The sequence below is a fragment of the Pseudomonas sp. 6D_7.1_Bac1 genome, assembly GCF_025465945.1.
In the GTDB taxonomy this organism is placed as follows: Bacteria; Pseudomonadota; Gammaproteobacteria; order Pseudomonadales; family Pseudomonadaceae; genus Aquipseudomonas.
Map to the genome: position 1 here is coordinate 1 of NZ_JANLNW010000030.1, position 48,756 is coordinate 48,756.

Consider the following 48,756-nt stretch of genomic DNA (forward strand, 5'->3'; position numbering starts at 1 on the left):
CGAAATTGCCTTATGCAAACAGATTGCGCGCATTGCTCATCGAGTCATCGGCAAACCCCTGTACGAAGTCCTTGAACCCCGGGAGGGCTTCGGCGCCACCTTGGGCGGGTTCAGCGATGATGGTCCAGGTTGCGCGGGACTTGCCGGCGCCCAAGGGCTCGACGCTCATGGCGGCCCACAGCTGGCCAACACCCAGGGTGTTGTAGACGGTAGTCCAGGTCATGCTCAACGCCTGATCGTCGCGGGAGTTGAGCTGCTCGACCACCAGGTTGCCGTCCTTGAAGAATTTTTTGCGCAACGACGACACGCCCTCGCCAGTCATCTCGATATGCGACAGCGCCGGAATGAATTTGTCGAAGCCGGCAAAGTTGCCGACCACTTCCCAGACCCGCGACGCCTCGGCAGGTATTTCCACCGACGACACAACGTGGCAGCCGTGCGGGTTTTTGATCAGGGTATCGGGTTGCAGAGTGCTCATGGTCTTGCTCCATTTTTACGGATGATGAATCAGATGAAGTTGATTTCTTTCAGGTAGTCGCAGCCGCGACGCAGCAATGCCGGGGATTTTTGCGGGTAGCGCGTGCCCATCCGCTGCACGCCGGCCTGGGCATTGGCGTGGCCGATCATCGAGATGTCGCCGATGTCTTCTTCGAAGCCGTTGAGGTAGAAACCCAGCACGCCGAACAGCGCGTTATCGCTGTCGACCCGGCCCAGTTGCTGTTGCCAGTCGGAGACGCTAACCATTTGAAACTCGCGACCGGCTTCGCGGAACGACGCGACGTAGGCGTCCCAGCTCAGCGGTTCGGGGTTGTGCAGGTTGAACACCGCGTGCTCGGGCTGATAACGGCTGGCGTGGAAAGCGATGAAGCGGGCGAGGAAGTCCACCGGCATCAAGTCGAAATTCAGCGCGAACTCCGGCACCTGGCCGAGCTGGATCGAACCCTTGAGCATCAGCATCAGACGGTTCTTGTGCGGCTGGCACACGCCTGTGAGGCTGTTGAAGCTGATGTTGCCCGGTCGATAGAGGTTGACCCGCACCCCACGCTCGCGAGCGCGTTCGAGGATCCGTTCGCCGACCCATTTGGACAGGTTGTAGCCGTTCTTGATGTAGATGGGTGGAGTCTGCGCGGCGGGTTGTTCGAGCACCCGGCCATCGGCGTCGATGGTGCTGGACGCCGACAGTGTGGAGACGAAGTTGAAAACCTTCTTGCTGCGCCCTTCGCAGAGCCGCAAACACTCGAAAATCGGCTCGACGTTGTCCCGCGCCAGCGACTCATAATCGAGTACGTGGTTGACGTTGGCAGCGTTGTGCACCAACGCGCCGAACTCCCGATCCAGTCGCTCATACACCTCTGGCGTCAGGCCCAGCGCAGGTTGCGTGATGTCTGCTGCATAGACCTGCACCCGAGTCAGGTCCAGATGCTCCAGACGGTTCTCGCGCAGGGACTCGGCAAAGCGTTGCGCAGCGGATTGCCCGGTACCGTCGCGCACCAGGCACGCGACTTCGCTGGCACCCCAGGCCAGCAGTGCCTCGACGATATGCACGCCGACGAAGCTGTTGGCTCCGGTGACGATGACCTTATGCACATCGCCCATCTGGCTGATCGGCAGGGGCTGTACATCGAGTTCGCGAAAGGCATCGGCGAGGGCTTTTTCGCTGAGCACTTCTTCGCCAGCAGAGCCTCTGACCAGTGTCGCCAGCCTGGCAATGGTCGGCACTTCGATGAAGCGGTTGATCGAAATACTGCGCCCGAACTGCTCGCGCAACTGCAGCAACATGCGCGATAGCAGGATCGAGTGACCACCCAGATTGAAGAAGCTTTCGTCGGTGGAAATGTCGCCGGCCGGCAACTCCAGCAACTCGGCCCAGAGCTCCAGCAGTTGCGCCTCATCGGCAGATTCCGGCAATCGCCGATGATGGTTCTCGAGGACGCTGACTGGCATCGCCAATAGCGCCTTTCGATCCACTTTGCCGTTGCTGGCGAAGGGCATGTTCGCCAGTTCAGTCCATGCAGTGGGTTGCATGTAGTCCGGTAAAAACTGCTGGGCGTGTGCTTTCAGCGCTTCGCGTGCGGCGCCAGGCTGTTCTTCCTGGGGTTGTGCGAGGAACGCCAGAATCCGTCGATGACTGTCGATCACCACCGCCACCTGGCGGTACAACTGACTGTCGCGCAGGCAGCGTTCGATCTCCTCCGGCTCGACCCGATAGCCACGGATCTTCACCTGATTGTCCCGCCGCCCACAGAGCTCGATACCCTCAGCGGTCCACTTCGCCATATCACCGGTGCGGTAGGCGCGCAGGCTCTGGCCGTCGGGCAAGGGCAGTTGCAGGTAGCGCTCGGCGGTCTGCTGCGGGTTGTTCAAATAGCCCAGGCACACCCCCGGACCGACGATGTACAGCTCGCCGACCGTCTGCTCGGCCACTGGCTGAAAGTCCTCGTCGAGGATCAGCACCTGGCTGTTGGCAATTGGCGCCCCGAGGCTGCGGTTACTGTCACCGATCCGGAGTTGTCGGGCGGTGACCAGCACCGTGGCTTCGGTCGGGCCATACAGGTTGTAGAGCTTGCCCTGCTGGGTCAGCTGCTTGATCACATGGGGTTCGCAGACATCGCCACCGGTCATCACATGCGCAAGGTCGCGCAACTGATCCAGCGGCAGAATGCTTAACAGCGCTGGCGGAAGAAACGCGTGGCTGAGCCGATGATGACGGATCAACTCGACCAGTTGCAGCGGGTCACGACGCTGGTCGTCGTTGGGCACGATCAGTTCGGCGCCCTGGATCAGCGTCGGGAAAATATCGATCAGCGAGGAGTCGAAACTCAACGATGAAAACTGCAACACCCGACTCTGCTCCGTCAGCTCGACGTAATCGGCGTACCACGCGGTGAAGTGTCCGAGATTGCTCTGGCTGAGCAGTACACCTTTGGGATGACCGGTGGTGCCCGAGGTGTAAAGCGCCATGCACGGCGTCTGGCTACCGGGTCGTTGGCGCATCAGCGGCAAGCCGAGATTCGCCTCGCGGGCGTCGATGCCACTGATGTCGAGCCCGGGCATCTCATTGCTCAGCGGATGCTGACCATCGTGCAGCAACAACACTGCGCCAGCGTTCTCCAGGATGTACTGCTGACGTTGCAGCGGATGGCTGGGTTCGAGTGGCAGGTACACCGCACCACTGCCGAGTATTGCCAGAATGCCGGCGAACAGCGCGCTGGATTTCGGCAGACAAATACCTACCACCACTGGCCCATCAACCGCTCGGTACTGTTCGATCAGTGGCAGCAACCGTTGCTGGATTGCCAGGCTTTGGGCGTGCAAGTCGCCATAGCTGAGCACCTCACCATCGATGTGCAGCGCCGGGCGTTCACGGAACGTCTTGAAGCTCTGTTCGAGCCGCTCGATCATCGGGATTTGTCCGAGCTGCAGCAGTGGCAGTTGCTGGGTGAGATTGAGTCTGTGGGCGTAGGCCAGACTCTCCAGCGCCCGCAGGCTCTCTTCACGCTGATGACCACCGGGCGTGGCCGTTGTGGCGTGCGTGAAGTACTCGGCGTCGCGAGAAAAGCGACTGACCTCAAGCGCCACACAATCGACCAGTTCGGCGATGACCTTCAGGCGCAACGCCTGGCCATTGCCAGAGGCTTCGTCGGCGACGGGGACGCGGGCGATCAGTTGTTGATCGCCGCTCGATGCATAGCGGCACAGCACGTCGATGGGCGGCAGACCGCTGGCGTCTGTCGACCCGAGGCCCAGGCGCACACTCAGCCGTGCGCATTCGCCCAAGTCGCGCAGACGCTGCGCCGAAATAACCAGGCTGCCATCGTCGATCACCAGCTCGGTAGTGCCGACCGTTTGTTCATTCAAGGCCTGGCTGTCGCTCAGTCGCGTCAGAACATGACCGTGTTGTTCCAGCTCCAGCGCCAGCTCATTCAAGGCCTGGCTGTGACCGATGAGCAGAATGTCGAGACGTCTCATGATGTTCTCCTCGGCTAGATCAGGTAGTCGCTCAGGGCGTCTTGCACGCACGGCGAATCGAGCAGCGAACTGCTGCGGAAAAACCGCACGATGTTGGCGACCAGCGGGTGATGGCGATTGATCGGGAAGGCCAGGCCCGCCACTTCGCTCTTGAGTGCGGCCTTGGCGGCTTCGCTGATGTGCAGGTGTTCGATCAACCGGAAGTCGAACGATTTCTGAATGTCGTTAGTCAGGTAGTGAGTGATGAATACCGGCAGAATCTTCGCGATCAGTTGGCGGTCGCCTTCGTTCGCGGAGTGCCAATAGATCCGCACCAGCCGTGACCAGAACCCCGAGTGCCGGCCCTCGTCGAGCAGGTGGTCAGCCATCAGGCCCTTGATCGATTGCTTGACCGTGTCGTCCTTGGCGAACGCCGCCACATCGTTGGTCACGGTGTTTTCAGCGATCGCCACGCAGATCAGCTCCACGGCGCTGCGCAGATGTTCCGGCGCCAGTGCCAACGCTGCGGGAATCGCCCGACTCAGCTCGATTTCATGTGGCAGTTCGATCGGCGTGATGCCAGTCATGGCGACGGTCTGCTGCATGAAATCCATCGCCACCAGCGCGTGGTAATCCTCATCCACCACCACGGTCATGGCGTCGTAACGACAGGCGAACGGGAAGGGCACGGCGAAGCGATTCTTGGCAATGCTGCGGGCGGTCTTGTCGACGATCTCGGTTTCGAAAATCACCACGTCGTTGATGAACTTGTAGAGCGTCTGCACCAGGGCAAAGTCGCGCTGCTCCGGGCACTCGCGAACAAAGGTTTCGCTCAGCACCAGCGGTTGGCGGCTCAAGGGATAGATCAGTTTGTCGTCGTTTTCGACCATGCGCCGGGGGCGCGTACGGATGGTCGCGCGGCTTTCCCAGGCGTCGGCGAAAGATTGGTAGTCGGCGGCGTTCATGCGCTCACCTCGGCCACGGGTTCACGCATGCTCAGGCGCAAGCCGTCCCACAGTGCGATGCGGCTTTCCACGGCGGCGATGGCGGCAGCGTAGACGTCTTCCTGCCGTTGCGGGTCGCCGTCGACCAGCCGCGCCAAGAGTGTTTCGGCGGCAGGGCCGTGGTCTTCGGCGTCGACTTCGATGTGCCGTTCCAGGTAGTAACGAAAGGTCGGCGCTTGCTCAATGCCAATGCCCCAATCGTCGAGAATGCGCTGGAACATCTGCGGGATAACACTTTCACGACCATGCAAAAATGCCGCAGCAACGCTGTGTCCTGGCGCATACAGGGCGGTGTGCAACGTGTGCCGAACGAAGTTCGACGCGGCCGGGTCGACGTCCACGCTTTGCAGGGCGATGTCGTAGCTCACGCCTTCTTTTTGCAGGGCGACGAAGCGCTCCACGGCCGCTGTGCTGGCACCGACTTCACGCATCGCGTCCAGGTACAACTCGAAATGGCTGTAGTGACCGTGATCGAGCCGATCATCCGATTCTTCACCCAGAATGATTTCATTGATCAGGCGCGCCGCTTGAGGGTCTTGCGGTGGTAGCCACGGTAGCTGCACACACGTGAGCTCCTGTTGCAGGCGCTTGGTCAGCGACATGAAGTCCCAGACGGCAAATACATGGGTTTCCATAAAGCGCTGAAGTATGGATAGCGAATGGATCTCAGCAAAAATAGGGTGGGCGCTGAGCTCTGCTTTTTTCAGGTCGAGAAGTGCTTTGTTGGATTTCATGAGAGGCCTATAAGTTGCGAGTTAAGTTGTTCGGTTGGCGTGGATTTCTTATGTAAGTTCAAACAAGGTGTTGGTTGAACTTTTTAATAGGCGAACAAGTACCTCAAACAAACGTTGATGCAGTTCATGAAGACGGCTGACCCTGCCAGGCAAGGCGTAGCGTGCGTCGGTAGTGCTTGGCGGTCAGCGGCGCAGGTTGCTGTTACAGACCCTGGCCATTGACCATGCCAACAAGTGCAGTGGAACGTGAAGTTGTCGGCGTAGAAAAATTAATACATGAAACAAGTGACGGGCAAGTGTTTTTTATATTATTTGTCAAGTGTGTTTTTTCGGGCGCGACAAGTCTCAATAAAACTTTTCAATCAAGTTTTATTGAGATGAAGTTGTTCCTTCCGGCTTATATAAGTCAGAATTTAAAATGAGTGAATGCCTCACTCGGAGCAACTGTGTGGCTGGAGAGTTAATAGTTTTGATGTTGTAGGCAGGAGGCGGGCACGGCCCCATCTCTTCCCGTCCTTTGGCAAGCCTCCTTTTGTTTGTCCATCACGCGAGGGCTGTGCAGGCAGATTTACACGCCGCTCGTCCTTTTTTAGTCGGCAAACCAAGAGTGAGCCCAAAAAGCCAGCACTGCTATCACTGGCGCAGGGGTGGGCAGGGGGCTTTCAAGGAGGGAAGAGGGGATAGGTGTCGCCAGCGCTTCTCGAGAGCCTGTGCCTCATCGCACAGGCGTCAGGCGCTTACTCGCTGAGCAGGCCCAGGTGGGTGTTGATGATCTGCAGCAGACGATGGCGCTGAGTGATGGTGAAAAAATGGTTACCGGTCATTTCGATCAGTTCGAACTCACGGCGGGTGAATTCGCGCCAATTGACCATGCTTTCAAGTGGCGCCAGCGGGTCGTCGCTGCCGTAGAAGGCGGTCATCGGGATGTGCAGGCTGCGACTGGAAGGGTCGGCCCAGGATTCGAGCAGTTTCAAGTCACTCTGTATCAGTGCTTCGTAGGCGGCGAGTTGATTGTTGGTGCTTGCATCAGGAAACGGCCCCGGACTCGAGAGTGCATGACCGTTGTGCAGCGGCGCAGTGGCTGGCCGGGTATCCGGGCTGCGGCAGCCGGAAATGAACAGGTGACGGGTTTGTCCCGGGCAGCGGATTTCGCTCAATTTGGCCAGCTCATAGGCCAATATTGCGCCCAGTCCATGGCCAAAGAATGCGTGGGGCTCGGACAAGTAAGGCTGGAGCGCCGCGAAGGCGTCGACCAGCAGCGGCGGCCATTGTTCGTAGGGTGTCTGGTTCTGCGGATTGCCAGGGCCGGGAAGCCTGAAAGCGAGCAGTTCAATGTGCTCGCTCAGTGCTTGCGTCCAGCTGCGGAACTGCTCGGGGTCTGCACCGGCCTCGCTGAAGCAGATCAGCCTGACGTCCGTCGCCTGGCCGGCGTTGATCACGGTCAGCCATGGAGTGTTCCGGGCGTGCACGGCTTTCCTTGTGCGGCTCACGTCGATGCTTTCTTGCCCTGAGGTTCAAGGCTGTTCAGGTAACGCGTGATGACCTCGACACCCCGGTTGAGGTGGTTCTCAAGCTTCGTCACGGTTAGCGCAGTGTCTCGGGCTTGCGCGGCGCGCAGCAGTTCGCGGTGATCTTCCTGGGACAGCTTGCCGAGCCCCATGGCTTCAAGGTTGAAGCGTAGAAAGCGCTCCTCCTCCCACAAGCCGCTTTCCACCAGGCTGAGGAGCCTGCGATTGGGCGCCTTGCGGTACAGCGTCATGTGGAACAAACGGTTGAGCCTGCCGATCTCGGCGTAATCGGTTTGAGTTTCGAGGTCGTCGATGTAACGCGCCGCCTCGGCAAAATCCTCGTCGTCGAGCAGCGGAATCGACAGACGCAGGGCCTCGGACTCCAGCAGGATGCGCAGGGCATAGGTCTCGGCAGCGTCACCTTCGACCAGTGGCGCGACGACCGCACCTTTATGTGCGACAACGTGTAGCAGCGATTGCGCCTCAAGCTGGCGCAAGGCTTCGCGCACGGGCATGCGACTGACGCCGAACAGGTCGGCCAGGTCTTGCTGGCGCAGAGCGGTGCCGCAGGGCAAACGACCGTCGAGAATCGCCGAGCGCAGGGTTTCTTCGATCACCGATCGCGCAAGGTGAGCGGGGATAGGGCCGCTGACCGGGATGGAACTTAAAGGGTTGGGCTTCTGTGTCACGACAACGCACCCTGACTGAATGGTAAGAAACATTGGATCCAATGCACACTAGTGACTGCCTGGCTGGTTGTCAAACCGGCAGAACAATGCAGTTTTCGACAGTTTTATGCCACTGGCTGTGCCGTCGAACGCAACTTCGCAGGCTACGATCTTTTCAATTGCGTTCGCTTCCCCAAGTTTAGCGCGCTCGCGGTGATTGCACCGTGCCATTGTCTTTTACCTATCAAGGTGCAGGCACGTTTCGTTCTCCCTCGGACTCTGTGCTGGCTGTGGCCGTACAGGTAATGCGGGGCGAGAAGTTGTTCATCCTACCGATGCTGCAAAAACACCACATACCCACGAAATTGGCCCGTGATGGCTATTTGCTTGACGCTCGTTGCGGCTGTCGTAGACTCCGCCCATCTGTCAGGGAGACACCGCTATGCAGCGTTTTCGTGGGTTGGCTTTAGGTTGGATCGCACTGGCAGGCGTGGCACAGGCGCAAACGCCCGTGCCAGACGATCCGCTGCTGGAAAACAACACGGCAGGCAGTCATGCGGCAACCAGCAGCGAGGCCCGCGGTGTGCTGCGCGCCCGTGATCAGGCAACGCTCGCCAGTGAATTGTCCGGGCGCATTGTCGAGTTGCCATTCAGCGAAGGCGAACCCTTCAAAAAGGGCGACACTCTGGCGCGTTTCGATTGCTCGGCCTATCAGGCTCAGCTCAACGCCGCGCAGGCCGCCAGCCGGGGTGCCGGCGAAGAGCTGGCCCATAACAAACAACTCGCTGCGTTGAACTCGGTCGGGCGTTTCGAAGTGGCGCGAGCCGAAGCCAAACTCAGCGAAACCCAGGCGCAATCTCAGGTTTATCAGGTTCAGGTCAAACGCTGCAGCGTGGTCGCGCCGTTTGACGGCCAGGTTGTCGAACGCAAGGTTCAGCGCTATGAAAGCGTCGCCGCCGGAGCGCCGCTGGTGGACATCGTCGACAACCGCAGCCTGGAAATTCACCTGCTGGTGCCCTCGCGCTGGATGGGCAAACTCAAGCCCGGGCAGACCTTCAGCTTCGTTCCCGATGAAACCGGCCAGCCACTCGATGCCACGGTCAAGCGCCTCGGTGCGCGGATCGATGAAGGCAGCCAGACCCTGCTGTTGGTCGCAACGCTGCCCAACGCCAGCGGTTTGCTGGCCGGGATGAGCGGCACGGCGCGCTTCGCGGAGCTCAAGTGAACGCGCCCGTCGCGGGCGGCGCCGAGCAGGTCTTCGCGCGCTTTCTGGAACTGGAGCGCCAGACCCGCGCCGCCCGCACCACCGAACAACTGGCCTACAGCCTGGCCAATGATGGTCAGGCCTTGTTCGGTTTTCGCCATGCAGCGTTGTTGATCGCCGGCAAGGTCCGTGCGGTCACGGGCGTCAGCGCCGTAGAGCCGAATGCGCCGTTTGTGGCGTTCGTCGAGCAAGCGGTGGCGCAGTTGTTCAAGCTCGACCTGTTGAAACAGGCACGGGTCATACCTGCCACTTCGTTGAGCGGTTCGATTCAGGCCGACTGGCAGAGTCTGTCGGCGGCGCAGGTATTCTGGCTGCCGCTGATTGATCGTCAGGGCCAGGTGTTCGGCGGTCTGTGGCTGGCCCGCGATGTGCCGTGGAATCCATCCGAGCAAGTGCTGTTGTCGCAACTGGGTGACACCTTCAGCCACGCCTGGCTGGCGCTGCAACCGCGTCAACCGTGGCGCTTGCGCTGGACCCGCAAACGCCAGGTCGCCCTGGCGGCGGCGCTGGTGCTGGGGTTGTTGATTCCAGTGCGCCAGTCGGTGCTGGCGCCGGCCGAAGTCGTGCCACTCGGCGGTCGGGTGGTGGCGGCACCGTTGGACGGGGTGATCGCCGAGTTCCTGGTCAAACCCAATCAGAACGTGAAGACTGGCGATCTGTTGCTGCGTTTTGAAGGCACCACGCTCAAGGCCCAGGCCGATGTCGCGGACCGTGCCTTGGGCGTGGCGCAAGCCGAACTCAAGGCCAACGCCCAGCGAGCCTTTGCCGACGCCGAGTCGAGTTCGAAAATTGATTTGTTGGCCGCACGGGTCGAGCAGAAACGTGCCGAACGCGATTACGCCCGCGAACTGCTCAAACGCAGCGAAGTGCGTGCTGAACGCGACGGTATTGCGGTGTTCGCCGACGCTGAACGCTGGACCGGAAAGCCGGTGCAGACCGGCGAGCGTTTGATGGAAATCGCCGATCCGAACCAGGCGCAATTGCGCATCGAACTGGCCGTCGGCGATGCGATTGCACTGGAACCGGGGTCGCAGGTGGCGCTGTTTCTCGACAGCGACCCACTGCAACGCCATTTGGCCAGGCTCGAACGTTCGGCCTACGAAGCGCAACCGACTGCCGGCGGACAGTTGGCGTACCGGCTCGACGCCAGTTTCGATGCCGCGCCGCCGCGTATCGGCTTGCGCGGTACGGCGAAAATCTTCGGTGATCGTGCGCCGTTGGCGCTGTACCTGTTGCGCAAGCCGCTGGCCGGTTTGCGTCAAAGCGTAGGCCTCTAGATGACATTGCCCAGCCTGCGTGCCGATTTACAGTTGCAGATGGCCGCTCCGGCGCTGGACGGTTCACCGCGCTGGACCCTGGCCGACCCGCTGCGCGGGCGCTATTTCAAACTCGGTGCCGCGGCCATGCGCTTGCTGCGCCATTGGTCATTGGGCGATTCCGAGCAAGTGTTGCGCGCCGCCAATCGCGAACCGGGTTTGCCGCTGGACATCACTGAGCTTGAGCAGTTGCTGAGTTTTTTGCGGGCGCATGACCTGATCTGCGCTCTCGACCCGCAGCAGCGCGCCAGTTACGGCCTCAAGGCCGCCGCGCAGCGTCAAAGTGTGTGGCAGATTTTGCTGCATCAGTACCTGTTCTTCCGGATTCCGTTGTGGCGCCCGGACGCTTTCCTCAATCGTACCTGGCCATGGCTGGCGCGTTTTGGCCCCGGTGCGTTGCGCTACGGTTTACCGCTGACCCTAGGCCTGGGCGTGTTTCTGGTGTCGCGGGACTGGCAGCGTTTTATCGCAACGTTCCCGCACTTGTTCAGTCTCGGTGGCGCGTTGGCGTTTGGGGTGGCGCTGTTCTTCGCCAAGCTCTGTCACGAGTTCGGTCATGCGTTTATGGCCAAGCGTGCCGGCTGCCGGGTGCAGAGCATGGGCGTGGCCTTCATGGTGTTGCTGCCGATGTTTTACACCGACGTCAGCGATGCCTGGCGGGTCAATGATCGTCGCGCGCGCTTGCTGATCGGTGCGGGCGGGGTGCTCGCCGAGTTGCTGCTGGCGTGTATCGCCTTGCTCGCCTGGTCACTGTTGCCGGACGGGCCGGCGCGCACGGCGGCGTTCATGCTCGCCAGCGCCACCTGGCTCACCACGCTGGCGGTCAACCTGAACCCGTTCATGCGCTTCGATGGTTATTTTTTGCTCAGCGACTTCTGGGAGGTGGACAACCTTCAGGGCCGGGCATTTGCCTTGTGCCGCTGGCGTTTGCGCGAGGTGTTGTTCGGCTATGGCGAACCGGCACCGGAGCCGTGGTCGCCGTCAATGCAGCGGCGTTTGCTCTGGTGGGGATATGGCTCGTGGCTGTGGCGCGCGGTGCTGTTTTTCGGGATCGCGCTGGCGGTGTATCACTTGTTCTTCAAGCTGTTGGGGATCTTCCTGATGCTGGTTGAGCTGGTGTGGTTCATCTTTTTGCCGATTGCGCGTGAAGGGCGCGAATGGTGGAGCCGCCGCGAACAGGCCCATGCACCGCGGGCGTTGCTCAGTGGTTTGGGGTTACTGGCGCTGATTGTCGTGCTGGTGCTGCCGTGGCGCAGCGCGGTGGAACTGCCGAGCATGCTGGAGGCTGGCCGCGTCAGTGCCTTGCATGCGCCGGTGGCGGCACGGGTCAAACAACTGAATGTCAGTGACGGGCAGACCGTTGCCCAAGGCGATGTGCTGATTGAACTGGAGTCGCCGGACCTGGACTCGCGTCAGGTCATCGTGCGCCGGGAAATCGAAATCCAGCAATTGCAGATGCGGCGTCAGGCCGGGCGCAGCGAAACCGCCGCCGATGCCGGGATCGTCGAACAGCGACTGGCGGAAGCAGTGGCTGAGTATCGCGGTTTGGTGGCGCAACGCGAACGCCTGCTGTTGCGGGCACCCCAGGCTGGCAAGGTGCGTGATCTGTTGCCGCAACTGGCCGTCGGCCGCTGGTTGTCGCCCAAAGATACCTTGGCCCGGGTTGTCGAAGAGGGCTCACGACTGCGCGGTTATCTGGCCGAAGCCGAACTGTGGCGGGTTGCACCCGGTGCGACGGGACGGTTTATCGCCGAGGACCCAATGCACCCGGCAGTGGCGGTCGAGCTGACGGAAATCGACGCCAATGGTGCGGCGGTGGTCGAACAGGAAGCGTTGACCTCCGACCACCACGGGCCGATCGCCGTGCGCCGCGATCAGAGCCAGCGCGCCGAGCCTGTGCAGGCGCAATACGCGGTGAGGCTCAAGGTGCTCGACAGCATTGCCACCCCGGTACAGCCATTGCGTGGCGTGGTGGTGTTGCAGGGCCGCAGTGAGTCGTTGCTGGGCTCTGCCTGGCGCCGATTGGCGGCGTTGGGCGTGAGGGAGAGTGGTTTTTAGCACAGGGAGAAATCGCGATGCTGAACAACAAGGCCAATGCTGCGGATGGTTTGGTGGTGCGCCCATCGCGGGCGACCGATGGGCCGTTCCTGGAAAGCCTCTATCATGCGGCTCGCCCCGATCTGCAATGGATCGACGGCGAGCGCGAACTGGTCGAGGAGGTTATCGCCCAGCAGTTTCAGGTGCAGGAGCAGGGCACCGGGGAGCGCTTCCCCAATGCCATGCACTATGTGGTCGAGAAGCTCGACACACCGATTGGCGCATTGACTACCGAGTTTGGCAGCAACGAAATTCGCGTCCTGTACCTGGCATTCATTCCGGCGGCCCGAGGCAAGGGCTATGGCCGCACGGTGCTGCAAGGTGTGCAAACAGCCGCCGAACAGGTCCGCTGCCCGGTGAGCACGGTGGTCTGGGCCAGCAACCCCCATGCGCGCCAGCATTACCTGGCGTTGGGCTTTCAGGTAGAAGAACAGAATCCGGCGGCCGAGCGGCTGGTCTGGTATCCCGGCCAGCCGCAGATTCTGGTCAGTTGAAGGTGATGTAGAAATACGCCCGGCTTGCGTCGCGCCCCAACGCCAGTGTGCGCGATACGTATATGCCTTCGATACGGCCCAGCTCCGGCAAGTCGATAGCACAGAGTCCATCGACGAACGAGGTGGACTGCGCACTGCTCAAGGTCACGCCAAAAGGCATTCGGCTGCCCTCTGACAAGCGTGCCCTTGGTACGTCCTCTACCGATTCGACGATCACCGGCAGTTCGCTGCCATCCTCCAGATACAGCGCGCTGGGTTTTTCCACTAGCTGCCGGAAATGGTTGCTGTTGACCTGTTGCTGCATGGCCTGGCTCCAGAAAAGTAAAGGACCGGGGCCTTGGGCCCCGGTAGCACGTTCAGTTGCGAGACGGGAAAAGACCGTTGAGGCACATGCTGAAATTCAACACCAGGAACGGGTTCATCGTGTCCATGGGCACGCCGCCGCCGATGGGCGCTACGGAGACGGCGACGTTGACTGTGCCGCCAACGCTGGTGCTGACACCTTGCAGTGGCACGGGCGCAGTGCCCTGTGCGGTGGAGTAAATATTGGCCGTGCCCGGACCGCCGCTGGAGGCACCGATAAAGGCATTGGCCGTTGAGGGTACGCTCAGGGGGGTGGCAGCAACACTGGCCAGGTTGACGGTGGTGGTGGCGGTCAGGTTAGGAGTGCCGACGGCCGTCGCCGTGGGTGTGTGGATGGGCAGGTTGCTCAGTTTGGCGGCGGTTTGTTCGGCGCCGTCGGAGGTGCCGATCACCCGTGGAGTGAGGTTCAGGCCCAAACCCTGGCACAGAGGCAGGCGACCGCGCAGGTCCGGCAGCATGAAGTTTGTCGAGCCGTTGCCGCCGTAATTGGTGCCGAGCAAGGCGAACAGCGCCTGGAACTGGCCGACTTGCATGGTCTGCCCGTTGCACAGCGCCCAACCGCTGGGTGGATAGTTGAAAGCGAAGGTCTGGATGGTTCCGGTAAACACTTCCATGGTTGTTATCCCTGTGTTTTTGGAGGAGGCCTGGCATGTCCGCCGACCACCGATCAGCGTAGCCGCTAAGACGAATGCCGCTACATTGCGTGCGTGCAGGGAATGGGGCAGCATCCACACCCAGTTCAAGGTCCAAGCCTTATAGGGCCTTTCGATCACCCAGGGGGATAGATGGAATACCGTAGAGAAACAGAGCTTGCCGGCAAGCCTGATGAGCGCTCTGCGCGCACTCGGCTGACGGCCTCGGCGCGTCTGTTTCAGTGGCTGGACGATTATGGGATCTGGCTGATTCTGGCACTGGCGGCGTTCGTGCGGTTTTACGACCTGACCGCGGCGGCGATTTGGGGCGACGAAGGTTCCAGCTTGCTGATGAGCCAGTACGATCTGGCCGGGATCTGGTTTCACGCGGCCCGTGATGTGCATCCACCGCTCTACTTCATGGTGCTGCACGGTTGGATCGAGCTGTTTGGCGATGGCATTTTGTCGATTCGCAGCCTGAGTGCCCTGCCGGGAATCGCTACGGTGGCACTGGGCGTCTGGCTGGTACGTTTGATCGCCAATCCGCGGGTGGCGTTGCTGGCAGGGTTGTTGTTGGCGCTATTCCCTTCGGCGGTGCGTTACAGCCAGGAAGTGCGGATGTATTCGCTGCTGGGCGTGATGCTGCTCGGCGCGACGATTGCGCTGGTGTATTGGGTCAAGCAGCCCCAGCGCGCACGGTATCTGGTGATTTACGCGCTGCTGATGGCGGCCGCGTTTTACACCCACTACTTCACCGCCCTGTGCGTGATTGCCCACTGGTTGTACCTGCTGGTACTGCGTGTGCAGCCGGGCAACCCGTTGCGGCACATCAACCGCCCGGGCTGGTGGCTGGCCAACGTGGCGATCGTGCTGCTGTTTCTGCCGTGGGTACCCGAACTGCTGAGTCTTGTTCAGCACATGCCGGAACTCAAGGCCAGCGGCGATGTGGGTTGGGAGGATCCGGTCACCCTCGGCTCCCTGCCGTCCATGGTCTGGACCTTCATGATCCAGGGCGATGACGACAGCCTGCCCCGGCTGGTGTTTATCGCACTGCCAGTGCTGTTGCTGGGTGTGATCGTGTTGACGGCGCTGCGTGATCGTAGCGCCTACCGTTGGAGTGCCTTGCTGGCGATTTACACCGTGGTGCCGCTGGTGCTGGTTTTCCTGGTGTCGTTCGTTTCGCCAGTGTTCATCGAGCGCTACGTGACGGCCTTCGCACTTGGCTTGCCGCTGGTGGTTGCATTGGCTGTCGATCGCTTGCTGAACGGTTATAGGATCGCGGCCCTGGCGCTGCTCCTGCTGTTTGTCGGGATCGAAGGGGTGGGCCTGAAAAACAACGCGACCGTCGATACGAATGACCAGCTCAACGTGACGGTCGAATTTATCAACCAGCATTACGAGCCAGGTGATCAGGTCGTCATCAGCGATCTGCTCTGGTACATGCCGTACGTCTACTACGATCGCACTGTCGTCCAGCCGCGCCTCTTTACCCCGCCTTTGGCCAACGGCACGTCCAGTCGCCCGAATGCCTACGGTTTCGGTACGCTGGTAGAGGAAGCCGCCGACAAGATCTACCTCGATCGCCTCACTGATCTGCCGCCCGGAACGAGTCGTGTGTGGCTGTTCAGCACCGCCGACCAGCCTGATGAGTTCGCACCACTGCCCCAGGGTTGGCAGAAAGTCAGTGAAAAAGTCGCGGGCAATGCGCGGGCGCGGTTGTTTGTTATCAACAGTCCCAAAAAATAACGTGTAGGAGTACGGCGAAGAACTTCGGTACCCGCAAATCGGAAGATCAAAAGATCGCAGCCTATACCGCGTAGGAGCTGCCGAAGGCTGCGATCTTTTGACGTTCAAGACATCAAATGAAGGTATCTATCAGCTTAAACGTTTCACTCTGTCCGCTTTTGTTACAACCATACCTTTCGCAGGGTTTTTGCTCCGATTTGATATCAAAACACCACTAGTCGGATCCAAATTCGTAGGCTACGCTTTGTCCTACAAAGGACTGACGACTACGGTGAAGGGATTGCAGAAGTTCCACTTTATCTCCGGTTTACCGCGCTCAGGCTCGACCCTGCTTTCTGCGATCCTGTTGCAGAACCCGCGTTTTCATGCCGGTATGACCAGCCCCGTCGGATCGCTTTTCTCCAGTGTCCTGGAGCAATGCAGTGCCGGCAGCGAATTTGGCGCGGTGATCGACACTCCGCTACGCCGTCGTCTATTGCGCGGTCTGTTCGACTCCTTCTATGCCGATCAGGCAGATACACCCGTTATCTTCGATACCAATCGCCAATGGTGCTCGCGTCAGCCTGCGCTACGGGAACTGTTTCCCAAGGCCAAAACCATTGCCTGTGTGCGTAATGTCGCCTGGGTAATGGACAGCCTTGAGCGTCTGTACCGCGCTAACCCCTTCGAGAACACCAAGCTGTTCAATGACGAAATCGAGCGCAATACCGTTTACAGCCGTTGCGAAACCCTGGCGCAGCGCAATCGTCTGGTGGGGTTTGCCTGGACGGCGTTGAAAGAGGCTTATTACGGCGAAAACGCCGACTCGCTGCTGATCGTCGATTACGACCTGCTGAGCCAGGCCCCTGACCGGGTCATGCGGTTGATCTATGATTTCATCGGCGAACCCTGGTTCGAGCACGATTTCAACAACCTCGCCTATGACGCGCCGGAATTCGATCAGGCGCTTGGGGTGTCGGGGCTGCACAAGGTCAAGCGCACGGTTGCACTGGAACCCCGGCGTACGATCCTGCCGCCGGACCTGTTCGACAAATACGCAGAGTTGTCCTTTTGGCACGATGGCTCAGCCAGTGCTGCCAATGTTATCCGTATGAAAGCCGACGCCGCGATCAGTTGATCGCGGCGTTTTTATTTGCGCAGTCATAAAAGTTCGAGTCCGGGTGAGCAGCATGTGGTGGAGCAAAGGCAAGTCGCAGGTCACGGAGGGCGCACGCGTCCTGGCATCGCCAATGATCATGTCCCTGGAACCGCGAATGCTGTTCGACGGCGCAGTGGCGGCCACGGTTGCCGATACCGCCGCCCAAGCTGACAGCCACGCCACGGCGGACGCTGCCAAGGCACCGGTTGCCGACCACCCGGTGGCCAGCAAGGACACCCACGGCCAGACGGACAACACGTCAGCGGCTACGCCCGCGCCTGCTGCGACGCCCACCGCCGTGCCCGGCCAGAGCGTGGTGTTTGTCGACTCGCGCATCAAGGACGCCGATAGCCTGCTCAAAGGCGTGGCACCCGGCACCGAGGTGGTCCAGCTCGACTCGACCAAGGATGGTTTGCAGCAAATCGCTGATTATCTGGATACCCATCACGGCGTGAGTACCGTGGAAATCATCGCCCACGGCAATAGCGGCGACTTGTGGCTGGGCGACACTTACCTGTCGGCCGATAACGTGGCGGCTCGCAGCGCGGTGCTGGCGCGCATCGGCAATGACATGAACGTCGGCGGCGACATTCTGATCTACGCCTGCAACACCGCCGCAGGTGACAAGGGCATCAGCTTTGTCGACTCGCTGGCGCAACTTACCGGGCGCGATATCGCCGCGTCGAACAACCGTACCGGTGTGAGCGGTGACTGGGATCTGGAAATCGCCACCGGCACCATCGAGAGCCATAACGTGCTGTCGGCCCAGTCCATGGCTGCGTATCAGTACAGCCTGGCGACCCTGACGGTCACCAACAACGGTGACAGTGGGGTCGGCTCATTGCGTCAGGCGCTGAGCGATGCCGTGGTGGGTGACACGGTGACGTTCAGCACCACCATGACGGTCAATCTGAATTCGCAACTGACCATCACCAAGAACGTCACGCTGGAAGGTGACCTGAACCACGACGGCATTGCCGATGTGACCCTCAACGGTCAGTACAAGACCCGGGTGGTTCAGGTCGCTTCCGGGGTCACTGCGACCTTCGACGGGCTGATCATCAAGCAAGGCCTGGTGGCCGGCAATGGTGCCGCCGCCGGTACGGACGGCACGGCGGCCATGGGCGGCGGTATTTTCAACTCCGGCAACCTGACCCTCAAGAACGTCACCGTGACCAGCAACGCCGCTTCGGGCGGCGGTGGCGGTGGCGGGGTCACCTCACCTTACGTCGGTGGTGCGGTCGGTGGCGGTGGCGGTGGTGGTGGTGCATTGGGCGGGCAAGCGGGCGGTCATGGTGGCACCTCCGGCTTCGGCACGGGTGTGTACGGCGGTACGAGCGGTAGTGCCAACACGGGCGGTAACGGTGGCGGGTACAACCCCAACTATATGGGCGGTCACGGCGGCAGCAGCAGCGGTGGCGCGGGCGGCGTGGGAGCTGCCAACTACAGCAGTGGTGGCGCGGGCGGTACGGCGAACAACGGCACGATTTCCATCGGCGGTGGCGGTGGCGGCTCCGGTTGGGACAAGCCCGGCAGGGCCGGGGCGTCGGCTGCAGGTGGTATTTACAACGCCAGTAGCGGCACCCTGACAGTCATTGGCACCTCGGTGATTTCCGGCAACATCGCCGCCGGTGGTGGCGGTGGCGGCGGTGGTGGCCTGGGCGGTTCCGCCGACTCCGGTGGTGCGGCCGGTAAAGGCGTCGGTGCGATCTGGAACAAAGGTACGGTATTGATGACCGCCGCCAACTTCGCGGCGCTGTCCGGTAACGTCGGTGGCAGTGGCTCCGGCGGTCCGGCGCTGGGCGGCGGTAGTACCGGTGCCAGCGTGGCGGCCGTGAACAATATCTTCAACGACGGCGGCACCGTGAACACCGCCTATGCACCGGCACCGAGCGCTACCATCGTGGTGGCGAACAGCGCCCTGCATATCGGCCAGACTTCGCTTGTGACCATTACCTTCACTGAGGCGGTGACCGGTTTCACCAACGCCGACCTGACCGTTGCCAACGGTTCCCTGAGCGCGGTGAGCTCAAGCGATGGCGGGGTCACCTGGACCGCGACCTTCACCCCGAATTCGAGCGTCACCGGCGCCAGCAACCACATCGTCCTGGACAACACCGGCGTGACAAGCGTGTCGCTGGGCACTGCCGGGGTCGGCACCAGCACGTCCAACAATTACGCCGTCGACACCGTACGGCCAACGGCGACCGTCGTGGTCAGCAATAGCACGGTGAACATCGGCGGATCCACAGTGACAATTACGTTCAGCGAAGCGGTGACTGGTTTCAGCAACGCCGACCTGACTGTTGCCAACGGTACCCTGAGCGCGGTGAGCAGCAGCGACGGCGGTATCACCTGGACCGCGACCCTGACGCCGACCGCTGGCAACAACAGCACCGGCAACGTCATTACTCTGGACAACACCGGCTATACCGATATAGCGACCAACGCCGGTACCGGCACCACCACGTCCAACAGCTATGCAATCGACGCCGTGCGGCCAACCGCGAGTATCGTGGTCGCCAACAATGCGCTGCACATCGGGGGAACGTCCCTGGTGACTATTACCTTCAGCGAAGCGGTGACCGGCTTCACCAACGCCGACCTGACGGTTGCCGACGGTACCCTGAGCGCGGTGAGCAGCAGCGACGGCGGCATCACCTGGACCGCGACCCTGACCCCGACCGCGTCGGTTTCCCATACCGGCGACATCATCACCCTGAATAATGCCGGGGTCAGCGACACGGCGGGCAATGCCGGTAGCGGCACGACCAACTCGAACACCTATGCAGTCGACACCCTGCGGCCGACGGCGACCATCGTGGTCGGCACGACCATCCTGGGCATCGGCCAGACCTCCCCCGTGACCATTACCTTCAGCGAAGCGGTGACCGGTTTCAGCAACGCCGACCTGACCGTTTCCAACGGCACGCTAAGCACGGTGAGCAGCAGCGACGGCGGCATCACCTGGACCGCGACCTTCACCCCGACGGCCAGCATCACCAACGCCGCCAACCACATCACCCTGGATAACACCACCGTGCAGGACCTGGCGGGCAACGCCGGCAGCGGCACCACCACGTCCAACAACTATTCCATCGACGGCGTGCGTCCGACGGCAAGCATTGTGGTCGCGAGCCCGACCCTGGCCATCGGCCAGACCTCGCTGGTGACCATTACCTTCTCCGAGGGGGTGGTCGGTTTCACCAACGCTGACCTGACGATTGCCAACGGCACCCTCAGCGCTGTGAGTAGCACTGATGGCGGCATCACCTGGACCGCGACCTTCACCCCGACGGCCAGCATCACCAACGCCGCCAACCACATCACCCTGGATAACACGGGCTACTCGGACTTTTCCGGCAACATCGGGACTGGCACCACCGACTCCAACAACTACACCATCGACACCCAGCGTCCGACCGCGACCGTCGTCTTGGCCAACCCCACGCTCATGGCGGGTGGAAGCTCGCTGGTGACCTTCACCTTCAGCGAAGCGGTGACCGGTTTCACCAATGCCGACCTGAGCGTGCCCAACGGCACCCTGACCAACGTCAGCTCCAGCGATGGCGGCGTGACCTGGACCGCCACCTTCACGCCCACCACCGGCATTCACGCCACCAGCAACCTGATCTCCCTGAACAACAGTGCCGTGGCCGACCTGGCCGGCAATACGGGCACCGGGATCACCAATTCCGGTAACTTCACCATCGACACCGTGCGCCCGACGGCGACCGTTGTGGTCGCCACCCCTACGCTGATCATCGGCCAGACGTCCCTGGTGACCTTCACCTTCAACGAGGCCGTGACCGGTTTCACCAATGCCGACCTGACCGTTGCCAACGGCACACTGAGCGCGGTGAGCAGCAGCGACGGCGGTATTACCTGGACCGCGACCTTCACCCCAACGACAAACATCACCAACGCCGCCAGCCACATCACCCTGGACAACAGCGGGGTCCAGGCGGTCGTTTCGGGTAACGCCGGTAGCGGCAACAGCGTTTCCAACACCTACGCCATCGACACCCAGCGCCCGACCGCGACCATCGTGGTGGCGAACAATGCCCTCGGGATTGGCTCGACGTCACTGGTCACTATCACCTTCAGCGAAGCAGTGACCGGTTTCAACAACAGTGACCTGTTGATCGGCAATGGCACCCTCAGCGCTGTCAGTTCCAGCGATGGCGGCATCACCTGGACCGCGACGCTGACCCCGGTGAACGGCATCACCCACAACGGCAACGTCATTACTCTGAACAACACCAGTGTGAGCGACCTGTCCGGTAATGCCGGTACGGGCACCACTGATTCCAACACCTACGCCGTCGACAGCCAGCGGCCGACGGCGGCCATTGTGGTCGCCAACCCGACCCTGATCGCCGGGCAGACCTCGTTGGTGACCATCACCTTCAGTGAGGCGGTGACCGGCTTCAACAACAGCGACCTGAGCGTGCCCAACGGCACCCTGACCAACGTCAGCTCCAGCGATGGCGGCGTGACCTGGACCGCCACCTTCACGCCCACCACCGGCATTCACAACACCACCAACCTCATCTCTCTGAACAACAGTGCCGTGGCCGACCTGGCCGGCAATACGGGCACGGGGATCACCAATTCCGGTAACTTCACCATCGACACCGTGCGCCCGACGGCGACCGTTGTGGTCGCCAACCCTACGCTGAACATCGGCCAGACGTCGCTGGTGACCATTACCTTCAGCGAAGCGGTCAGTGGTTTCACCAATGCCGACCTGAGCATTGCCAACGGCACGTTGAGCGCGGTGAGCAGCAGCGACGGCGGCATAACCTGGACCGCAACGTTCACCCCGACGGCGAACATCACCAACGCCGCCAGCCACATCACCCTGGACAACACCTTGGTGCAGAACGCCTCTGGCAACGTGGGGACGGGCACCACCGATTCGAACAACTACGCCATCGACACCCAACGTCCGACGGCAACCGTCGTGGTCGCCAACCCTGCGCTGAGCATCGGCCAGACGTCGCTGGTGACCATTACCTTCAGCGAAGCAGTCACTGGCTTCAGCAACGCCGACCTGACCATCGCCAACGGCACCTTGAGCGCGGTCAGCTCAAGCGATGGCGGTATCACCTGGACCGCGACCTATACGCCGACCAGCAACATCAGCAATGCGACCAACCACATCACCCTCAACAATACGGGCGTGAATGACCTGGCCGGCAACGCGGGCAGCGGCACCACCGACTCCAACAACTACCTCGTAGACACCCAGCGTCCAACGGCCACAATCGTGGTCGCCAACCCGAGCCTGGCAGTCGGTGGCTCAAGCCTGGTGACCTTCACCTTCAGCGAAGCCGTGACCGGCTTTACCACCGCCGACCTGACCGTCGCCAACGGCACGATCAGCGGGCTGAGCAGCAGTGATGGCGGCGTGACCTGGACCGCCACCCTGACCCCGACCAACGCCGTCACCGCCGCCAGCAACCTGATCACCCTGGACAACACCCGCTACACCGACCTGAGTGGCAACGCCGGGACCGGCACGACACACTCCAACACCTACGCCATCGATACCCAGCGCCCGACGGCGACCGTGGTGATCGCCGACAGCGCCCTGAAAATCGGCCAGAGTTCCACGGTGAGCATCACCTTCTCCGAGGCGGTCAGCGGTTTTACCAACGCCGATCTGACGGTGGCCAACGGCACCTTGAGTGCCGTCAGCAGCAGTGACGGCGGCGTGACCTGGACGGCGACTTTCACGCCGACCAACAACGTCAGCAGCGCGACCAACCTGATCACCCTGAACAACACCGGGGTGACCGATGCGGCCGGCAATACCGGCACCGGCAGCACTGATTCGAACAACTTCGCCATCGACACCGCCCGTCCTACCGCGACCATCGTGGTGGCGAACCCGACCCTGCCGATCGGCGAGACGAGCCTGGTGACCATTACCTTCAGCGAAGCGGTCACCGGCTTCAGCAACGCCGACCTGACCATCGCCAACGGCACCTTGAGCGCAGTCAGCTCAAGCGATGGCGGTATCACCTGGACCGCGACTTATACGCCGACCAGTAATATCAGCAATGCGACCAACCACATCACCCTCAACAACGCGGGTGTGATTGACCTGGCCGGCAACGCCGGTAGCGGCACCACCGACTCGAACAACTACATCATCGACACCCAGCGTCCGACCGCTATGATCGTGGTGACTGACAGCGCCCTCAAACTGGGTCAAACCACCACCGTGACCATCACGTTCTCCGAGGCGATCAGTGGTTTCACCAATTCGGACCTGACGGTGGCCAATGGCACCTTGAGTGCCCTGAGCAGCAGCGACGGCGGCAAGACCTGGACCGCCACGCTCACGCCGAACGCCAACGTGACCGACGCCAGCAACCTGATCACCCTGAACAACGCCGGCGTGATCGATGCGCTGGGCAACGCTGGCAGCGGCAGCACCGATTCGGGCAACTACGTCATCGACACCACACGCCCCACCGCGACCATCGTGGTCGCCAACCCGATGCTGCCAATCGGCGAGACGAGCCTGGTAACCATCACCTTCAGCGAGGCGGTGAGCGGTTTCGACAACAGCGACCTGACGGTGGCCAACGGCACGTTGAGCGCCGTCAGCAGCCGTGATGGCGGTGTGACCTGGACCGCGACCTTCACCCCGACCAGCAACGTCAGCGATACCCGCAACCTGATCTCGCTCAACAACAGCGGTGTGCACGATGCGGCGGGTAATACCGGGGCCGGGAGCACCGACTCCAACAATTACCAGATCGACACCCAACGCCCGACCGCGACCATTGTCGTGGCCAACGGCAACCTGGGTATCGGCCAGACCAGCCTGGTGACGATCACCTTCTCGGAAGCGGTCAGCGGTTTCACCAACTCCGACCTGACGGTCGCCAACGGCACCTTGAGCGCCCTGAGCAGCAGTGATGGTGGCAAGACCTGGACCGCCACTCTGACGCCGACGGCCAACATTACCGACGCCAGCAACCTGATCACTCTCAATAATGGCGGGGTCAGTGATGCATTCGGCAACACCGGTAGCGGGACAACCGACTCCAATAACTACGTCATCGACACTCAACGTCCGACCTCGACCATTGTCGTGGCCAGCGGCAACCTGGGCGTGGGCCAGACCAGCCTGGTGACCATTACCTTCTCGGAAGCGGTCAGCGGGTTGACCAATGCCGACCTGACGGTGGCCAACGGTACGTTGAGCGGTTTGAGCAGCAATGACGGTGGCAAGACCTGGACGGCGACGCTGACCCCGAACATCAACGTCAATAACGCGACCAGCCAGATCAGCCTCAATAACGCGGGTGTGAGCGATACGTTCGGCAACACGGGCATCGGTAGCACCGAGTCCAACAGCTACGTGGTCAAAACCATCGCACTGACCGGCGATCCGCAGTTCCGGATCAGCGATCCGGCACCGCCTTCGAGCGCACCGACGGTGCCGTTGCAGCCGATTGTCTTCACGCCGCCGACCGGTAATCTCGGTTCACCACTGACGTTTGCACCGCTGTTCGAACAGCGGGTACTGGGCGACGGTATGCGTCCACTGGGGGATATTTTCATCAATCGTGGCGAACTGAGCCCAAGCTTTATCGCGCAGGTGTTCACGAGCGGCGACAGTGACGCAAGGGGCTCCGGCCATGGTTTCCTTGGTTTTGGCAGCGGTGAAGGCGGGGTGTTTGGCACCAGCACGCTGTCGAGCCTGTTCAGCCATGAATCGACCGGCGCCGGCCATTCGCTGAACACCTTTGGTGACAGGTCGATCCTGCCAGGGGGCGATGCATCTTCGGGGCTGCACGGTGTATTCGGTGCATTGACCTTGGGCGAACAACTTCAACAACTTGAAAACACCGAGAAGCAGCAGATCCAGGCATTGGCTAAAGCTCTGCAACAGGTCGGCATCAGCGAAATGCAGGCCTGACTAAAAATCTGAAATTGTGCGGTACCCGGGGGCGAACCAAGGATGAGAGCGAGTCAGAAACTATTCGGTGCCAGCTTGCTGGCGCTGGCGGTCAGCGGATGTGCGGTGACCAGTGAACCGATTGAACGCAGCGTCAGCGAGCAGCGCGCCAGAAGCGATCTGGCGAGCATGTACAAGGATCAGGAGCCTCTCAACGGCCCATTGACCTTGCATCAGGCCATGGCCCGTGCAGTGAAGTACAACCTTGAAGGTCGCTTGAAAATCATGGAAGAGGCGTTGGCCAAGCGCCAACTCGACCTCGCCAGCTTTGATATGCTGCCGCGCATGGCCCTGGACGCCGGTTACGTGGGGCGCAACAACACCAGCGGCTCCAGCAGCCAGAGCGTGCGCACCGGCACCCAATCCCTGGAACCATCGACCTCGCAGGACCGCGACCGCAGAGTCGCCGACCTGACCATGGTCTGGAACGTCCTCGACTTCGGCGTCAGCTACATCAACGCCAAGCAGCAGGGCGATCAACGGCTGATCGTCCAGGAGCGTCGGCGCAAGGTCATCAACACCATCGTTCAGGACGTGCGCTCGGCCTATTGGCGGGCAGTGGCCGCTGAACGTCTGCTCAAGCAGATCGACAGCCTGATGGCGCGGGTCGATGCCGCGCGCAACAACAGCCAAAGCATGAGCGAGCAGCGCATCGGCGACCCGGTGCAGGCCCTGGGGTACCAGCGTTCGCTGATCGAAGCCACGCGCCAGCTCGAAGAACAGCGACGGGCACTGTCGTTGGCGAAAACCGAGCTGGCAACCCTGATCAACCTGCCGATGGGCACCGAGTTGACGTTGGCGACCCCCGAGGACTACCCGATTCCGGAACTCAAGGTCGGCATGGACAGCCTCGAGCAGGAAGCCCTGGCCAGCCGTCCGGAACTGCGCGAGCAGGATTATCAGACGCGCATCAGCACCGCCGAAACCCGCAAAGCCATGCTGCGGCTGCTGCCGGGGCTGGAGTTCTCTGCGGGCGGGCATTACGACAGCAACTCGTTTCTGGTCAACGACAAGTGGGCCGACTACGGGGTCAAGGTCACCTGGAACCTGTTCAACGTGATCTCCGCCCCGGCGGCTATCGACGTCGCCAAGGCCGGTGAAGAAGTGGCCAAGGCACGCCGTCAGGCGATGTCGATCGCGGTGCTGGCGCAACTTTACGTGGCCAACGCCAACTACCGCGAAGCGCTGCGCCAGTTCCAGACCAACCAGCAGCTGTCGGACATCGACGGGCAGATTCTTGGCCAGTTGCGCAACCGCCATCAGGCAGCAGGTATCGGCGAACTGGAACTGATCCAGGGTGAACTGAATACCCTGCAAGCTGACCTGCGCCGTGACCTGTCTTACGCCGACTTGCGCAACGCTTACGGGCAGATCTTCGCCAGCGCTGGGCTCGACCCGCTGCCTGATCAGGTGCAATCGACGCAGGTGCAATCGATCGCCACCGCCCTGGCCAGCCGCGAGGACGCATGGGCCGCCGGCAACATCACCGTACCGCCAGCGCATGTCCAGGCAAAATAATCTGCTGGCGCCCACGGCCAGCGTCAGCCGCGCACAGCGTGAAGACCGCCACGGCCATCGCGGGGCGGCGATCCTGCTGACCGGTTTACCGGCGGCAGGCAAGTCGACCCTGGCCCAGGCGCTGCACGTCGCATTATTCGAGCGCGGCGTGCAAAGTCTGGTGCTTGATGGTGATGCGCTACGGGTCGGGCTCAATCGCGACCTCGGGTTCGCCGACAAGGACCGTCAGGAAAACATCCGCCGCGCCAGCGAACTGGCCGCGTTGCTGGTGGAGAACGGGCAGATTGTGATCCTGGCGATGATTGCGCCATTGCTGGAGCTGCGCGACATATTCGCTCGGCGATTGGGTGAGGATTACCGCGAAATCTGGTGCAGTGCGTCGCTCGACATCTGCGAGCAGCGTGACCCGAAAGGTCATTACGCCCGCGCGCGCAGCGGTGAACTGCCGAGCTTCACCGGCGTTTCGGCACCTTACGAGCCACCTGCTTCGGCGGCGTTGGTGCTCGACACGGGTGCGTTGTCAGTGGAGGCCTGCCTCGATCGTTTACTGAGCTGGCTCGGCGAGTGCGCGGTGCTGACAGACCGATGACTCGACCGGCGTTTTCCCGATTGCCGGTGACGGTGCATCTGCCGTTGCTGTTGCAAGCCTTGGCGCAGATCAACGACAGCGATTGGCACTGCCATTTCAACCGTGACTATTACAGCGGCGACTGGAGCGGGGTGGCACTGGTCAGCGCGCTCGACGCGTTGACGGAGCTGTCTCCTGGCCGTGGCGAACCGGTATTGCGCGCGCCGTGGCTGCTCGATGGTCGGTGGCAACACGCGTTGCACGATTTACCGTTGGAGATTGTCTCGGCAAGGCTGCTGAGGCTGGGCCCCGACAGTCGCATTCACGAGCACCGCGACTACGACCTTGAAGGACCAGAGGCCGACATGCGGCTGCACATTCCGCTGCTCAGCCCGCCCAACGTCGACTTTCTGCTCGACGGTTTGCGCATCCCGATGAACGCCGGCGAATGCTGGTTCCTCGACTTGTCACGGCCCCACAGCGTTGACAATCGCGACAGCCGTGAGCGGGTGCATCTGGTGATCGACTGCAAGCCCAGTGCCTGGCTGGAACAGGCCATTGCCGAGGGCGCGTCAACCACCCCACCGCCAGGTGTTGGTCACGCGGCCCATGCGCTGGCAGCGTTTCGACAGCTGCTAGAGCACGATCCGCAACTCTGTCAGACCTTGCAGGGTGTGACCGGCACCGAAGCCTTTATCGCCACGACCCTGAAGCTGGCTACCGAGCGTGGCCTGGTGTTTTCCCGTGAGGAGTTGCGTGCGGCGATGCGCAATGGCCGTCGTCAGTGGAATGAACAATGGAGCGCCTGAACCTCGGCGGTTGGTTGCCGATTCGTGTCTGGGCGCAGAACGGGGAGTGGCAGGTCGATTGGTGCTGGTTTGGCGACACGCCGTTGCATCAGCCATTTTTCCGCGACGCGGTGGAGGACGCGCTGCGGCTGCCATTCAACCAGGCTTTCCGGCGTCAAACGCCGCTGCAAGCGCTGAGTGACTGGCAAGCGATAAGCCCAGGGCTGGCGCCGAGTGCCTTCATTTTTCACGCCTCGCGCTGCGGCTCGACGTTGATCAGCCAGATGCTTGCGCAACTGGACAATCACATCGTCATTTCCGAACCGCCACCACTGGATGCCTTGCTGCGCAGCACTCTGCCGCCGACAGTACGCAATGCGGCCATTCGCGGTTTGCTCTCGGCCTACGGCCAGCCGCGTCGAGGTGTGGAGCAACATCTGGTGATCAAACTCGATGCCTGGAACATCGGTGAGCTGAAGCGGTTACGCGAGTGTTTTCCTGAAACGCCTTGGTTGTTTGTCTACCGCGACCCACTGGAAATCGCCGTCTCCCACCTGCGCCGTCCGGGTATGCACATGGTGCCGGGTCTGATTGGCGCCAGCGCGCTGGACGATGGGGCGGCGTTCGAGGGACAAGAAGACTTCATCGCCCGGCGCCTGGGCCGGTTGCTGCACTTGGGCGCTGAACATTGCCGCGAGTTTGCCGGGCTGGCGGTCAATTACCGAGAGTTGCCGGGAGCGATGGAAGGGCGTTTGGCCGCGTTTTTTACGCTGAATGTCGAGCAACGGACGCAGGTGTTCAGCGCCGTGAGTCAGCACGCCAAGCAGCCGAGCGAAACGTTCGTGGCCGACGGCGAAGGTAAGCAACGAGAAGCCTCGCCTTTGCTCAGAGAGCGCGCGGAGTTTTGGGCGCGAGAGCCTTACGAGGCGCTGGAGAAACGCAGGCTCGCCGTATATCCCCTGTAGCAGCTGCCGAGCTTGCGAGGCGGCGTTCGGCCGCGAAGCGGTCGTAAAATCAGGCAGCGCGATCGTTCAGATTAATCGTGCAAGCAGGGTTTACGAGTGCTACGCACTCGAACGCAGCCTTCGGCAGCTGCTACAGGGGATCGTGATTTGCCTTTAGCGCCATCCACTCAGCTTTTCGACGACAAATCCGCCATGCCCTTGAGCAACTCGATCGGCAGCGGGAAGACAATGGTCGAGCTCTTGTCGCCGGCAATCAAACTCAGGGTCTGCATGTAACGCAACTGCATGGCGCCGGGCTGGCGGCCGAGCATTTCGGCGGCTTGCATGAGTTTTTCCGAGGCCTGCAATTCACCTTCGGCGTGGATCACTTTCGCCCGCCGTTCCCGTTCGGCTTCGGCTTGTTTGGCAATGGCGCGGATCATCGATTCGTTGAGGTCGACGTGTTTGATCTCGACGTTGGCGACCTTGATCCCCCAGGCATCCGTCTGGGCGTCCAGCACCTGCTGGATGTCGAAGTTCAAGCGTTCGCGTTCGGCCAGCAGTTCGTCCAGTTCATGTTTACCGAGCACTGCCCGCAAGGTGGTTTGTGCCAGTTGGCTGGTGGCCATAAGGAAGTCTTCGACCTGGATGATCGCCTTTTGCGAGTCGAGCACACGGAAGTACAACACCGCGTTGACCTTCACCGAGACGTTGTCGCGGGTGATCACGTCTTGCGGCGGTACGTCGAGCACCACCGTACGCAGATCGACCCGAACCATTTGCTGGACCACCGGAATCAGCAGGATCAGCCCCGGGCCCTTGACCTGCCAAAAGCGTCCGAGCTGGAACACCACGCCGCGCTCGTATTCGCGCAGGATGCGGAAGGTCGACCCTGCCAGTGCAATCAGCAGCACCAGCAGCGCGGCAAAACCCAGTTGCAGACCCATGATCATTCTCCCTGCGACGCCGCGTCAGCCGCGACCACTTCCAGCAACGTTCCCTTGCGCCCCACCACCCGTACCTGCTGCCCCGGTTGCAGCGGTGTGGCACTCAGTACCCGCCAACGTTCGCCCTGCAAATGCACCCAGCCTTTATTGGCACTGCCGGCCTGCAACGCCGTCACCGACGTTACGCTGCCGACTAACCCGGAATCGCCACTGACGGTGTCCCGTGGTCGGGTTTTCAGGGCATGGATCAGCAACGCGATCAACAACAGGGCGCTGATCAGCGCAAGGCCGATAATGAGCGGCGTGGGAACATCGGTATTGCTCAGAATCACGGCACCGATCACAAACATCATGATGCCGCCCAGCCCGACTACGCCGTAGTTGGGCAGCACCGCCTCGGCCACGATGAACGCAATACCAAACATCATCAGCCAGACGCCGAGCGGGTTGGGGACGATCAGCACGAGCGTGTCTGCCGCGAAAACCGATCCGCTCAAACCCAACAACAGCGCAACCCACCAACACCAGCGAGTGTTCACTTGACCCTCCAGGAGAGTCATCCGTCTGCCAGCCACACGGTGGCCCTGCTTATAGTCTAGTTGAGCCTTGAGCTGGATGAGTTTTGAACGGTTTTTGCGAATTTCCAGTGGGCAGATTTATCACCGGGTTCTGGCAGCAGGCCTAGACTTTAGAGGAGACGCCAACCCTTTAATCATCGTCCGCCCGCCGTTCTTGCGGACACCGAGGTGCATCATGCGTATGGCAAGAACCGTGCAGCGCAGCCTGGAAGAGGCGCGCTGCGAATTTGACGTAGTCACTCACCCGCATTCGGCCAGCAGCCTGGAAACCGCCCGGGTGGCGGGTATTCCTGCTGAGCGCGTGGCGAAATCGGTGATCCTCGACGACCACCACGGCCACTACCTGATGGCCGTGTTACCGGCCAGCCGGCATCTGGACCTGACCAAAGTGCGCGGCAGCAGCGAATGGCAAGTCACCCGCGAAAGCACCCTGGCCCACCTGTTCAACGACTGCGAACGCGGCGCCGTACCGGCCCTGGGCGAATCCTATGGCCTGGACATGGTCATCGACCCGCTACTGACCCGCCAGAAAGAGATCTACGTCGAAGCCGGCAACCACAACAACCTCGTGCACTTGAGCATGGACCAGTACCTGAAAATGGTGCCGCATGCCGAGGTGTGCGAGCTGAGTCAGTAGTCATTATTGGCGGTAAATGCACCGCCGCCATCGCGGGCAAGCCGAGCTCCCACAGAAACCGCCGTGTGTGGGAGCGCGGCTCGCCTGCGATGGACTGTGCGGCAGTCCCCGACCGTCCCAAGGAGTTAACCCATGGAATCACCTACCCACAGCCTCCCCAACCTGTTCAAACAACTCGGCCTGCCCGACGATGCCGAAAGCATCGACAAATTCATCGCCACCCACTCACCCCTCAAACCCGAACTGCACCTGGCCGACGCGTTCTTCTGGACCCAATGCCAGGCGGATTTCCTGCGCGAGGACATCCTCGACGATTCCGATTGGGCGGAGGTGGTGGATCAACTGGATGTGCTGCTGAGGAAGGGGCGGGGGGTGTAAAAATCTGAGGAAAAACGGCAAATCGTGCAAAAAACTGATGAGCGATGAAAAAATCTGGGGGAAATTGGTATTTGTGAATTTTTTCTGGGGTTGTTTAACGAGGAGCGATAGACCAGATTAACGGCCTGAATTGAGGTCTTGATGATGCAACGTGTTCTGGCCGACAAGGCTGTCAGCGTTTCCGAATTGAAGAAGAATCCGTCTGCCGTACTCAACGGTACATACGATGGACCGGTGGCAGTGCTCTGTCGCAACCGGGTGATGGGCTACATGGTGCCCGCCGAAGTTTTCGAGTCCATGGTTGAACGTTTGGACGACTTTGAGCTTGCCGAGCTGGTTCGGGCCCGAAGCCATGAAACCCCGGTCCCGGTAACGCTGGATGACCTATAAGCTCGTTTCGGTGGTGGTTGTCGGCAAGCGTGAACTCAACGCCCGTGTACGAACGGGCTAAAAAACGCTAGGAAAAGTCCGTAACGGTTTTGCTCGGTTGCGCCCCCCGAAACGCCCCCCTATAGTTCGCCACGTCGCCGCACATCGGCGACAGGATTTGGCGATCCTATTTATCTATGAAGCGTTAATAGCGCCCAGACTTCGTGCTTTCACCTTTTGGTGACGGCATGCTGTTCTATGGCGGCTGTACGCGGGAGACCTTCGGGTCTGCCGGGTTCGTAGATAACCGGTTCGCCAACCTGCGTGCAGCTGCCACCCTTATTCGTTTGGCGACGGATGGAGGTGGCCTCAAAATTTATCTACGAGGTATTCCCAATGCACCCATATAAACCACTGAGCACCAACCCAACCCCCGTCTGCGTTCTGGCCTACAACATCCTCGCACCAACCCATTTTCTCCACGAAACCGCCTGTAGCCGTGTCCGTATCGGCACCGATCTGCTGGAAACCCTCACCTCGATCACACTGCGTGATCTCAACGACAAAGACTTCTACCGCCTGATCAACGCCGCGTACGTGTCATTGCGCGATGGGCTGGATTTGATGGAAGAGCTGCAACACCGCTTGGCTGCACAGGCGGCGCAAGCGAGCTAAGGTTGCTGCAATGCGTTCCCGCGCAAGGCGCGGGAATGCTCATTTCTCAAGCGGCCATGGGCGCGAGGTATGCACCAAGGCGAGTATCCATGCTGTTCCCTGATCCAGTTGATAGACCAGTCGATAACTTTGATGAGGTATCAATTCGCGAGTACCGGATATTGTCCCGGTAGGACCGCATTCAGGGTGGAGTGAGAGGCGAGAAACCGATTCGCTGAATCGGTTGTCCATCTCGATGGCTGCTCGTGGGTTTACGGCGTGGAGATAGTCCCAAATGTCTGCACGATCCTGTGCCGCTGCTGGCGTCCAGATTATCCTCATCCTTGTCTGGCTGCTTGAGTACGCCTGGCAGCAAATTCGGCCTCTACTTCATCGTTTGTCAGGCCCTCGCCTGCCCGCATGGAGACTCGTGCGATATCGACTTTACGCTGCAGAAATGCCTCGTACTCACGCGACTCTCGTTGTGTTTGAACAAACTGACGCATCATTTCCCGGACAATTTGCGACGCTGGCCGATGAGACGCTTCTGCTTCAGCCATGAACTGTTCACGTAGTTCGGGTTCAAGTTTCATCGTGAAAACGGCTTGTTTGGACATGGTCTGGTTTCCAGGGGGGAGTGCTGAAAAAGTATATACGTCTTCAGTACCTATTCATCACTGTCTAGATGTTGCCGCGACGAGCGGGCGAAGAGTTGTTTCAAAACTTGACTGAATTTCCCCTCCAGTGCGATATTGATAGTTAGCAAACTAACAGTGTGCGAATTTCCCTGTGTCCCAGACCCTCGACGCCCTTCAGATGAATATCAGCAGTGCCATGGTGGTGGCCGCGCGGCATTGGCGGAAGATCTGCCAGACCACGTTGGTCAACTACGGCATTTCCGAAGCCTGCGCCGTCCCGTTGTTGATGATCGGGCGTCTGGGCGAGGGTGTGCGGCAGGTGACGGTGGCGCAGGCGGCGGGGATGGAGAGCCCGTCGCTGGTGCGTTTGCTCGATCAGTTGTGTCAGGCCGGGTATGTCTGCCGCACCGAAGATCCCCTTGATCGTCGCGCCAAGTGCCTGAGCCTGACCGATACCGGCCGTGAATTGGTACAGGCGGTGGAAGTCGAGTTGGTGCGCTTGCGCCGTGTGGTGCTCGAAGGCATCGATCCGGCGGATCTGGAGGCGGCGCTGCGGGTGATTCGCGCGTTCGAGGCGGCGGAGCAGCAGTTACCGGTGACCCCCTCTTGAACGGATTTTTTAGCGGCATACCGCCGGCCCGTGACTGGTTTTACGGTGTGCGCACCTTCGCTGCGTCGATGATCGCGCTGTACATCGCCATGCTCATGCAAATGCCGCGTCCGTATTGGGCGATGGCCACGGTGTACATCGTTTCCAGCCCGTTCGTCGGGCCGACCAGTTCCAAGGCCTTGTACCGCGCCATCGGCACCTTTACCGGCGCTGCGGCGGCCTTGCTGTTTGTGCCGATGTTCGTCCAGAGCCCCTATGTGCTGGTGCTGGTGATCGCGTTGTGGACCGGCATCCTGCTGTTTCTGTCCATGCATTTGCGCACTGCCAATAACTACGCGCTGATGCTCGCCGGCTACACCTTGCCGCTGATCGCCCTGCCGGTGGTGGATAACCCGTTGGCGGTGTGGGACGTGGCGGAAGCGCGGACCGAAGAGATCTTCCTCGGCATCGTCTGCGCGGCCGTGGTCGGCAGCATGTTCTGGCCTCGGCGGCTGGCGCCGGTGTTCGATGACGCGGTGAGTAAGTGGTTCAGCGACGCGGTGACCTATAGCCAGCGCTTCCTGACCCGCAACGTGCAGCCCGACGAAGTCAGCACCCTGCGCGCCTCGATGGTCGCCACGTTCAACTCCCTCGAATTGATGATCGGCCAGCTACCCCACGAAGGCGCACGGCCGCAGACCGTGCGCAATACCAAAGAGCTGCGCGGGCGGATGATTCACCTGCTGCCGGTGGTGGATGCCCTGGACGATGCGTTGTATGCCTTGCAGCGCCGCACACCCGAGCTTGTGGATAAGTTCGCGCCCGTGTTGGGCGCGACGCTGGAATGGCTCGACAGCAGCGACGCCTCGGTCGAACGCTGGCAAACGCTGCGTCATCAACTCGAAGCCCTGCAACCGAGTGCCGAGGCGCTGGACGATCGTAAGCAACTGCTGTTTTCCAACGCGTTGTATCGCCTCGGTGAGTGGATCGATTTGTGGCAAGACTTGCGCAGCCTGCAAGAGGCGATTCGCTGCGAAAGCCAGGACAACTGGCGTGCGGTCTACCGCCATTGGCGGCTGGGCCGGCTGACGCCTTTTCTCGACCGTGGGCTGATGCTCTATTCGGCAGCCTCGACGGTGCTGGCAATCATCGTGGCCTCGGTGCTGTGGATTCTGCTCGGCTGGACCGACGGCGGCAGCGCGGTGATCCTGGCGGCGGTGGCGTGCAGCTTTTTCGCGGCGATGGACGACCCGGCGCCGCAGATTTACCGGTTCTTTTTTTGGACCGCGATGTCGGTGCTGTTCGCCAGCCTTTACCTGTTTTTGATCCTGCCAAACCTGCATGACTTCCCGATGCTGGTGCTGGCATTCGCCGTGCCGTTCATCTGCGTCGGCACCCTGACCGTAAACCCGCGTTTTTACCTCGGTATGTTGCTGACCATCGTCAACACCTCGTCCTTTATCAGCATCCAGGGCGCCTACGACGCGGACTTTTTGAGCTTCGCCAACTCCAACCTCGCCGGTCCCATCGGCTTGTTGTTTGCCTTCGTCTGGACCCTGGTGGCACGCCCCTTCGGTTCGGAGCTGGCGGCCAAGCGCCTGACCCGTTTCAGCTGGCGCGACATCGTCGGCATGACCGAGCCTGCGAACCTTGCCGAACACCGGCGCCTGGGCGTGCAGATGCTTGATCGGCTGATGCAGCACTTGCCGCGTCTGGCGATGACCGGTCAGGACACCGGCATCGCGCTGCGTGAAGTACGGGTTGCGCTGAACTTGCTTGACTTGTTGGCGTACGCGCCACGGGTGTTGGGTGTGCCGAACGTCTTGCTGCGTCAAGTGGTGGCCGAGGTCGGCGAGTACTTCAAGGCGTGTCTCAAGGCCGGCGAACGCTTGCCGGCCCCGGCGCCGTTGCTGATGACCCTCGACCGCACCCGTCGCGCACTCAATGGCCAGGGCCTGCAAGGTGACGACGAAACCCGTCTGCACCTGCTGCACGCCCTCGCCGGTCTGCGCCTGGCGCTGTTGCCGGGCGTGGAATTCATTGGCAGCGGCGAGGCCGAAGAACCCTTTCCCCATGGCATCGATGGAGCGCCTTTATGATCGGTGATCTGGACATCAGCGGGGTGTTCCTGCCCACCTTGCTGGTGCTGATGGGCATTACGTACGTGCTGTACCTGGTGGTGCACGGGTTACTGACGCGCCTGCACTTTTATCGTCTGGTCTGGCACCGGGCGTTGTTCAACGTTGGTCTTTACGCCTTGCTGCTCGGCGCCGTGGACTCACTCAGTCGATACCTGATGACATGAAAAAACCTATTTTGACCCTTGGCCGTGTGGTGTTGACCCTGTTGGTGGTGACCTTCGCGGTCGTCGTGGTCTGGCGCATGGTGATGTATTACATGTTCGCTCCGTGGACTCGCGACGGGCACATTCGTGCGGATATCGTGCAGATCGCCCCGGATGTTTCCGGGCTGATCCAGCAAGTGGAAGTGCGCGACAACCAGTTGGTGACGCGCGGTCAGGTGCTGTTCAGCATCGACCAGGACCGCTTCAAACTGGCGTTGCGCCAAGCCAAGGCGGCAGTCGCCGACCGTCAGGAAACCCTGGCGCAGGCGCAACGAGAAGCCAAACGAAACCGTGGCCTGGGCAATCTGGTGCCGGGCGAGCAACTGGAAGAGAGCCAGTCCCGCGTGGCCCGCGCCGAGGTGGCGTTGTCTGAGGCTCAGGTGTCGGTGGACAGTGCCCAACTCAACCTCGATCGCTCGGTGATTCGCAGCCCGGTGGACGGTTACGTCAACGACCGCGCACCGCGTGCCCAGGAGTTCGTCACGGCGGGCCGGCCAGTGTTGTCGGTGGTGGACAGCAATTCCTTCCACATCGACGGCTATTTCGAAGAGACCAAACTGGACGGCATTCATGTCGGCCAAGGTGTCGATATCCGCGTGGTCGGTGACCGTGCACGGTTGCGTGGACATGTCGAAAGCATCGTCGCCGGCATTGAAGACCGCGACCGCAGCAGCGGTTCGAACCTGCTGCCCAACGTTAACCCGGCGTTCAGTTGGGTGCGTCTGGCGCAGCGGATTCCGGTGCGCATTGCCTTTGATGACGTGCCGGCAGATTTCCGCATGATCGCCGGGCGTACCGCGACCGTGTCGATCATCGGCGACAAACCCGAGCAGGAGCCGGTGCAATGAAAGCGGCGGCCTGTTTAGCGACGGTCGGGCTCGGCGTGTTGCTGTCGGCCTGTCAGGTGGTCGGCCCGGATTACCAGTTGCCCAAAGAAGCAGCGCTGCACCGCGACGACTTTCAGGGTGACCTGAGCGCCCGCAGCCAGAATGTGGTGTCCGCGCCAGTGCCGGGCGACTGGTGGCGGTTGTACCAGGACCCGCGTCTGGATGAGCTGGTGCGTCAGGCCATGGCCAAGAACACCGATTTGCGGGTGGCGGCGGCCAACCTGTCCCGTGCTCGCTCGCAAGTCGAAGAAGCCGAGTCGGCAGGTGGCTGGAGCGGTGGCGTGAAGGTCGGTGCCCAGCGCTTACAGGAGTCCGGTGAGGCGTTTCTGATACCGGAAAAAGTCCCGGTGGCCAATGTCGGCGACATCGCCTTCACCACCTCCTATCAGTTCGACCTGTTTGGCACCTTGCAGCGTGGGATTGAAGCGGCCAAGGCCAACGCCGACGCGACTCAAGCCGCAGCGGACACTGCGCGCATCACCGTGGTCGCCGACGTGGTGCGGGCGTACACCCAAGTGTGCGCGGCCAACGAAGAGCGCGAGATCGCCGAGCATTCGCTCAACCTGCAAGGCCAGAGCACTGCGTTGATCCAGCGGCTGCGTGATGCCGGACGCGGCGACGAAACCCAGGTCACGCGCTCGCAAACCCAGTTCAAATCCTTGCGCGCCGATATGCCGCGCTATGAAGCCGCGCGTCAGGCCGGGTTGTTCCGTTTGTCGATGCTGCTGGCCAAACCGGTGGACCAATTACCCGCCGGCACCGGCAGTTGCAATGAACTGCCAAAGATTGCGCAATTGTTGCCGGTAGGTGACGGCGCCACGCTGCTCAAGCGTCGGCCGGACGTGCGTCAGGCCGAGCGTCGACTGGCGGCTGCGACGGCGGACATCGGGGTTGCCACCGGTCAGTTGTACCCGGACATCAGCATCGGGGCGACCGTCGGCACCGTCGGTATTCTCGATCACCTCGGTCAACCGCAGACCAATCGCTGGGGCTTCGGCCCGCTGCTGACCTGGACGGTGCCGTCCAACGGCTCCCGGGCGCGGGTGCGTGAGGCCGAAGCCGCGACCCAGGGCGCGCTGGCGCACTTTGACGGCGTGGTATTGAACGCCATTCGCGAAACCCAGACCGGTCTGGCGCAGTATTCCGCGTTGTTGCAGCGCCGCGACGCCTTGGTCGACGCCGAACAGTCGGCGCAACAGGCGGCGGACCAAACGCACCGCTTCTTCCAGGCCGGCCGGGCGTCGTTCCTCGCCGATTTGCAGGCGACCCGCACCTACACCGACGTGCGTGCGCAGGTGGCAAGCGCCAATACTCAAGTTGCCATGAGCCAGATTGATTTGTTCCTGGCCCTCGGTGGCGGCTGGGAAAGCGGACGAACGCAAGGTTTGAAACCGACGAAACCCTGAGGCCGTTGCTATGCTTTTACATGTCGGGTCCGCGCGGGTGGATCCGGCCGTCAAGGCTCGCGTTGGTCATGGGGATTCCAATAATGAAAAACCCTTATGCTCCCGGCTTCTGGTGCGCTATTGCCGCGCTGGTGCTGCTCTCGGCAACGTATTTTTATGGCGTGATGCTGGCGCACCAGCTCGATAAGGCGTTGGTCTTTCTCGACAGTGCCAGCGCGCTGATCGGTGTGCTGTCGATCGCGGTCGTCGCCTGGGCTTCGCTGCAAACCCAGCGGATCAAGAAAAAACAACTCGAACAAGGCAAGACCCTGGTGATGATCTGGGACACCAAGGTGGCGTTGCGTCGGGTTGAAACGGTGTTTGACCGGTATTTCTGGGGCAGTTACTGGCAACCGGGGCGCACCTTTCAGGAAGTCATGGGCGAACTCACCGGTACCCCGCTGGAAAAAAGCCTCGAAGCCCTGAAAACCCAATGCCTGGCCCTCGATAAACAGGTCACCGACGAAGGCTGGCACTGGCTGAACAACGCCCGCGAACTGTCTGACGTGGCCAACGCCATGGCCCGTGAGCGTTATCAACTGGATTTCTGCGACCCGCGCTCGGAATCACCCAATGGCGCGGTGATCAATCGGGACTTTGAAGTGCTGGTCTACACGTGGACCGCACGGCTGAAAAGCTTTGATCATCAGCTGGATGAGATCGAAGTGCAGTATTCCTGAATCGATGTCGGCAGGACTGCCGCCATCGCGAGCAGGCTCGCTCCCACAGTTGACCGCGTTCTTATCCACCGACTCGGTCCAATGTGGGAGCGAGCCTGCTCGCGATGGCGATCGAATAATCGACGAAACACTCACCCCTGCAAGTGGCCCACAGGCACCATCGCTCCATAGACACTCTTTCACCTTTAATCATTGGGCCGCTCCACGGCACAAATGCTAATCTCCATCCCACTTTTAGCGGAGTCGAGCCGCAACCCGTCACGGGTTCAGGGAAGACGACCACCTTTTCAACAACGGACATTGATCGGGTCATTCATGAATAAATCAGCAGGCGTGCTTCTGGGAATCGTCGTGGCCATCGGTGCAATCAGTGCCGGCGGTGCCTGGTACACCGGTACAAAACTGGAAGGGGTGCTGCAAACCTCGATCGCCGACGCCAACAAAGAACTGCAAACGGCGATGGTCGGTTCCAAGGGCACCGCGACCCTGGAACTGGTGTCGCTGGATCGCCAGTTGTTCAGCAGCACTGCGCATTACCGCGTCAAAGCCCAGGGCGAAATGTTCGGCGGTGAGCCCGTCGAGCTACTGTTTGTTGATCATATCGAACACGGCCCGCTGCCATTCTCGCGTCTGGTGTCGTTCAAATGGCTGCCGGTCATGGCCACCAGTCACTATTCGCTGGAAAAGACCCCGACGACCGAAAAGTGGTTCGCTGCCACCAAGGATGTGTCCCCGCTCAAGGGTGTGGTCAACATCGGTTATGACCGCGCCACCAGCGGCAACCTTGAACTGCTGCCCGTCGAAACGGCACTGGACGACAAGTCCACGCTGAAGTTTTCCGGCCTGAGCCTCGACGTGTCGGCCAGCGCCGAGGCACAGAAGGTCAAAGCCGACGGTTACATGGACAGCCTTACGCTGACCGGTGTTGCCCAGGACCAGTCCCCGGTGAAAATCGAATTGAACGGCCTGACCCTGGCCAGCAACCTCAACAAAAGCAGCTATGGCTATTACCTGGGGGAAAACGTCGTCGAGCTGACCAGCACCAAAACCACCTTTGGCGACAAGCAGTCGGTGATGGCCTTCAAGAATGCTGAAATGAAGAGCTCCACCACCGAGTCCGGGACCAACGCGGCGGGGCGTGCCGATTACAAGATTGGCGAAATCACCCTCAACGACAAGGCACTTGGCTCCGCGCAAATGGCCTGGAGCATGAAAAACCTCGATATTCCATCGACGCTGTCGCTGGTGCAGATTTACCAGACCAAACTGCAGCCGTACGAAGCGGCGGCCGCCGCTGCTGCCGCTGCGGGTGAGCCGGCGCCAGAGCTGAACCTGACCGATGCCGAGCACGCGCAGGTCAAGGCGAGTCTGGAGACGCTGCTGGCCGCCCAGCCACAGGTAGCGCTGGAGAATTTCTCCTTCACCACCCCCAATGGCGTAAGCCGCACCAGTCTGGTGATTGACCTGACCAAGCCACAATCGCTGGACCTGCCACCCGACCAGTTGGGCAAGCAAATGATTGCGCTGCTGGACTTCAATCTGCAGCTCTCCAAGCCGATGATTGGTGACCTGGTGAGTGTGCAGGCACAGATGGAAGGCCAGACCGATGCCAAAGCGGTTGCCGAACAAGCCACCGCCACCAGCGATATGGTCAGCAGCATGGCTGTTGGTACGCAACTGGCGACGCTGGATGGCAACAACATTGTCTCCAGGCTGCACTACACCAACAATCAAGTGGACTTCAACGGCCAGAAAATGACCGTCGAACAGTTTGTCGGTTTCGTGATGAGCAAGCTCAACAAAGCGGGCGCGATGCAGTAAACACCCCGTAACCGCTACCGCTTCAGGTAAACGCCCAGCTCTCGCTTTAGCGCAGAGACTGGGCGTTTTGCTGTGTGGGACGAATCTGAAGAAATATGCGGATTTGTCTTTTACCGATCGTCGACATGGAAGACTCCACCGCAGGATAGCTTGGCTGGGTCATAAGGCACCGGCCGCCTGAGGTGTAGTGCTCAGGGGAACCCATCGCTCCAGCTCTCCTCGCACAGGAAGCTGACGAATGTTGCGTACCCTCCATCCCCACCTGCGCCCGATGATTCGCGTGGCGCTGTGCAGCCAATTGCTCTGGCCGATGCTGGCCTTTGCCGATACGGCCTACGACGGCCTGATCCGCCAGGCGCGGGCCGGCAATTACAGCCCGGTACTGAGCGTGCTGCGCCAGGTTCCCGACAGCCAATTGACCACAGGCCAGGTCAGCGATCATTTGCAGATCGCCAGTTGGGCGGGTCTCGATAGCGAAGTCGTCGAGGTCTATGAAACTCAAGGCCGCAACCGGGTGCTGTCGGTCCAGGCACTGACCGCCACGGCCCGTGCCTATCGCAATCTCAAACGCTGGGACTCGGCCTCTGCGTTATACCGCAAGGCGTTGACGCTTGAACCCAACAATGCGGATTTGCAACTGGGCCTGGCGCTGACCCAGGCCGACGCCGGAAAACCTGAAGAGGCCGTCAGCCGCGCCAAAGCCCTGGTCGCGGCCAAACCCGAGGATCCGGCCCGCCGGCTGGCGCTGGCGTACGCCTTGACCCGCGCCGGGGCAACCTATGACGCGCTGTTCGAATACGACCAGGCGTTCGTTCGGGCGGGCAACAACCCGGATATCGCCCGCGAATACGTCCTCGCTCTGCAACGCGCACGCTTGCCGGAGCCGGCCTTGCGCCTGGCCCGTCAGCGCCCGGGGCTGATCGATCCGAGCGTGTTGCTGCGCATCGAGGGCGATGTCGCGGCCGAGCGGGTGCGTCTGGCGGAACTGGCCACACGCAGTGAAAAAGAACGTTTCATCATCGCCGACCGTGCGTTGGCGGATTACGACCAGTTGCTCAAGACCTGGACCCCGGACGCTCAGGCCCACGACGACGTAGTGCGCTGGCGCATTGACCGCATGGGCGCGCTCAAGGCCCGCACGCGCACCGCCGAGGTCATCCGTGACTACCAACAGCTGATCAGCGAAGGCGCGAAGATTCCGACTTATGCACTGCGCTGGGTGGCCGCCGCCTATCTGGATCAGCGCCAGCCCGAGGTCGCTGTCGATCTGTATCGCCAGGTGCTGGCGGCGCCAGACGCCGATGTCGGCGACCGCCTCGTTGACAGCACTGCGCTGTATTACGCCTTGCTCGAAAGCGATCAGCCGGAGGAGGCGCGCAAGCTCGCCGAGACCCTGGCGCAGAGCCAAAAACCACGGGTCGAGCTCAAGGGCCTACCGGTGGGCAACCCCAACGATGAATGGATGGACGCGCAACAACTGGCCGCCCAGGCCGGCACCCAGGGTGCCGATTTGCCATCGGCCGAGCAACGGCTGGCGGCATTGGTCGATCAGGCGCCCGGCAATATCGGTTTGCGCCTGGCTCAGGCGGATCTGTACCGCGCTCGCGAATGGCCACGGCGCGCGGAAACCCAGCTCAAGGAAACCGAAAGCATGGCGCCGCGTGATGTCGGCCTGGAAGTCAGCCAGGCCTACACCGCGCTGGATTTACAGGAGTGGCGCCAGCTCGATGCGCTGGCCGATGACGTCGGTGCGCGCGTCCCGGACAACCGTCAGGTGCAGCGTTTGGAGCGTGTGCGCGATGTGCATGACATGGCCGAACTGCGGGTTTCAACCTATGGCGGCAAGAGCTACGGCGGCGGCAGCAACGGTGCTGGCGCCGTGACCGGCAGCCGCGATTTTGGCATCGAAAGCGTGCTCTACAGTCCGCCGATCGATGAGGACTGGCGGCTGTTCGGCGGTGCCGGATACGCCACGGGCGACTTCCAGGAAGGCACCGGTAATCACCGCTGGCAACGCTTGGGCGTCGAGCGCCGGACCCGTGACATGACCCTTGAAGCGGAAGTCTCCAACCACTCGTTTGGCTACGGCGACAAAACCGGTGCACGCCTGGCACTGGCTCGCGACATCAATGATGCCTGGCAGTACGGCGGCAGCCTTGAATATCTGTCTGCCAATACGCCGCTGCGGGCCTTGAACAGCGATGTCACGTCCAACGGCGGCAGCGGTTTTATCCGCTGGCGCGCCAATGAAAGTCGCGAGTGGAAACTGGCCGTCAGCCCGTCGCACTTCAGCGATGGCAACAACCGCCTCGAAGCGTTGCTGACCGGTCGTGAGGGCGTGTACCGCGCGCCGGGCGTGCACGTCGACCTTGGCCTGGAAGTCGGCAGCAGCCACAACTCCAAGAATGAAGACGTGCCGTATTTCAACCCGAAATCCGACTTCAGCGTGCTGCCGACGGTGAGCGTCAACCACGTGCTGTATCACCGATACGAAACCTCCTGGAGCCAGCAATTCCAGGCCGGGGCCGGGACCTACAGCCAACGCGACTACGGCACGGGCGCCGTCGGTTTGCTCAGTTACGGCCAGCGCGTCAGCTGGAACGACGTGTTCGAGGCGGGTGCCGCGTTGAGCTGGCTCAACCGGCCCTATGACGGCGCTCGCGAAAGCGATCTGCGCCTGGTCATCGACCTCACTTACCGCTTCTAGAAGAGTTTGATCATGCCTGGAATCACACGCTGCATCCTGCTGCTGGGCGTCTTGCTGCTCACCGCTTGCGCCCAGCAAGCCCCGGCCTTCACGCCGCCGTCACAGCGACCGCTACCGGCCAATGAAAAGCCTTGGCCGAAGAATCATGTGCTGGGCATTGCCTACCACGATGTCGAAGATCGCGACCCCGATCAGGCCGTCGTTGCCGTGCGCACCGAGCGGCTGATCGAGCAACTCGCCTGGCTGCGCGAGAACGGCTACAAACCCGTCACCGTCGACCAGATCATGGCTGCGCGTAACGGCGGCCCGGAGCTACCGCCCAAGGCCATTCTGCTGAGCTTCGACGACGGCTATTCGAGCTTCTACACCCGCGTTATGCCGGTGCTGCGTGCCTATAACTGGCACGCCTTGCTCGCGCCGGTCGGTGTCTGGATCGATACGCCACTGGACACACCCGTGGACTTCGCCGGCACCCCGCGCCAGCGTTCGGACTTCCTGACCTGGGCGCAGATCACTGAAGTGTCCAAATCCGGGCTGGTGGAAATCGCCGCCCACACCGACGCCAGCCACCAGGGCATCCTGGCCAACCCACAAGGCAACCTGCAACCGGCGGCGGCGACCCGTCGTTATGACGCGGCGACCGGGAGCTACGAGTCGGAAGCCGATTTCCAGGCGCGTCTACACAAGGACGTGGTCACCATCACTGAAAAAATCCGCAAGGCCACCGGTTATAACCCGCGTGTGTGGGTCTGGCCTTACGGCACGGCGGATGGCACCGCGTTGCAGGTGATCGGTTCCGAGGGCTACCAGATGGCCCTGACCCTCGACGACGGCCTCGACAGTCTCGACAACTTGATGAGCAGTCCGCGCTTTCTGGTGGCCTCCGATCCGGATGGCGAACATTTCGCCAACAGCATCGTTGCTGTGCAATCCGACGCGCCGATGCGCGTGGTGCACGTTGACCTGGATAACGTCTACGACCCGGACCCGGTTCAGCAGGACGCCAACCTCGGCAAGCTGATCCAGCGCATGGCCGACATGGGCGCCAACACGGTGTTCCTGCAAGCCTTCGCCGACCCCAAGGGCGACGGGCTGGTGCACTCTCTGTACTTCCCCAACCGCCACTTACCGGTGCGCGCCGACATCTTCGACCGCGTCGCCTGGCAGCTACGCACTCGCGCCCACGTCAAAGTCTTTGCCTGGATGCCGGTGCTCAGTTTCGCGCTTGATCCGGCCTTGCCACGCGTGACCCGTTGGGACCCGGCCACCGGTCAGACCTCGGTTGACCCCGGCCAGTACCGGCGCCTGTCGCCGTTCGACCCGAATGTGCGGCGGATCATCGGTGAGATCTATGAAGACGTGGCGCGCCTGACCTCGGTCGACGGCATCCTCTATCACGACGACGCAGTGCTGTCGGACTTCGAAGACGCCAGCCCGCAGGCGCTGAAGGTCTACGCCGCGAACGGCCTGCCTGACTCGATGGCCGCCTTGCGCGGCGATCCGGCGACGTTGCAACGCTGGAGCCGTTTCAAGAGCCGTTACCTGATCGACTTCACCCACGAGCTGACCGCCAAAGTCCGCGCCATTCGCGGGCCGCAGGTGCAGACCGCCCGCAACCTGTTCGCCGAGCCGATGCTCAATCCGTCCAGCGAAGCCTGGTTCGCACAGAACCTCGATGACTTCCTTGGCGCCTACGACTGGACCGCGCCGATGGCCATGCCGCTGATGGAAGGCAAAAGCCGCGAGCAATCGGGTGCCTGGCTGGAAGCGTTGGTGGCGACGGTCAGATCCCGTCCCGGTGCACTGGACCGCACGGTGTTCGAACTGCAGGCCCGCGACTGGACCCGCAAGGACGCCGCCGCAGTGCTGAACGGCGAGCAACTGGCGGACTGGATGGGTCGCCTCAAACGTCAGGGCGCCAGCAGTTTTGGCTACTACCCGGACAACTTCCTCGAGAACCAGCCGGACGTGAAAACCGTGCGTCCCGCGCTCTCCAACAAGTGGAATCCCTAACATGCTGGATAGACTTCTGGCCCTGCTGGTTCTGGCGATCGTGCTGGGGATTCCCCTGGGCGTGATCTTCCTGGTCACCGGGCAATTCTTGATGGACTTCGTGTTTTTCTATCCGCTGTTCATGTCCGGATTGTGGATCGCCGGCGGCCTGTATTTCTGGCTGCACTGGGAGCGTCACTGGCCCTGGAAGGACGACACGCTGCCACCACCGCTGGCCGGCGAGCCGCTGATTTCGATCCTGATCCCTTGCTACAACGAGGGCGATAACGCGGCCGATACCATTCATGCCGCGTTGGCCCAGCATTACCCGAACATTGAAGTGATCGCCATCAACGACGGCTCCAAGGACAACACCGCCGCCGTCCTTGATGCCCTCGCTGCCGAGGATCCGCGCCTGCGGGTGCTGCACCTGGCACAAAACCAGGGCAAAGCGGTGGCCTTGCGCATGGGCGCCATTGCCGCACGCAGCGAATATTTGGTGTGTATTGATGGTGATGCGTTGCTCGCGCCGAACACGGCGGCCTATCTGGTGGCGCCGATGCTGGACAACGCCCGGCTCGGCGCGGTGACGGGCAACCCACGGATTCGAACCCGTTCGACGCTGGTGGGGCGTGTTCAGGTGGGCGAGTTCTCTTCGATCATTGGTTTGATCAAACGCACTCAGCGGGTCTTCGGGCGGATCTTTACCGTGTCCGGGGTGATCGTCGCGTTTCGTCGTTCGGCGCTGAATCGGGTCGGCTATTGGAGCCCGGACATGATCACCGAAGACATCGACATCAGTTGGAAGCTGCAACTGGATCACTGGAGCATCTTCTACGAGCCGCGCGCGCTGTGCTGGATCCTCATGCCGGAAACCCTTTCCGGGTTGTGGAAGCAGCGTTTGCGCTGGGCTCAGGGCGGCGCCGAAGTACTGTTCAAAAATATCCGCGGCATCTGGCAGTACCGCCATCGCTACCTCTGGCCCTTGCTGTTCGAGTACTGCCTGTCCACCGGTTGGGCCTTCACCTTTTTGCTGTCGGTGATTTTCTGGGGCGTGGGCAAGTTCGTCGACATGCCGGCCGCCATTGCCGTGCACCATCTGCTGCCGCCGGCCTTCACCGGATTGTTGCTGGCGATGGTCTGCCTGCTGCAGTTCGCGGTCAGCATCCTGATCGACCGCCGTTACGAGCGCGGGCTGTGGAAAACCATGTTCTGGGTGGTCTGGTATCCGCTGGTGTTCTGGTTCATCAGCCTGCTCACCACGTTGGTCAGCTTTCCCAAAGTGCTGTTTGGCCAACACCAGAAACGTGCGCGCTGGGTCAGCCCGGACCGTGGCATCAAACCACTGAACGACGACGATGAAGAGGCGCTCGGTCAATGAACATCATCAGAACCCGTCAACGCCCATTCCTGGTGGTCATCGACGCCTTTTTCACCGTGTTGGCCTGGATCGGTCTGTTGTATCTGCTGGTGCGCGGCCTCTGGCCGTTGCTCGATCCCAACGAAGGGCAGCTTGTCGAGTCGTCGATGCTCGACGCCCTCGGCACGCTGCAAATCTACCTGTGGGTGGCGCTGCTCAACGCGGTGATCCTGATCGGCTGGGCGCGTTACCAACAGCGCAAAAGCAAAGGCTTCGCCAGGCGGCGCTTGCCGGCGCCGGTGGTCGATGACAACGGCTTGAAACAGAGCTTCAAGCTGACCGGCGAACGGCTGGTACAGCTGCGTCATCCGGGGATTCTGATCATTCACAATGACGAGGCTGGCGACGTCAGTGACGTGGTCACACACGTGCAGCGCATCGAGCCGCAGACACAAAAGCAGCTACCTGCGCCAGCGTCGCTGGTGGAACAGCAGGGCGGATAATGTCCATTGGACGTCACCGATGTGAGCGGTTTCATGAGGTTTTGCAGGGCGATTGCGGTCTGAGTGTTCAGGGCATTGGCTTCGCTCGTTGAAAGCGAGCACTATCAAGCCAATTACTGGTGCGTTGGAGGCCAGCTGTGACACAACGAATCGACCGCATTGCCCAATTGCTCAACTGCCCGATCAAGGGCGAAGAAATGCGCCGGGCGATCACTGAAGCGCGCAAGGATTTTCTTCTCGATGACGATGAAGAGGATGACGACGAGGAGGAGCCTGCCGAGGTGGACGTCGCGGATGAGAAGTCATCCAAGGCATGACCCTACCACCAACTGCGGTTGCTCTCTAATTCGCTCCTGCACTGCCTGAGTTGCCAGCCATAATCTTTCGCCTGTTGCTCGACCTTGCGCGCCACTTGCATCAACCAGGGTTTCTGTAGGTAGCTCTGGCGACTGAACCCGCCACGCCCTTCATGGTAGGCAAGGTACTGGCTGTAGGCATCCCACTTGGAAACCCCCAACTGACGCTGAGTGCCGGCGACGTACCAGCCGACGAACATGATCGCGTCGTCAAAGTTGTCACGCGAGCCGCCGTTGCCGGTTGCACTTTTGTACTCGCCCCACACCGGGTCCTGCGCCTGGGCGTAGCCATACGCCGAGCTGACCCGTCCCCAGGGAATAACCCACAGGAAGTAGTAGCGAGGAGGCAGGGCATCGTGCACAAAGCTGCTTTCCTGCTTGATGATCGCCATCGCCACGTGTGGCGGCAGGCCCCAGGTTTTCTCCATTTTCAGCGAGTCTTCGTACCAGGCCGGGTATTGGCGGTAGATGCTGCAAAGGTTGCTTTGCTCTCTTGGCGGTGTGGTTGAACAACCTCCCAACAGGCCCAAGGCGATGAGTAAGAATAAAAAACGTCCGTGCAAAAATCACTCAATTGGCTGTTAGCCAATCCCTGTTGGTTAGAAGGGGCCAACTCATGCGCGCCATCAACTATTCGGCTGCGGATTTGCCCCGGGCGATGAATTTTCATGGGTTTTGGCGCTGTACAAAAAAATGCCTCCGCACTGGGAGGCATTTATGTGTTCAACGATAACCAAAGGTCCGCGCTCTGTCAGCAGAACCGTGCCTGCAATGCACACAGTCGACTGCTAGCTCAAGTTGTTCTTCGCCCCCTTAACCTGTTGATCAGCGTGGTACGAAGAGCGTACCAGCGGGCCGGAGGCGACGTTCTTGAAGCCCATCTTGTAGCCTTCTTCGGCGAACCAGGCGAAGGTGTCCGGGTGTACGAAACGCTGCACCGGCAAGTGGCTGCGCGACGGTTGCAGGTATTGGCCCAGGGTCAGCATGTCGATGTCGATGTCGTGTTCGCGCATGCGCCTCATGACTTCGATGACTTCTTCGTCGGTTTCGCCCAGACCCAGCATCAAACCGGACTTGGTCGGAATGTGCGGCATCATCTGCTTGAATTTTTGCAGCAGGGTCAGCGACCACTGATAGTCCGAACCCGGACGCGCCGCCTT

40 protein-coding genes and 1 pseudogene are annotated in these 48,756 nt (G+C 61.2%); 27 read left to right on the forward strand and 14 right to left on the reverse strand.

From position 1 onward, the window contains the following. Positions 1-10 precede the first annotated feature (10 nt). The 6 genes from NTD87_RS08230 to NTD87_RS08255 form a co-directional block, all read right to left on the reverse strand. On the reverse strand, positions 11-478 hold the full coding sequence (locus NTD87_RS08230; protein WP_262113166.1) for an SRPBCC family protein: 468 nt from the start codon (positions 476-478) through the stop codon (positions 11-13). Positions 479-507: 29 nt separating this feature from the next. Continuing rightward, positions 508-3,969, reverse strand: a complete 3,462-nt coding sequence (locus tag NTD87_RS08235) for a non-ribosomal peptide synthetase (RefSeq protein ID WP_262113168.1) — start codon at positions 3,967-3,969, stop codon at positions 508-510. Between the two features lie 14 nt (positions 3,970-3,983). Continuing rightward, complete coding sequence (locus NTD87_RS08240; protein ID WP_262113170.1) at positions 3,984-4,913, reverse strand: diiron oxygenase; 930 nt, start codon at positions 4,911-4,913, stop codon at positions 3,984-3,986. Beyond that, positions 4,910-5,686, reverse strand: a complete 777-nt coding sequence (locus NTD87_RS08245; protein ID WP_262113171.1) for a DUF3050 domain-containing protein — start codon at positions 5,684-5,686, stop codon at positions 4,910-4,912. Before NTD87_RS08245 ends, NTD87_RS08240 begins: the two co-directional genes overlap by 4 nt. 737 nt (positions 5,687-6,423) lie before the next feature. Next, on the reverse strand, positions 6,424-7,155 hold the full coding sequence (locus NTD87_RS08250; RefSeq protein WP_262113173.1) for a thioesterase II family protein: 732 nt from the start codon (positions 7,153-7,155) through the stop codon (positions 6,424-6,426). Between the two features lie 17 nt (positions 7,156-7,172). Beyond that, entirely contained in the window at positions 7,173-7,883 is a 711-nt protein-coding gene (locus NTD87_RS08255) for a GntR family transcriptional regulator (protein WP_262113174.1), read from the reverse strand. Positions 7,884-8,304: 421 nt separating this feature from the next. Between NTD87_RS08255 and NTD87_RS08260 the strand changes: the two genes are divergently transcribed. From NTD87_RS08260 to NTD87_RS08275, 4 genes are read left to right on the forward strand one after another with little or no spacing between them, the layout of a single operon-like run. Continuing rightward, complete coding sequence (locus NTD87_RS08260; protein ID WP_262113176.1) at positions 8,305-9,087, forward strand: efflux RND transporter periplasmic adaptor subunit; 783 nt, start codon at positions 8,305-8,307, stop codon at positions 9,085-9,087. After that, a complete protein-coding gene (locus NTD87_RS08265; RefSeq protein WP_262113177.1) occupies positions 9,084-10,403 on the forward strand; it encodes an efflux RND transporter periplasmic adaptor subunit in 1,320 nt (439 codons plus the stop codon). Before NTD87_RS08260 ends, NTD87_RS08265 begins: the two co-directional genes overlap by 4 nt. Then, a complete protein-coding gene (locus NTD87_RS08270) occupies positions 10,404-12,500 on the forward strand; it encodes a biotin/lipoyl-binding protein (protein ID WP_262113178.1) in 2,097 nt (698 codons plus the stop codon). Between the two features lie 17 nt (positions 12,501-12,517). Next, positions 12,518-13,033, forward strand: coding sequence for a GNAT family N-acetyltransferase (locus NTD87_RS08275; protein ID WP_262113179.1), 516 nt, complete (start codon positions 12,518-12,520; stop codon positions 13,031-13,033). Here NTD87_RS08275 and NTD87_RS08280 read toward each other — a convergent pair. Next, positions 13,026-13,337, reverse strand: coding sequence for a DUF6916 family protein (locus tag NTD87_RS08280; RefSeq protein ID WP_262113180.1), 312 nt, complete (start codon positions 13,335-13,337; stop codon positions 13,026-13,028). The two genes, NTD87_RS08275 and NTD87_RS08280, sit on opposite strands and share 8 nt — an antisense overlap. 52 nt (positions 13,338-13,389) lie before the next feature. After that, positions 13,390-14,010: a phage tail protein gene (locus NTD87_RS08285; protein WP_262113181.1), complete on the reverse strand. Its 621-nt coding sequence runs from the start codon at positions 14,008-14,010 to the stop codon at positions 13,390-13,392. Between the two features lie 171 nt (positions 14,011-14,181). On the opposite strand from NTD87_RS08285, the gene NTD87_RS08290 reads away from it, so the two are divergent. The 7 genes from NTD87_RS08290 to NTD87_RS08320 all read left to right on the forward strand — a co-directional run bounded on the left by NTD87_RS08290 (position 14,182) and on the right by NTD87_RS08320 (position 28,732). Continuing rightward, positions 14,182-15,774: a glycosyltransferase family 39 protein gene (locus NTD87_RS08290; RefSeq protein WP_262113182.1), complete on the forward strand. Its 1,593-nt coding sequence runs from the start codon at positions 14,182-14,184 to the stop codon at positions 15,772-15,774. 271 nt (positions 15,775-16,045) lie between these two features. Next, entirely contained in the window at positions 16,046-16,891 is an 846-nt protein-coding gene (locus tag NTD87_RS08295; protein WP_262113184.1) for a sulfotransferase family protein, read from the forward strand. 52 nt (positions 16,892-16,943) lie between these two features. After that, positions 16,944-24,854 carry an Ig-like domain-containing protein gene (locus tag NTD87_RS08300; RefSeq protein WP_262113186.1) on the forward strand — a complete coding sequence of 2,637 codons (7,911 nt, stop codon included), beginning with the start codon at positions 16,944-16,946 and terminating at the stop codon, positions 24,852-24,854. 42 nt (positions 24,855-24,896) lie between these two features. Further along, a complete protein-coding gene (locus NTD87_RS08305) occupies positions 24,897-26,411 on the forward strand; it encodes a TolC family protein (protein WP_262113188.1) in 1,515 nt (504 codons plus the stop codon). Continuing rightward, a complete protein-coding gene (gene cysC / locus NTD87_RS08310; protein ID WP_262113190.1) occupies positions 26,395-27,000 on the forward strand; it encodes an adenylyl-sulfate kinase in 606 nt (201 codons plus the stop codon). Before NTD87_RS08305 ends, cysC begins: the two co-directional genes overlap by 17 nt. Then, positions 26,997-27,788 (forward strand): aspartyl/asparaginyl beta-hydroxylase domain-containing protein, encoded by a 792-nt coding sequence (locus tag NTD87_RS08315; RefSeq protein ID WP_262113192.1) that lies wholly within the window; start codon positions 26,997-26,999, stop codon positions 27,786-27,788. Before cysC ends, NTD87_RS08315 begins: the two co-directional genes overlap by 4 nt. Beyond that, on the forward strand, positions 27,776-28,732 hold the full coding sequence (locus NTD87_RS08320; RefSeq protein WP_262113194.1) for a sulfotransferase family protein: 957 nt from the start codon (positions 27,776-27,778) through the stop codon (positions 28,730-28,732). Before NTD87_RS08315 ends, NTD87_RS08320 begins: the two co-directional genes overlap by 13 nt. Positions 28,733-28,899: 167 nt before the next feature. Here the strand turns inward: NTD87_RS08320 and NTD87_RS08325 are convergent, their stop codons facing one another. Next, positions 28,900-29,658 carry a slipin family protein gene (locus NTD87_RS08325; RefSeq protein WP_019691145.1) on the reverse strand — a complete coding sequence of 253 codons (759 nt, stop codon included), beginning with the start codon at positions 29,656-29,658 and terminating at the stop codon, positions 28,900-28,902. A 2-nt stretch (positions 29,659-29,660) separates the two neighbouring features. Further along, the gene (locus NTD87_RS08330) at positions 29,661-30,197 is read right to left on the reverse strand and encodes an NfeD family protein (RefSeq protein ID WP_262113196.1); all 537 of its coding nucleotides are present in this window, start codon (positions 30,195-30,197) and stop codon (positions 29,661-29,663) included. A gap of 214 nt (positions 30,198-30,411) precedes the next feature. Here NTD87_RS08330 and NTD87_RS08335 point away from each other — a divergent pair, with 214 nt between their 5' ends. The 4 genes from NTD87_RS08335 to NTD87_RS08350 all read left to right on the forward strand — a co-directional run bounded on the left by NTD87_RS08335 (position 30,412) and on the right by NTD87_RS08350 (position 32,295). Then, positions 30,412-30,873 (forward strand): aminoacyl-tRNA deacylase, encoded by a 462-nt coding sequence (locus tag NTD87_RS08335; RefSeq protein ID WP_262113197.1) that lies wholly within the window; start codon positions 30,412-30,414, stop codon positions 30,871-30,873. Positions 30,874-31,005: 132 nt separating this feature from the next. Beyond that, positions 31,006-31,251, forward strand: coding sequence for a DUF2789 domain-containing protein (locus NTD87_RS08340; protein ID WP_262113198.1), 246 nt, complete (start codon positions 31,006-31,008; stop codon positions 31,249-31,251). A 144-nt stretch (positions 31,252-31,395) separates the two neighbouring features. Further along, on the forward strand, positions 31,396-31,641 hold the full coding sequence (locus tag NTD87_RS08345) for a type II toxin-antitoxin system Phd/YefM family antitoxin (RefSeq protein ID WP_262113220.1): 246 nt from the start codon (positions 31,396-31,398) through the stop codon (positions 31,639-31,641). A 375-nt stretch (positions 31,642-32,016) separates the two neighbouring features. Beyond that, the gene (locus tag NTD87_RS08350) at positions 32,017-32,295 is read left to right on the forward strand and encodes a hypothetical protein (protein WP_262113199.1); all 279 of its coding nucleotides are present in this window, start codon (positions 32,017-32,019) and stop codon (positions 32,293-32,295) included. A gap of 39 nt (positions 32,296-32,334) precedes the next feature. Here NTD87_RS08350 and NTD87_RS08355 read toward each other — a convergent pair whose 3' ends face one another. Both NTD87_RS08355 and NTD87_RS08360 read right to left on the reverse strand, forming a co-directional pair. Beyond that, positions 32,335-32,616, reverse strand: coding sequence for a type II toxin-antitoxin system RelE/ParE family toxin (locus NTD87_RS08355; RefSeq protein WP_262113201.1), 282 nt, complete (start codon positions 32,614-32,616; stop codon positions 32,335-32,337). Next, the gene (locus NTD87_RS08360) at positions 32,613-32,891 is read right to left on the reverse strand and encodes a hypothetical protein (protein ID WP_019691151.1); all 279 of its coding nucleotides are present in this window, start codon (positions 32,889-32,891) and stop codon (positions 32,613-32,615) included. The genes NTD87_RS08355 and NTD87_RS08360 overlap by 4 nt, the downstream gene beginning before the upstream one ends. A gap of 199 nt (positions 32,892-33,090) precedes the next feature. Between NTD87_RS08360 and NTD87_RS08365 the strand changes: the two genes are divergently transcribed. The 12 genes from NTD87_RS08365 to NTD87_RS08420 all read left to right on the forward strand — a co-directional run bounded on the left by NTD87_RS08365 (position 33,091) and on the right by NTD87_RS08420 (position 47,557). Beyond that, the gene (locus NTD87_RS08365) at positions 33,091-33,522 is read left to right on the forward strand and encodes a MarR family winged helix-turn-helix transcriptional regulator (protein WP_262113202.1); all 432 of its coding nucleotides are present in this window, start codon (positions 33,091-33,093) and stop codon (positions 33,520-33,522) included. Further along, complete coding sequence (locus tag NTD87_RS08370; protein WP_262113204.1) at positions 33,519-35,600, forward strand: FUSC family protein; 2,082 nt, start codon at positions 33,519-33,521, stop codon at positions 35,598-35,600. Before NTD87_RS08365 ends, NTD87_RS08370 begins: the two co-directional genes overlap by 4 nt. Next, positions 35,597-35,806: a DUF1656 domain-containing protein gene (locus tag NTD87_RS08375; RefSeq protein WP_017478036.1), complete on the forward strand. Its 210-nt coding sequence runs from the start codon at positions 35,597-35,599 to the stop codon at positions 35,804-35,806. Before NTD87_RS08370 ends, NTD87_RS08375 begins: the two co-directional genes overlap by 4 nt. Beyond that, a complete protein-coding gene (locus NTD87_RS08380) occupies positions 35,803-36,693 on the forward strand; it encodes an HlyD family secretion protein (protein ID WP_262113206.1) in 891 nt (296 codons plus the stop codon). The genes NTD87_RS08375 and NTD87_RS08380 overlap by 4 nt, the downstream gene beginning before the upstream one ends. Then, positions 36,690-38,138 carry an efflux transporter outer membrane subunit gene (locus NTD87_RS08385; RefSeq protein WP_262113207.1) on the forward strand — a complete coding sequence of 483 codons (1,449 nt, stop codon included), beginning with the start codon at positions 36,690-36,692 and terminating at the stop codon, positions 38,136-38,138. The genes NTD87_RS08380 and NTD87_RS08385 overlap by 4 nt, the downstream gene beginning before the upstream one ends. 83 nt (positions 38,139-38,221) lie before the next feature. Beyond that, entirely contained in the window at positions 38,222-38,857 is a 636-nt protein-coding gene (locus NTD87_RS08390) for an NADH:ubiquinone oxidoreductase subunit N (protein WP_262113208.1), read from the forward strand. Between the two features lie 315 nt (positions 38,858-39,172). Next, a complete protein-coding gene (locus tag NTD87_RS08395) occupies positions 39,173-40,678 on the forward strand; it encodes a YdgA family protein (RefSeq protein WP_262113210.1) in 1,506 nt (501 codons plus the stop codon). 238 nt (positions 40,679-40,916) lie between these two features. Beyond that, positions 40,917-43,385, forward strand: a complete 2,469-nt coding sequence (pgaA, locus tag NTD87_RS08400; RefSeq protein WP_262113211.1) for a poly-beta-1,6 N-acetyl-D-glucosamine export porin PgaA — start codon at positions 40,917-40,919, stop codon at positions 43,383-43,385. Between the two features lie 12 nt (positions 43,386-43,397). After that, positions 43,398-45,398, forward strand: coding sequence for a poly-beta-1,6-N-acetyl-D-glucosamine N-deacetylase PgaB (gene pgaB / locus NTD87_RS08405; protein WP_262113212.1), 2,001 nt, complete (start codon positions 43,398-43,400; stop codon positions 45,396-45,398). Between the two features lies 1 nt (position 45,399). Further along, positions 45,400-46,758, forward strand: a complete 1,359-nt coding sequence (gene pgaC, locus NTD87_RS08410) for a poly-beta-1,6-N-acetyl-D-glucosamine synthase (protein ID WP_262113214.1) — start codon at positions 45,400-45,402, stop codon at positions 46,756-46,758. Further along, positions 46,755-47,240: a poly-beta-1,6-N-acetyl-D-glucosamine biosynthesis protein PgaD gene (gene pgaD / locus NTD87_RS08415; RefSeq protein WP_262113216.1), complete on the forward strand. Its 486-nt coding sequence runs from the start codon at positions 46,755-46,757 to the stop codon at positions 47,238-47,240. Before pgaC ends, pgaD begins: the two co-directional genes overlap by 4 nt. A 137-nt stretch (positions 47,241-47,377) precedes the next feature. Further along, on the forward strand, positions 47,378-47,557 hold the full coding sequence (locus NTD87_RS08420; RefSeq protein ID WP_262113217.1) for a hypothetical protein: 180 nt from the start codon (positions 47,378-47,380) through the stop codon (positions 47,555-47,557). A gap of 2 nt (positions 47,558-47,559) precedes the next feature. On the opposite strand, the gene NTD87_RS08425 is transcribed toward NTD87_RS08420, so the two are convergent. Together NTD87_RS08425 and NTD87_RS08430 are read right to left on the reverse strand one after the other, a co-directional pair. Next, positions 47,560-48,159 carry a hypothetical protein gene (locus NTD87_RS08425; protein ID WP_262113218.1) on the reverse strand — a complete coding sequence of 200 codons (600 nt, stop codon included), beginning with the start codon at positions 48,157-48,159 and terminating at the stop codon, positions 47,560-47,562. 225 nt (positions 48,160-48,384) lie between these two features. Further along, positions 48,385-48,756, reverse strand: a pseudogene (locus NTD87_RS08430) (lipoyl synthase); the annotation flags it as partial.

Coding starts and splice junctions, on each gene's coding strand:
- NTD87_RS08230 (WP_262113166.1), bottom strand. CDS start 478: ATGAGCACTCTGCAACCCGATACCCTGATCAAAAACCCGCACGGCTGC.
- NTD87_RS08235 (WP_262113168.1), bottom strand. CDS start 3,969: ATGAGACGTCTCGACATTCTGCTCATCGGTCACAGCCAGGCCTTGAAT.
- NTD87_RS08240 (WP_262113170.1), bottom strand. CDS start 4,913: ATGAACGCCGCCGACTACCAATCTTTCGCCGACGCCTGGGAAAGCCGC.
- NTD87_RS08245 (WP_262113171.1), bottom strand. CDS start 5,686: ATGAAATCCAACAAAGCACTTCTCGACCTGAAAAAAGCAGAGCTCAGC.
- NTD87_RS08260 (WP_262113176.1), top strand. CDS start 8,305: ATGCAGCGTTTTCGTGGGTTGGCTTTAGGTTGGATCGCACTGGCAGGC.
- NTD87_RS08270 (WP_262113178.1), top strand. CDS start 10,404: ATGACATTGCCCAGCCTGCGTGCCGATTTACAGTTGCAGATGGCCGCT.
- NTD87_RS08275 (WP_262113179.1), top strand. CDS start 12,518: ATGCTGAACAACAAGGCCAATGCTGCGGATGGTTTGGTGGTGCGCCCA.
- NTD87_RS08280 (WP_262113180.1), bottom strand. CDS start 13,337: ATGCAGCAACAGGTCAACAGCAACCATTTCCGGCAGCTAGTGGAAAAA.
- NTD87_RS08285 (WP_262113181.1), bottom strand. CDS start 14,010: ATGGAAGTGTTTACCGGAACCATCCAGACCTTCGCTTTCAACTATCCA.
- NTD87_RS08290 (WP_262113182.1), top strand. CDS start 14,182: ATGGAATACCGTAGAGAAACAGAGCTTGCCGGCAAGCCTGATGAGCGC.
- NTD87_RS08300 (WP_262113186.1), top strand. CDS start 16,944: ATGTGGTGGAGCAAAGGCAAGTCGCAGGTCACGGAGGGCGCACGCGTC.
- NTD87_RS08305 (WP_262113188.1), top strand. CDS start 24,897: ATGAGAGCGAGTCAGAAACTATTCGGTGCCAGCTTGCTGGCGCTGGCG.
- cysC (WP_262113190.1), top strand. CDS start 26,395: ATGTCCAGGCAAAATAATCTGCTGGCGCCCACGGCCAGCGTCAGCCGC.
- NTD87_RS08315 (WP_262113192.1), top strand. CDS start 26,997: ATGACTCGACCGGCGTTTTCCCGATTGCCGGTGACGGTGCATCTGCCG.
- NTD87_RS08320 (WP_262113194.1), top strand. CDS start 27,776: ATGGAGCGCCTGAACCTCGGCGGTTGGTTGCCGATTCGTGTCTGGGCG.
- NTD87_RS08325 (WP_019691145.1), bottom strand. CDS start 29,658: ATGGGTCTGCAACTGGGTTTTGCCGCGCTGCTGGTGCTGCTGATTGCA.
- NTD87_RS08335 (WP_262113197.1), top strand. CDS start 30,412: ATGCGTATGGCAAGAACCGTGCAGCGCAGCCTGGAAGAGGCGCGCTGC.
- NTD87_RS08340 (WP_262113198.1), top strand. CDS start 31,006: ATGGAATCACCTACCCACAGCCTCCCCAACCTGTTCAAACAACTCGGC.
- NTD87_RS08345 (WP_262113220.1), top strand. CDS start 31,396: ATGCAACGTGTTCTGGCCGACAAGGCTGTCAGCGTTTCCGAATTGAAG.
- NTD87_RS08350 (WP_262113199.1), top strand. CDS start 32,017: ATGCACCCATATAAACCACTGAGCACCAACCCAACCCCCGTCTGCGTT.
- NTD87_RS08355 (WP_262113201.1), bottom strand. CDS start 32,616: ATGAGGATAATCTGGACGCCAGCAGCGGCACAGGATCGTGCAGACATT.
- NTD87_RS08360 (WP_019691151.1), bottom strand. CDS start 32,891: ATGTCCAAACAAGCCGTTTTCACGATGAAACTTGAACCCGAACTACGT.
- NTD87_RS08365 (WP_262113202.1), top strand. CDS start 33,091: ATGAATATCAGCAGTGCCATGGTGGTGGCCGCGCGGCATTGGCGGAAG.
- NTD87_RS08375 (WP_017478036.1), top strand. CDS start 35,597: ATGATCGGTGATCTGGACATCAGCGGGGTGTTCCTGCCCACCTTGCTG.
- NTD87_RS08380 (WP_262113206.1), top strand. CDS start 35,803: ATGAAAAAACCTATTTTGACCCTTGGCCGTGTGGTGTTGACCCTGTTG.
- NTD87_RS08385 (WP_262113207.1), top strand. CDS start 36,690: ATGAAAGCGGCGGCCTGTTTAGCGACGGTCGGGCTCGGCGTGTTGCTG.
- NTD87_RS08390 (WP_262113208.1), top strand. CDS start 38,222: ATGAAAAACCCTTATGCTCCCGGCTTCTGGTGCGCTATTGCCGCGCTG.
- NTD87_RS08395 (WP_262113210.1), top strand. CDS start 39,173: ATGAATAAATCAGCAGGCGTGCTTCTGGGAATCGTCGTGGCCATCGGT.
- pgaA (WP_262113211.1), top strand. CDS start 40,917: ATGTTGCGTACCCTCCATCCCCACCTGCGCCCGATGATTCGCGTGGCG.
- pgaB (WP_262113212.1), top strand. CDS start 43,398: ATGCCTGGAATCACACGCTGCATCCTGCTGCTGGGCGTCTTGCTGCTC.
- pgaC (WP_262113214.1), top strand. CDS start 45,400: ATGCTGGATAGACTTCTGGCCCTGCTGGTTCTGGCGATCGTGCTGGGG.
- pgaD (WP_262113216.1), top strand. CDS start 46,755: ATGAACATCATCAGAACCCGTCAACGCCCATTCCTGGTGGTCATCGAC.